Consider the following 40,682-nt stretch of genomic DNA (forward strand, 5'->3'; position numbering starts at 1 on the left):
CACCCAGACCGACGACCGGGTCCTCATCGACGCCGAGGGCCGCGAACTGGTCGCCGTGCACCGGGGCGACGGGCTCGGCGTCGCGGCCCTGCGCCGCGCCGGCCTGAAGCTGCTCATCCTCTCCACCGAGCAGAACGCGGTGGTCGCCGCCCGCGCCCGCAAGCTCAGGGTCCCCGTGCTGCACGGGGTCGACCGCAAGGACCTCGCCCTCAAGCAGTGGTGCGAGGAGAACGCCGTCGACCCGGCCCGGGTGCTCTACGCGGGCAACGACGTCAACGACCTGCCCTGCTTCTCCCTCGTCGGCTGGCCGGTCGCGGTCGCCGACGCCCACGAGTCCGTGCGCGCCGCCGCGCGCACGGTCACCGCCACCCCCGGCGGCGAGGGCGCGATCCGCGAGATCGCCGCCTGGCTCCTCGGACCCGAGCTCCACCACACCCCTGTGTCCAGCCCCCCGCTCCCCACCGCCACCGCCCAGTAAGGACACCCCTCATGAGCAACCGTCTGCGCACCTTCGGCAGCCGCACCGCCGGACCGGGTCAGCCGGTGTACGTCACCGGTGAGATCGGCATCAACCACAACGGTGACCTGGGCAACGCCCTCGCCCTGATCGACGCCGCCGCCGACGCGGGCTGCGACGCCGTCAAGTTCCAGAAGCGCACCCCCGAGATATGCACCCCGCGCGACCAGTGGGACATCGAGCGCGACACCCCGTGGGGCCGGATGACCTACATCGACTACCGCCACCGGGTGGAGTTCGGCGAGTCGGAGTACCGCGCCATCGACGAGCACTGCGCGAAGCGCGGGATCGACTGGTTCGCCTCCCCGTGGGACACCGAGGCCGTCGCCTTCCTGGAGAAGTTCGACCTGCCGGCCCACAAGGTCGCCTCCGCCTCGCTCACCGACGACGAGCTGCTGCGCGCCCTGCGCGCCACCGGCCGCACCGTCATCCTCTCCACCGGCATGTCCACCCCGAAGCAGATCCGGCACGCCGTCGAGGTGCTCGGCAGCGACAACATCCTGCTCTGCCACGCCACCTCCACGTACCCGGCCAGGGCCGAGGAGCTCAACCTGCGGGTGATCAACAGCCTGATGGCCGAGTACCCCAACGTGCCCATCGGCTACAGCGGCCACGAGACCGGACTGCAGACCACCCTCGCCGCCGTCGCCCTCGGCGCCACGTTCGTCGAGCGCCACATCACCCTGGACCGCGCCATGTGGGGCTCCGACCAGGCCGCCTCCGTCGAGCCCGGCGGCCTGGCGCGGCTGGTGCGCGACATCCGCACCATCGAGGCCGCGCTCGGCGACGGCGTCAAGAAGGTCTACGAGTCGGAGCTCGCCCCGATGAAGAAGCTGCGCCGGGTCAGCGGGGTCGTCGCCGAGGCCGAGGCCGCCGGCGCCGAGGTGGCCGGCGCCGACCGCGCGCCGGCCTCGGTCTGAGCCGGGGCCGGCCGCCGTGCCTCGGGACACCTCCGCCACGATCGCCTTCGTGGAGAGCCCGGTCCAGCTGCTCAACGTGCTGGAGTGGGCCCATTCCACCCGCCCGCTCCTGAACGGCGTACCGGCCCAGCGGTGCGGCCCCCAAGGCGCGGCGGCCGGCCACGACGACCTCACCGTCGTCGTCCTCTCGCCCACCGACCCGATGTCCCGCGGCCAGCTGCGCCGGATGGCGGAGCTGGCCCGCGAGGAGGGCATGCGGGTGCGCTGGGAGGAGGCCCGCGGCGGGCCGAGCGCCCCCCTGCGCACCATCGGCGGCCTCTCCTCGCTGCTGCGCCGCGCCGACCGGATCGTCATCGGCGACCCGTTCTCGCGCTACGTCCAGCTGCTGCTCACCGTGGCGCGCGCCCGTGACCTGGTCGTCGTCGACGACGGCACCGCCACCATGGAGTTCGTCGCCCAGCTCGGCAGCGGCGAGCGGCTGGTCCGCTGGCACCGGCGCGGCAGCCGGGCAGGGGCGCGCGATCTGGTCTTCGCCCCCTTCGCCGCCTCGGCGCGCCGTCGCCTCACCCCGGCACGGGGCCGTACGGTCGAGGTGTTCAGCGCCATGCCCGTCCAGGCGCCGGAGGCGGTCACGGTCACCCCGAACACCTTCGGCTGGACCCGGGCCCGGTTCGGTCCGCCCCGCATCACCAAGGGCGCCGACCTGGTGGGCACCTCGCTGGTGGAGACGGGTGTGGTCGACCCCGACCGCTATCAGGAGGCGGTCGCGGCCCTGGCCCGCACCCACGGCGCCACCCGGTACTTCGCCCACCGCCGCGAGTCCCCGGACAAGCTGCGCACCCTGCATCTGCGGACCGGGCTCGAGATCGTCCGGCCGGACCTGCCGCTGGAGCTCATCGCCCGCCGGGGACCCGTCGGGCGGACGATCCTCAGCTTTCCCTCGACCGTTGTCCACACCCTGCCGCCGGCGCTCGCGGGCACCGGGGTGCGGCTGCTGGTCTGCGACATCGACCCGGGCTGGCTCACCGAGAAGGCCTCCCCGCGCGCCCAGGGCTTCCTCGCGGACGTCACCGGCTCGGCCCGGACCGCCCACGGGCTGCGCATGGTCGCGGCCTGAGCGGGCACCCGCCCCCCGGGACGCCGTCCGGTCGAGGCGAGGAGCCCCGGCCGGGCCCCGCCGCGCCCCGGCCCGGGACGGGTGCGCCGAGACGGCGCTGAGATCCCCCTGAGAGGGCGCTGGGAAACCGCTGCGACCCGTCTGAGAAGCGGGCGGCGAGTTTACCCAGCCCGGAGGGCGGACAACCGCCGGGAGGACAGATTTCTTTCCCCTATCGGGCTGAACTTTTGTTGATCGACGGTTAGTTGGCCCCTGAAGGGGCCTACTCTTCAACAGGTGAACCAGTTGATGTCGCGCGCCTCCGACGAACCCGAAGCCGAGCTGCCCGGGGAAGCCCCGCTGCCCGGGTTGCTCCCCGAGCCCCTTCGCGCCGAACTCGTCGCGTTCCGCCGGGATCTGCACATGCATCCCGAGCTGGGAAACCAGGAGTTCCGCACCACCGCGGCGATCAAGAAGCGCCTGGAGGCGGCCGGGCTCAAGCCCCGGGTCCTCGACAGCGGTACCGGACTCCTGTGCGATGTCGGCACCTGGACGGGGGGACGGCCGATGCTGGCGATCAGGGCGGACATCGACGCCCTGCCGATCCCGGACGCCAAGGTCAACACGCCGTACCGGTCCACCGTCCCCGATCGGGCGCACGCCTGCGGCCACGACATCCACACCACCACCGTGCTCGGCGCCGGTCTCGTCCTGGCCGACCTCGAACGCCAGGGCCTGCTGCCCAACCCGGTCCGGCTGGTCTTCCAGCCCGCCGAGGAGGTGCTGCCCGGCGGCGCCACCGACGCGATCCGCTCCGGCGCGCTCGACGGTGTGGGCCGGATCATCGCGGTCCACTGCGACCCGCGCGTGGACGCGGGCCGGATCGGGCTGCGGACCGGGCCGATCACCTCGGCCTGCGACCGGCTGGAGATCACCCTGGACGGGCCCGGCGGCCACACCGCCCGCCCGCATCTGACCACCGATCTGGTGACCGCCGCCGCCCGGGTGGTCACCGACGTGCCCGCGCTGCTCGCCCGCCGCATCGACGCCCGGGCGGGGCTCGCCGTCACCTGGGGCCGGATCGACTCCGGGCACGCCTGCAACGTCATCCCGATGCGCGCGGAGCTGGCCGGAACCGTGCGCTGCCTGGACCTGGACGCCTGGCGGGAGGCGCCGGACAAGGTGCACGCCGCGATCTACGAGGTCGCCACTCTGCACGGGGCGAAGCCGGAGATCAACTATGTCCCCGGCGTGCCGCCGGTGGTCAACGATCCGGCCGTGGCCGAACTGCTGCGCGAGGCTCAGACGGCGCGCCGAGGGCCGTACTCGATCGAGGACACCGAGCAGAGTCTGGGTGGCGAGGACTTTTCGTGGTACCTGGAGCGCGTGCCGGGGGCGATGGCCCGTCTCGGCGTGCGCACCCCGGGGTCCAACGCCCGGCTTGACCTGCATCGGGGCGATTTCGACGCCGATGAGGCCGCCATCAAGGTCGGGGTGGAGCTCTTCACTGCCGCTGCGCTGCTCGAAGGACACCGTTCGTAACCGGACACTTCATCGTCTGTTCGCGGCGATTCGATAACGGCTTCCGAACAGGTCTTTACGCGACATCTACGCGCGTTACGATCCGACGCGAAACCAGCGCCGGTAGGGGCGCTCTCGGTTCGTTCTGAAGGGACCTCCTCGTGCGCCGGGTATCCAAGATCGCTGCGGCCGGTATCGCCACCGCCGCCCTCGCTCTTTCCGCCACCGCGTGTGGCAGCACGTCCTCCGAGAAGGACAAGGACTCCTCCGCGTCGTCCAGCGCGGGCGGCAAGGGCGTCAAGGTCGGTGTCGCGTACGACGTCGGCGGCCGTGGCGACCACTCGTTCAACGACTCCGCCGCGCGCGGCATCGACAAGGCCAAGGGCGAGTTCGGCGGTGAGATCAAGGAGCTGACCGCCAAGACCACGGACACCGAGGCCGACCGCGTCGAGCGCCTCACCCAGCTGGCCCAGGCGGGCTACAACCCGGTCATCGGCATCGGCTACGCCTACGCCAACTCGATGAAGCAGGTCGCCGCCAAGTACCCGAACACGTCCTTCGGCATCGTGGACTCGGTCGTCGAGGGCGCCAAGAACGTCGACAACATCGTCTTCACCGAGGAGCAGGGCTCCTACCTCGCGGGTGTCGCCGCGGCGCTGAAGTCGAAGACCGGCCACATCGGCTTCATCGGCGGTGTGGACGTCCCGCTGATCAAGAAGTTCGAGGCGGGCTTCGTCCAGGGCGTCAAGGACACCAAGCCCTCGGCCGACGTCAAGCCCCAGTACCTGTCGCACGGCTCGGACACCTCCGGCTTCGCCAGCCCCGACAAGGGCAAGGCCGCCGCGCAGGGCATGCTCGACGACGGCATCGACGTCATCTACACCGCCGCCGGCTCCTCCGGCAACGGCGCCATCGAGGCCGTCGCGGGCAAGAAGGGCGCCTGGGCGGTCGGCGTCGACTCCGACCAGTACAACCAGGCCTCGCTGGCCAAGTACAAGTCCTCGATCCTGACCTCGGTCGTCAAGAACGTCGACATCGGCGTCTACGACCTGGTCAAGTCGGTCAAGGACGGCAAGCCGCTCACCGGCACCAACAGCTACCCGCTGGCCAAGGACGGCGTCTCCCTCGCCACCAGCGGCGGCTTCATCGACGACATCAAGGCCCAGATCGACGCGGCCAAGAAGAAGATCGTCGACGGCCAGATCAAGGTCAAGACCACCCCGTGACCCAAGGCGGCCCGTCCCGGCCGCCGCAGTCACCGCGCCCGGCTCCGGCCGGGCGCACCCGGCCCGGCGGGCAGAGCGGCACCGCTCTGCCCGCCGGGCATAACGAAGTGTCAACTCTACGCGCGTAGGCCGGAGTTGGCGCGCTAGCTTCTCCGGAAGCCCCCTGCCCCCCGCTCCTGCTCCCGAGGAGAGTGCGCCATCAACGCGTCCAGCCCTCCCGCCGTCGAACTGCGCGGCATCACCAAACGCTTCCCGGGCGTCGTCGCCAACAAGGACATCGACATCACCGTCAAGAAGGGCACCGTCCATGCCCTCTGCGGTGAGAACGGTGCCGGCAAGTCGACCCTGATGAAGATCCTCTACGGCATGCAGAAGCCGGACGAGGGAACCATCACCGTCGACGGCGAGCAGGTGGCCTTCCACAGCCCCGCCGACGCCATCGCGCGCGGAATCGGCATGGTGCACCAGCACTTCATGCTCGCCGACAACCTCACCGTCCTGGAGAACGTGGTCCTCGGTGGCGAGAAGCTGTACGGCATCGGCGCCAAGGCCCGTAAGAAGATCAAGGAGATCTCGGACGCGTACGGCCTGAACGTGCGCCCCGACGTCCTCGTCGAGGACCTGGGCGTCGCCGACCGCCAGCGCGTGGAGATCCTCAAGGTCCTCTACCGCGGCGCGCGCACCCTGATCCTCGACGAGCCGACGGCCGTCCTGGTCCCGCAGGAGGTCGAGGCGCTCTTCGACAACCTGCGCGAGCTCAAGGCCGAGGGCCTGACCGTCATCTTCATCTCCCACAAGCTGGGCGAGGTCCTGAAGGTCGCCGACGACATCACCGTCATCCGGCGCGGCACCACGGTCGGCACCGCCGACCCGAGGAACACCACCACCAAGCAGCTCGCCGAGCTGATGGTGGGCAGCGAGCTGCCCTCGCCCGAGACCCGCGAGTCGACGGTCACCGACGTGCCCATGCTGAGGGTCGACGACCTGCGCCTGGCCGCCACCGACCCCGACGGCGTGGTCCGCGAGGTGCTCTCCGCGGTCTCCTTCACCATCCACAAGGGCGAGGTCCTGGGCATCGCCGGCGTCGAGGGCAACGGCCAGGCCGAGCTCGTCGAGGCGATCATGGGCATGCGCGACCCGGACGGCGGTGTCATCACCCTCGACGGCGCCGACATCTCGCACGCCCCCACCCGCAAGCGGCGCGAGGGCGGCATCGGGTACATCCCCGAGGACCGCCACCGCCACGGCCTCCTCCTGGAGGCCCCGCTGTGGGAGAACCGCGTCCTCGGCCATGTCACCGAGCGCCCCAACTCCAAGGGCGGGCTGCTCGACAACAAGGCCGCGCGGATGGACACCGAGCGCATCGTGCGCGAGTACGACGTACGCACCCCCGGCATCGAGGTCACCGCGGCCTCGCTCTCCGGCGGCAACCAGCAGAAGCTGATCGTCGGCCGCGAGATGAGCCACGACCCCAAGCTCCTGATCGCCGCGCACCCCACCCGGGGCGTGGACGTGGGCGCTCAGGCGCAGATCTGGGACCAGATCCGCACGGCCCGCCGCGAGGGCCTCGCGGTGCTGCTGATCTCCGCCGACCTGGACGAGCTGATCGGCCTGTCCGACACCCTGCGGGTGATGTACCGCGGCCGCCTGGTCGCCGACGCCGACCCCGCCACGATCACCCCTGAGGAGCTGGGCTCCGCCATGACCGGCGCCGCCGCCGGCCACCTGGAGCACGACGGCAGCACCGGGGGAGAGGACCGATGAAAAAGTTCACCCAGCGCATCGACCGGGAGAAGCTGCTCCTCGCGGTCGCGGCCCCCGTGCTCGCGGTGGTCGCGGCGCTCGTCGTGACCGCCCTGGTCATCCTGGCCACCGGCAAGAACCCGATGCCCGCCTTCGACGACATGTTGTCGTACGGCTCGGCCAGTGACAGCCAGGTCTACATCCTCAACAAGGCGACGACGTACTACCTCGCCGGCATCGCGGTGGCCATCGGCTTCCGGATGAACCTCTTCAACATCGGTGTGGACGGCCAGTACCGCATCGCGGCCTTCCTCGCCGCGGTGCTCGGCGGCGCGGTCACCCTGCCCGGTGTCGTCGCCATCCCGATGATGATCCTGGCGGCGATGGCGGTGGGCGCCCTGTGGGCGGCCATCGCGGGCGTCCTCAAGGTCACCCGGGGCGTCAGCGAGGTCATCTCGACCATCATGCTGAACGCCATCGCGACCGCGATCATCGCCTATCTGCTCCAGCCCGAGCGGCTCGGCCAGCTCGACCAGGCCGGCACGCTGGTCTCCACCAAGCCGCTGCCGAAGGACAACTGGTTCTTCGCCATCGACAACGGCGCGGCCGGCTCCATCTGGGGCTTCATCGTCGTCGCCGTACTGGTCGGCGTGGCCTACTGGTTCGTGCTGGGCCGCACCCGCTTCGGCTTCGACCTGCGGGCCGTCGGCCAGTCCGAGTCCGCCGCCGCCGCCAGCGGCGCCAACGTCAAGAAGATGATCGTCACCAGCATGGTCATCTCGGGTGCGGTGGCCGGTCTGGTCGGTCTGCCCACGCTGCTCAACGACAGCCACCAGTTCGACAACAGCTTCCCGCTGGGCCTCGGCTTCACCGGTATCGCCGTCGCGCTGCTCGGCCGCAACCACCCGGCGGGCGTCGCCCTCGCCGCGCTGGTCTGGGGCTACCTGGAGCGCACCACCGGCCACTTCGAAGTCATCGGCTACGACAAGGAGATCCTCGGCGTGATCCAGGGCGTCATCGTCCTGTGCGTCGTGATCGCGTACGAAGTCGTCCGCCGCTACGGCCTCAAGCGCCAGCAGCAGCGCGTCGGCGCCGAGCTCGCGGCCCAGGCCGCCAAGAAGCAGGAGGTGACGGCATGAGCGTCACGACGACCCCCGCCAAGACCCCGCCGCCCCCGGCCGGGCTCAAGGGCAACGCCAAGCGCAAGTTCTCCGCGGCGCAGCTCCTGCTGATCGTCGCGGGCGCACTGCTCCTGGTCTCCGCCGTGCGCATCATCACCGGCGCCGACCAGCTCACCTCCGAGGGCCAGATCAGCGCCGCCCTGGGCCTCGCCGTGCCGATCGGTCTCGCGGGCCTCGCGGGCCTGTGGTCCGAGCGGGCCGGCGTGGTCAACATCGGCCTCGAGGGCATGATGATCCTCGGCACCTTCGGCGCCGGCTGGGTCGGCTGGCAGACCAGCCCCTGGCTCGGCCTGCTGGCGGGCGTCGGCTTCGGCGTCCTGGGCGGCCTCGTCCACGCGGTCGCCACCGTCACCTTCGGCGTCGACCACATCGTCTCCGGTGTGGCCGTCAACCTGCTCGCCGTCGGCGCCACGCAGTACATGGCCAAGCTCTTCTTCAACGAGGGCGACGCAGCGGCGCAGGGCGGCAACCCCAAGCAGTCGCCGCCGGCCGAGACGCTGCCGAGCTTCACCGTCCCGGGGCTGTCCTCCGGCCTGGAGTCGGTCCAGAAGCACCACTGGTTCCTGCTCTCCGACCTCGCGGGCATCCTCGGCGGCCTGGTCACCAATGTCTCCTGGGTCACCGTCATCGCCGTACTGCTCTTCGTGGGCACCTGGTGGGTGCTGTGGAAGAGCGCCTTCGGCCTGCGGCTGCGCTCCTGCGGCGAGAACCCGATCGCCGCCGAGTCGCTCGGCGTCAACGTGTACACCTACAAGTACGCGGCGGTCGCGGTCTCGGGCGGTCTCGCCGGTCTCGGCGGCGCGTTCCTGGCGCTGGTCACCTCGCACATCTACCTGGAGGGCCAGACCGGCGGGCGCGGCTACATCGGCCTCGCCGCGATGATCTTCGGCAACTGGCGTCCGGGCGGACTCGCCATGGGCGCGGGCCTCTTCGGCTTCTCCGACGCGCTCCAGCTGCGCAACGGCGGCACCACGGTGCACGCCCTGCTGCTCCTGCTCGTGGTGCTGCTGGTCGCCCTGGCCGCCTGGAAGGCGTACAAGAAGGCGATGCTCCAGGCGGTGATCAGCGCGGTCGTGGCCGCCGCGATCCTCGTCTGGTACCTGATGACCGACACCGTCCCCAGCGACTTCGTCGGCGCCACGCCGTACGTGGTCACCCTGCTCGTGCTCTCGCTCTCCGCGCAGCGCCTGCGGATGCCCAAGGCCGACGGCATGCGCTACCGCAAGGGGCAGGGCAAGTGACGCCGGACGCCCCCGGTGCGGGCGCCGTCGACTGGGAGGCCCTGCGCGAGGCGGCCCGGGACGCCATGTCCCGGGCGTACGCCCCGTACTCGGGCTACCCGGTCGGCGCGGCGGCGCTCGTGGACGACGGGCGCACCGTCACCGGGTGCAACGTCGAGAACGCCAGCTACGGCCTCGCCCTGTGCGCGGAGTGCGGGCTGGTCTCGGCGCTGCGGCTGGGCGGTGGCGGGCGCCTGACGCACTTCGTGTGCGTCGACGGCCACGGCGCCGCGCTGGTGCCCTGCGGCCGCTGCCGCCAGCTGCTGTTCGAGCACGGCGGACCGGACCTGCTGCTGGAGACCCCGGACGGCGTCCTGCCGCTGGCCGCGATGCTCCCGCAGGCCTTCGGTCCGGACCACCTCACGCAGGACCCCAAGTAACCACCGCGGCCCCTCCGTTGCCGATCAGCCAGGGAGGGGCCGCATCCGTCAGACCTCTCTATGCGCGTAGAGTCGCGTGTACCGCACGGACGAACCGCACCACGCCGGAAGGAATGCCATGGACGTCATCTCCGTCATCCGCACCAAGCGAGACCGGGGCGAGCTGAGCCCGGAGCAGATCGACTGGGTCATCGACGCCTACACCCGGGGTGTCGTCGCCGACGAGCAGATGTCGGCCCTCGCCATGGCGATCCTGCTCAACGGGATGAACCGTACGGAGATCGCCCGCTGGACCGCCGCGATGATCGCCTCCGGTGAGCGCATGAACTTCGACGCGCTCTCGCGGCCCACCGCCGACAAGCACTCCACCGGCGGCGTCGGCGACAAGATCACGCTGCCGCTCGCCCCGCTGGTCGCCGCGTGCGGCGCGGCCGTGCCCCAGCTGTCCGGCCGGGGCCTGGGCCACACCGGCGGCACCCTGGACAAGCTGGAGTCCATTCCCGGCTGGCGCGCGCTGCTCTCCAACGAGGAGATGCTGAACGTCCTGGACACCACCGGCGCCGTCATCTGCGCGGCGGGCGACGGCCTGGCCCCCGCCGACAAGAAGCTCTACGCGCTGCGCGATGTCACCGGCACCGTCGAGGCCATCCCGCTGATCGCCTCCTCGATCATGTCGAAGAAGATCGCCGAGGGCACCGGCTCGCTGGTCCTCGACGTCAAGGTCGGCACCGGCGCCTTCATGAAGACCATCGAGGACGCCCGCGAGCTCGCCTCCACCATGGTCGCGCTCGGCACCGACAGCGGCGTGAAGACCGTCGCCCTGCTCACCGACATGTCCACCCCGCTCGGCCTCACGGCGGGCAACGCGCTCGAAGTGCGCGAGTCCGTCGAGGTCCTGGCCGGCGGTGGCCCGCAGGACGTCGTCGACCTCACCCTCGCACTCGCCCGGGAGATGCTGGACGCCGCCGGGATCAAGGACGCCGACCCCGAGAAGGCCCTCGCCGACGGCTCGGCCATGGACGTGTGGCGCCGGATGATCGCGGCCCAGGGCGGCGACCCGGACGCCACCCTGCCGGTCGCCCGCGAGCAGCACGTCGTCACCGCCCCGAGCTCGGGTGTGCTCACCCGCCTGGACGCGTACGACATCGGCGTCGCCGCCTGGCGCCTGGGCGCCGGCCGGGCCCGCAAGGAGGACCCGGTGCAGGCGGGTGCGGGCATCGAGCTGCACGCCAAGCCGGGTGACACCGTGACGGCGGGCCAGGCGCTGCTCACCCTGCACACGGACACGCCGGAGAAGTTCGACTACGCCCTTCAGACGCTGGGCGGCTCGTACGACATCGCCCCGGCGGGCACCTCGTTCACCGCGAACCCGATCGTCCTCGACCGGATCGCCTGACGCCTGGGCAGTCCGTCCGTGCTCCCCGGACCCGCCCGGCCGATGACTTTCCCGGCCGGGGCGGGTCTGTCCGCATGTGAACCCCAAGCGACCCGCGCTCCTCGTCGTCCCGTCCCCCCTGGCCCTCGCCGACGTCCCCCCGCTGTGCGCGCGGCTGATGGCGCTGTACGCGGCCGGGGCGCGGGAGGTGGTGTGTGATGTGGGCGGGCTGGTGCGGGCGGATCTGGCGGCGGTGGAGGCGGTGGCCCGGCTCCGGCTGACCGCGCGCCGGGCCGGGGGGCGCCTGTCGATACGGAACGCGGGGCCGGGGCTGGGGGCGTTGCTGCGCCTTGCGGGCCTGGAGGAGTGATGGTGCCCGGGCTTTGTCTGCGGGTGTGTGGTGGTTGCCCGCGCAGTTCCCCGCGCCCCTGAAAGCCTGTGGCTGAGCTCGGTTCTCCGGCTGCGGCCGACTGCCCAAGGGGCGCGGGGAACTGCGCGACCGGCCCACCACGGCCCGCAGGCGAACGATGGCATTCAGGGCGCTGGGGAACCGTACGCGTCGCAGACGCACGCGGGGTTGGGGGCGCGGGGAACTGCGCGAGCACCCCCCACACAGCCGCAGACGAAGTCCGGGCACAAAAGGGCCTCGGCGCACTGCGCGTGCAGCCACCCACGGCCCCGGCAGGGGCAGACCCCCTCAGGCCGTGCCGAGCGCTTCGGGCAGGTCGAACAGGGGGAACCAGCGCGCCGTGTCCAGGAACGCGTTCAGCCCGACTATCCTGCCGTCGGCGATCTCCACCACCTGAAGCGCCCACGGCTCATGGCGCCCCCCGGGCCCACTGGGCCGGTACTGGCCGAACGCCGGCGTCCCATTGGCCACCGTCGGCACCAGACGGGACCCCCGGCAGCCGGCCCCGGGCCCCACGTGCCACGCCACGATGTCCTCGGGGCCGCGCAGCCACAGGTCGTACGGCGGCATCGAGAGCGTCGCGTCCTCGTGCAGCAGGGACGTCAGCGCCGACATGTCGTACCCCTCGAACGCCGCCACATAGCGGGCCAGGAGCTTCTGCTGGTCCTCGTCGAGCGGGTCCGCCGCGTCCGAGGCGCGCGGCTGCGACTCCGCCAGCGTCGAACGCGCCCGCTGGAGCGCGCTGTTGACCGACGCCACCGTGGTGCCGAGCAGCTCGGCCACCTCGCTCGCCCTCCAGGCGAGCACCTCGCGCAGGATCAGCACCGCCCGCTGCTTGGGCGGCAGATGCTGGAGCGCCGCCACGAAGGCGAGCCGCACGCTCTCGCGCGCGACCGCCGTCTCGGCCGGGTCGTCCACGGCCGTCGGCAGCACCCGCGCGTCCGGCACCGGCTCCAGCCAGGTGATCTCGGGCCGCGAGCGCAGCACGGCCGAGGAGGCCGTCTGCGGGGCCGTGAGGTCCATCGGGCGGGCCCGCTTGCCGCCCGCGGTCAGCATGTCCAGGCAGACGTTGGTCGCGATCCGGTAGAGCCAGGACCGCAGGGACGAGCGGCCCTCGAACTTCTCGTAACCACGCCACGCCCGCACCAGCGTGTCCTGTACCGCGTCCTCCGCCTCGAAGGCCGAGCCGAGCATCCGGTAGCAGTACCCCGTCAGCTCGGTCCGGTGCTTCTCCAGGCGGGAGTCGAGGTCCGTCTCCACCGCCGGATCCGTCGTCGGATCACCCATCGCGTCCACCCCAGATCGCTCATGTGCTCCAGCTCTTCGGAAGCTACAGGAGCCCACTGACAATCGCGCATCGGACGCACGTCTCAGCAGGTCACCCGGGGTGCGCCGAGGCGCGTCGCGGCGCGGCGGCGCTCGGTGCGGGCGGCGTGGCTGCCGTACAGCGTCACCGAGACGACGCCGAGGACGGCGAGCAGGCCGAGCAGGACCGTGGCGCTCCAGCCGCCGGCGTGGAAGGCGACCGCGCCCAGCGTGCCGCCCGCGCTGCTGCCCAGGTAGTACGCGGACTGGTACAGCGCCGACGCCTGGGCGCGGCCCGTCTTCGCGGTGCGGCTCACCGAGGAGGAGGCGACCGCGTGGCCCGCGAAGAAGCCCGCGGTGATCAGGACCAGGCCCGCCAGGACCGCCGCCAGCGAGTCGAGCAGGCTCAGCACCAGACCCGCGGCCGTGGTGGAGACGGCCAGGTACAGCGCGCCCCGGCGGCCGAGCCGGGCCACCAGCGTCCCGGCCCCGGCCGAGGAGACCGTACCGACCAGGTACACCAGGAAGACCGAGCCGACCACGCCCTGCGGGAGGTGGAAGGGCGCGGCGCTGAGCCGGTAGCCGATCACCGTGTAGACGGCGCCGAAGACCGTCATGAAGAGCGCACCGATCGCGTACAGGCGTACCAGCAGCGGGTCGGCGAGGTGGCCGCGCACGGTGGCCGCCAGCGCGCGCGGGTCGAGGGGCGCCGCCCGGAAGTGGCGCGACCTCGGGAGCAGCAGCCGGAAGACCACCGCGCACCCGGCCGCCAGCAGTCCGACCGCGGCCAGCGCCGCGCGCCAGCCCCACGCCTGGGCCACCCAGCCGGTCAGGATGCGGCCGCTCATGCCGCCGATGGAGTTGCCCGCGACGAACAGGCCGATCGCGGCGACCAGCGCCTTGGGCCGTACCTCCTCGGCGAGGTAGGCCATCGCGGAGGCGGGCAGTCCGGCCAGCGCCGCGCCCTGGACCGCCCGCAGCGCCACCAGCCAGCCCACGCCGGGCGCGAACGGGACCAGCAGCCCCACGCCGACCGCGACCACCAGCGAGACCGTCATCGTCCGGGACCGCCCGAACCGCTCCGACACCGCGCTCAGCGGCAGCACGCACAGCGCCAGCGCGCCGGTCGCCGCCGACACGGTCCAGCTCGCCGCGGAGGCCGATGCCCCCAGGTCCGCGGAGATCAGCGGAAGCAGCGCCTGGGTGGAGTAGAGGAGGGCGAAGGTGGCGACCCCGGCCGCGAAGAGCGCGAAGCTCATCCGGCGGTAGCCGGGCGCGCCCGGGAAGAGCTGGTCGGGGGACGGCGAGGTGGAGGCACCCACGGCGGTGGGTGCCCCGGTACTGGCGGGAGGCATGGTTCGACCGTAGGCCCAGGAGATTCATGCGTCCAATGCGTGGAGCGCGCATAATCGATCCACGTACGCATAAGCAGAGCTCAGGCGGGTGTCTGTCATTGAACAGTTACGAAGAAGACATGGTCGCGGTGCTCACGCCCCGCCTCGCGTACTTCGCCGCGGTCGCCCGGCACGAGCACGTCACGCGCGCGGCGCAGGAGCTCGGCGTGCCCCAGTCGACGCTCTCGCGCGCGATGGTGCGGCTCGAAGAGGACCTGGGCGTCGCCCTGTTCGCCCGCCGGGGCCGCACGGTCTCGCTCACCCCGGCCGGGCGCACCTTCCTCGGCTCGGCCGAACGCGCCCTCGCGGAGGTCGAGCGGGCCGCCGATTCGGTGCGGGCCGACGCCGACCCGGCGACGGGCAAGGTCGCCTTCGGCTTCCTGCACACCATGGGCTCCGAGACCGTCCCCGGCCTCATCCGTGCCTTCCGCGTCACCCACCCCCGGGTCCGTTTCACGCTGGTGCAGAACTACGGCGAGGCGATGATCGAGCGGCTGCGCGCCGGGGACCTCGACCTCTGCCTGACCTCGCCGGTGCCCGACGCCCCCGACCTGGTGGCACGGCGCCTGGACGAGCAGCGGCTGCGCCTCGTCGTCCCCGACGACCACCGCCTCGCGGCCCGCAAGCGGGTGCGGCTCGCGGAGGCGGCCGAGGAGACGTTCGTGACCCTGGAGCCCGGGTACGGCCTGCGGCGCATCACGGACGACCTGTGCGCCCAGGCCGGGTTCGCGCCCCGGGTCGCCTTCGAGGGCGAGGAGGCGGAGACCCTGCGCGGTCTGGTGGCGGCGGGCCTGGGTGTGGCCCTGCTGCCACCGCCCGCGGTGGCCCGCCCGGGGGTGGTCGAGCTGACGGTGACGGCGCCCCGGGCGGTCCGCGAGATCGGGGTCGCCTGGCTCGACGGCCACCCCGACACCCCTCCGGTGGCCGCCTTCAAGGCGTTCCTGCTGTCCCGGCGGGGACAGTTGCTGCCGGTGTGAGTGTCCCGGCGGGCGCTACCCGCCCAGCGACTTCCCGAAGCCGGCCGCCAGCGGCATCCGCAGCCCCAGCGGCGGCGGGGCGGCCAGGGCGTCGGCGACGGGACGCGCGTACGCGTGCGCGAAGAGCGAGCCCTTCACGAAGTCTGCGGCCAGCGCCAGGACTTCGGGCCGGTGCTGGCGGAGCCCGTGCCCGTCGGAGTGGACCTCGAAGCGGCAGGTGTCGCGGTTGGCCTTCTTCGCGCGCGCGGCGAGGCGGAACGACAGCTCCGGGTCGCAAGCCGCGTCATTGGTGCCGTGCACGATCAGCACCCGCCGCCCCACCAGCTGCTTCACCGGCTCCGGTTCGGCCGCCACGTCCTCATCGGGGAGCCAGGGGGCCAGCGCGAGCACGCACTCGACGGCCTCGTGCCCCGCCGCGCGCAACGCCGCCCGCCCGCCCATCCCGTACCCGGCCAGGCACACGGGCACGTCCCCGTACCGCCGCACCACCTCGTCCGCGGCCCACTCGGCGTCCGCCGCGAGCAGGGCGTCGCCGCCGTTCCAGCCCCGGCCCCGGTAGCGCACCGGATGGGCCACCAGTCCGTCGTCCCGGCCCGCCCGGGCCAACCGCCGTGCCAGCGGCAGCGCCGAGGCGTACGCGAGGGGGGAGGGGCGGCGTGCCGAGACGGGGTCGCCGTCCGGCAGCACCAGCACCACACCGCCGACCGAGGAGCCGGCGCCGGTCGCGCCGACGGCCCGTCCGAGCCGGGCAGCAGGCAGGGAAGTCGCATGCTGTGCCATGGCAGAACAGTCTCAGAAGCCGACGTGTACTCCACCCGTCCGCGCAGTCACTGTTACGTATCGGCAACCGGGCGACTCCCGGTGATCTACGCGCGTAGGGGCTAGCATGCGCAGATGACGAGCCAGACCACCGACGTACCGACCACGGACCAGATCCGCCGCGCCCCGAAGGTGCTGCTCCACGACCACCTCGACGGCGGTCTGCGTCCTGGCACCATCATCGAGATCGCCGAACAGACCGGGTACACCAACCTGCCCGAGACCGAGGCCGACAAGCTCGGCATCTGGTTCCGGGAAGCCGCCGACTCCGGTTCCCTGGAGCGGTATCTGGAGACCTTCGCGCACACCTGCGCCGTCATGCAGACCCGCGACGCGCTCTTCCGCGTCGCCGCCGAGTGCGCCGAGGACCTGGCGCAGGACGGTGTCGTCTACGCCGAGGTGCGGTACGCGCCGGAGCAGCACCTGGAGAACGGGCTGACCCTCCAGGAGGTCGTGGAGGCGGTCAACGAGGGCTTCCGGGAAGGCGAGCGCCGGGCCCGCGCCGACGGCAACCGCATCCGCGTCGGGGCACTGCTGACCGCCATGCGGCACGCCGCCCGCGCCCTGGAGATCGCCGAACTCGCCAACTCCTACCGGGACTCCGGCGTGGTCGGCTTCGACATCGCGGGCGCGGAGGCGGGCTTCCCGCCCACCCGACACCTGGACGCGTTCGAGTATCTGAAGCGGGAGAACAATCACTTCACCATCCACGCGGGCGAGGCGTTCGGCCTGCCCTCGATCTGGCAGGCGCTCCAGTGGTGCGGCGCCGACCGGCTCGGTCACGGGGTGCGGATCATCGACGACATCGAGGTCGCCGGGGACGGCACCGTGAAGCTGGGGCGGCTCGCCGCGTACGTACGGGACAAGCGCATCCCGCTGGAGATGTGCCCGACGTCCAACCTCCAGACGGGCGCCGCCGCTTCCTATGCCGAACACCCGATCGGGCTGCTGCGCCGGCTGCACTTCCGCGCCACGGTCAACACCGACAACCGGCTGATGAGCGGCACCAGCATGAGCCAGGAATTCGAGCGGCTGACCGAGGCGTTCGGCTACACGCTCGACGACATGCAGTGGTTCACCGTCAATGCGATGAAATCAGCGTTCATTCCTTTCGACGAACGCCTTGCCATGATCAACGACGTCATCAAGCCCGGATACGCCGAGCTGAAATCCGAATGGCTGTTCAAGCAGACCGCTGCGACCAGCGGTTCCACCCCGCCGATGGGCTGATCGGGAAACACGTCCACACGGCCGGGAGAAGCAAATCCCGGCCTTTTCCCGTGGTTTCACGTGTTTGCGGGGCGCGTGGCGGTCTGACTAGCTTGCAGAGCCGCTCACATCCCCTTCCCTAGGATGAATTCCAGATGAAGCAGTCTGCCGTCAAGACGCTCGGTGCCGCCGCTGTCGGTGTCGCCTTCGCCGCCGCTGCCGCCGGTACGGCCTCCGCCGCGCCCGCCGTGGCCGGAGTCCCCGAGCTCCCCGCCCTGTCCGGCCTGACCAAGACGCTGCCCGTGGAGGGCGTCGCCAAGACGCTCCCCGAGGGCGCCCCGCAGTCGCTGACCGGCGGTAAGCACGCCGTGGGCAAGGGCGCGCCCGCCGCGTCCGACCCGGTGGGCGGCCTGCTCGGCGGCCTGCCGACCGGCGGCCTGCCCCTCGGCAGCGCCGGTCTGCCCCTCGGCGGCTGACGGCGCGAACGCGCCGCCGGCCGGTGCGTGGAGGCCTTGTGGTGGGGCGCACATCCGGTCTCGGGTGTGCGCTCCGCCGCGTCTGTGTCAGGATCGCGGCTCGTACGCGGACAATTGACAGGTGAGTAGGGTTCCACGATGCGTGTGAAGGCGACTGGACTCGCCGTGCTGTCGGCGTCGGCGCTGCTCCTCACCACCGCGTGCGGTTCGGGCGGTGCCTCGGACGGCAAGGCCGCCTCCCGCGCCTCCTCGCCCTCGTCGGCCACCGCCCTCCAGCGGGCGGCCCTCGCCCAGGGCGACGTGCCCGGCTACCAGGTCTCCGCCGACACCACCGCCCGCGCCCGGACCCGCCCGCGGGCCGACCGCCGGCCGTGCCAGCCGCTCGCCGACGTCATGGGCGACCAGCCCGACCCGAGGGCGCGCGAGACGGTCGACCGGGGCCTGGGCTCCCAGCGAAGACTCGGCCTGGCGGTCGCGGCCTCGCTCAGCACGTACGCGCGCCCCGACGCCGAGCGACTCCTCAAGGACCTGCGCGCGGCGGTCGCCGCCTGCCCCCGCTTCACGGCCGACATGGGCGCGACGGCTTCCACGTACGCGCGCGTGACGGCCCGGCCGTACCGGACCGGCGGCGACGAGTCGGTGAGCTGGTCGGCGTCGTCCGCCCAGGTGGGCGTGGAGACACCGGTCCATGTCGTGGTGGTGCGCCAGGGCGCGACGATCGCGCGGTTCATGACGATCAACCTCGGCCCCCCGGCCAGGGGCGGGGCGCAGGAGCTGGTGGAGGTGCCGAGGGACGTGGCGGACAAGCAGCTGGAGAAGGTGCGCCGGGTGCTGGGCTGACCTCCGGGGCGACGGCCGTCACCAGGCGGGGCTGTGGGTCCGCTCCTTGGGGAGGAGGATCCACAGCGCGATGTAGAGCAGGAACTGCGGGCCGGGCAGCAGGCACGAGACCAGGAAGATCACGCGCATCGTGGTGGCGGAGGTGCCGAAGCGCCGTGCCAGCGCGGCGCACACCCCGCCGATCATGCGTCCGTCGCGGGGGCGGGCAAGGGCGGCCATGGGGACTCCTTCGGGCTGAGGCCGGTGTCGTTCCGGGTTCGGTGTCGTTCGCTGCCTCAACCCTGCCGCCCCGAACCGGGCAAAGCGTCGGACTACGGGGCGATCCCGACCCTGGGAATCGTCGGGGTACGACCCTGAGCCTGCGGCGGTACGGGCAGGTCGCGCCCCTGACGCCGCCGCAGCGCGATCCGTCCTGCCGGTACCACGGCGATATGGGCCAGGGCGGCCCCGGCGGTGTTCAGGAGCAGCGCGTCCACGTCGGCGACCTGGCCCGGTACGGACGTCTGCAGCAGGGCGATGCCCAGGGAGACGAGGGCCGCGGCGGCGGTCGTCCGCAGGAGGGAGGCGACGGGGGAGACGTCGAGGCGTCCGCCGACGAGGGGGAACAGCACACCGAGCGGCGCGAGCAGCAGCAGCCCCCCGCCGATCCGGCTCACCGCCTCGGCCCACCCGAGCGCCAGGTCGGCGCGGATGCCGGCGAGCGGGGTGAGGTTGGGCGCGGTCACCCACATGACGTCCCGTGGACGCAGGGTGAGGCACACGACGAGCGCCATGTGAACGAGAAGAAGCCCAGAACCCGCCACGCGGAACGGGACGACGGGGCCGGGGGGGTTGCCCAGGGCATGACGCTGTTGCACGTGGGCGAGGACGCACGGGGGCGGGGGATCGGTTCCGGGGGCTTTTGTCCGTGGGGGGAGGTGGGGGCGGGGGTGGGTGGCACGTGGCTGGGGGTGCGTTGCGGGTTCGTCTGCGGGTGGGCGGGGGATGGTCGTGCAGTTCCCCGCGCCCCCCAGGGGGTCCGGGTCGCCCGGGACAGCGGGTTCAGCCCCCCCCGACGCTCCGAGCGGGACACGGTCGCCCCCTCTCAGGGGCGCGGGGAACTGCGCGTTCAGCCCCTGCCGGTCCGCGGGCGAAAGGAGCGCGGGTTCGGGTGATGGGCCGCAGGCCCTTCTCAGGGGCGCGGGGAACTGCGCGTTCAGCCCCCACCGGTCCGCGGGCGAAAGGAGCGCGGGTTCGGGTGATGGGCCGCAGGCCCTTCTCAGGGGCGCGGGGAACTGCGCGATCAGCCCCCGCCCGTCCGCACGCGAAAGGAGCCCCGGTGCGGGGATGTGAGGCCCTTCAGGGGGGCGGGGGGCCGTAGGCCCCGGCGTAAGCGGGGAGACGGGGTGCGGACCCCGTTCAGGCCCCCCACAACCGGGGCTGGATGGCCCTGCCCCCCCGCACCCGGGATCAAGAATCCGGCGAGGCAGAGGGCCGCAGGGGTTCCCCCAGCGTGGGCACCGCGTCCGGCCGCGACTTCATCTCCCCCGTACACGCGTACGCCCGCACAGGATCCTCCCCGGGCCCCCCGAGCACCACCCGCCCCCCGGACCCCACCGGCGTGTTCTCCGCGTACGTGCACACGATCTGTGACAGCGCGAGCGCGGGCAGGTCCTCGGGCCGCCGGCTGAGCCGCAGCGCCCCCGCCGGATCGCCCTTGCGCGCGGCCGTCACCGTCAGCGGCCCCCGGACGTCCGTCGTGTAACCGGCCGCCTTCTCGTCCCCCGACGGCGTGACCTCCAGCTCGCCGAGCAGCGCCTCCGCGAACCGCAGGCGGTCGGCCGAGGCCCGGCCCTCGGGGATCCGCACCGACCGCTCGGCCGACACCAGCTGCGCCCCGCACACCAGGTAGAGCCGGACCGTCACGCCCTCGAACTGCGGGGAGAGGGGGTTCTCCGGGTTCCCCGGCACCTCGCACGGCACCCGCGAGGGCGCGGGCCCGGCGTCCACCGGGACCGCGGTGGGCCGGATGCCGCACCCCGTGGCGGCGGCGCCGAGCGCGAGCAGGGCCAGCGCCCCGCCGAGGAGCCGCCTCACGCCTCCTCACCCCCGTCGCGCGGCAGCCGCAGCACGAACACCGCCCCGCCCTCGGGCGAGTTCGCGGCGCTGATGTCGCCCCCGTGGATGTGGGCGTTCTCCATCGCGATGGAGAGGCCGAGACCGCTGCCCTCCGACCGCGGCCGGGACGCGCTCGCCTTGTAGAAGCGGTCGAACACGTGCGGCAGCACCTCCTCGGGGATGCCGGGCCCGTGGTCCCGTACCGCGATCACCAGTTCCTCGCCCTCCACCCGCACCGACACCCGTACCGGAGAGCCGCCGTGCTTGAGCGCGTTCCCGATCAGGTTGGCCAGGATCACGTCCAGGCGGCGCGGGTCGAGCCGCGCCATGATGCCGCGTTCGGCGTCCAGGTCCACCGCGTCCAGCCAGGCCCGCGCGTCGATGCACGCGGTGATCTGGTCGGCGATGTCCACGGTGTCCAGGACGAGCCTGGCCGTACCGGCGTCGAAGCGCGTGACCTCCATCAGGTTCTCGACCAGGACGTTGAGCCGGCGCGTCTCGGAGACCACCAGCTGCACGGCGGGCGCGATCATCGGGTCGAGGCTGTCCGCCTCGTCCTCCAGGACCTCGGTGACGGCCGTCAGCGCGGTCAGCGGCGTCCGCAGCTCGTGCGACATGTCCGCGACGAACCGTCGGCTCGCCTCCTCCCGCGCGCTCATGTCGCTGACCTTCTTCTCCAGGCTCTCGGCCGTCTTGTTGAACGTCCGCGACAGATCGGCCAGTTCGTCCGTGCCCGAGACCCGCAGCCGGGTGTCGAGCTTGCCCTCGCCGAGCTGGCGGGCCGCGTCGCCGAGCCGCTGCACCGGCCGCAGCACGGTCGTCGCGGCGGCCTGCGCGAGCAGCGCGGAGCCGAGCAGCGCGAGCCCGGTGGCGATGCCGAGCGACCAGGCCAGCGAGTTGAGGTCCTGCCGCTCCTGGTCGAGCGAGGCGAGCATGTATCCGGTCGCGCCGCCCCCGATGATCTTCGTCCCGCCGACCAGGTACGGCTTCCCGCGCAGGGTCCTGCGCTGCCAGAACAGGTGGTACGGATAGGAGTTGCTGTCGGTGACCTTCAGCTTCTTGCCCACCGCCTCCTGGAGCGAGGCGGGCACGTCGTCGAGCGTGAAGCGGTCCACGTCGGACGCCCCCACGATCGGCTTGCCCGGGTCGCGCTGGTCCACCAGGAGCACCTGGTAGCCGGAGGTGACGTGGTAGCCGGAGCGGCTGCTCGCCGCCATCTGCTGGGCGGTGGTCTGGAGGTCGTGGGCGGTGGGCCGCAGCGGCAGCGAGGCCGCGCGGTTCTGCATCTCCTGCCGGAAGTCGCCGAGCGCCGCGTCCTGGGTCCGTACGAGCACGGCCTCCCGGTTGAGCCAGTACGCGATCCCCGACGCGGAGACGGCGGCGGTCAGCGCGACGAGCGCGAACACGACGACCAGACGCAGGCGCAGGCTGGTCCAGCGGAGGCCGGCGAGTATCGCCTTCTTCACGTTCCGAATCGCTGCTTTCTTGGGTTCGTCCGCGAAGGCGGGCTCAGGACGGGGTGTCGAGGCGGTAGCCCACCCCGCGCACCGTGCGGATCAGCGTGGGCGACGACGGTACGTCCTCGACCTTGGCCCGCAGCCGCTGGACGCACGCGTCGACCAGCCGGGAGTCGCCCAGGTAGTCGTGCTCCCACACCAGCCGCAGCAACTGCTGGCGGGAGAGCGCCTGCCCGGGGCGGCGGCTCAGCTCCAGGAGCAACCGCAGCTCGGTGGGGGTCAGTTGCAGGTCCTCGCCGTTCTTGGTGACCGTCATCGCGGCGCGGTCGATCACCACGTTGCCGAAGGTCGCCGAGTCGGTGGCCTCGCGCTCGCCGCGCCGCAGCACCGCCCGGATCCGGGCGTCGAGGACCCGCCCCTGGACCGGCTTGACCACGTAGTCGTCGGCGCCGGACTCCAGGCCCACGACCACGTCGATGTCGTCGCTGCGCGCGGTCAGCAGGATGATCGGCAGCTGGTCGGTGCGCCGGATGCGGCGGCACACCTCGAAGCCGTCGATCCCGGGCAGCATGACGTCCAGCACGACCAGATCCGGCCGCTGCTCACGGAGCAGCTTCAGGCCGTCCTCACCCGTCGCCGCGGTGGCCACACGGTGGCCCTGGCGGGACAGGGAGAGTTCGAGCGCCGTGCGGATGGCGTCGTCGTCCTCGATCAGCAACAGGAAAGGCACGGAGGTCATTCTGACCCATGGGGGAGCGGAGTTCGACCTTCCGTGGACAGCGCCCCCTTTTCCCCGCGCACGGCCCGCTGTGACAGGCCTGTGACAGTCGTCGGACACCGCGATGAAACTGGCCCGGCAGAGTCTTCCTCGTACCGACCGGAACAAGACTCCACCGACGGGGGGCGCGAGATGAACGCACTGCACAGCACCACCTCAAGCGCAGTTGTCACGCGTCTCCACGACGTCGTGCGGAGCGAGAAGTCCGGTGCCGTGAGCGGACGGGGGTGCGCTCGCGGCACCGGGCGTCAGCACCAGTCGTACATGACGGTGCTCGACGCGGTACCGACCTCGCCCTTCACCGGGGCGGGGACCGGCGGGGATGTGGCGTACGGGGAGACCACGGGGGAGCGTTCCGCCTCCGAGGCCGCACAGGCCGAAGCGGCGTTCACGGCCTATGTGCAGGAGCGCCGGGCCTCCCTGTACGCCACCGCCTACCACCTGACCGGAGACCGGTTCGAGGCCGAGGACCTGCTCCAGAGCGCGCTGTTCTCGACCTACCGCGCCTGGGACCGGATCAGCGACAAGGCCGCGGTCGGGGGCTACCTCCGCCGCACCATGACGAACCTGCACATCAGCGCCTGGCGCCGCCGCAAGCTGAACGAGTACCCGACCGAGGAGCTGCCGGAGACGGCGGGCGACACGGACGCGATGCGCGGCACGGAGCTGCGCGCGGTGCTCTGGCAGGCGCTGGCACGACTGCCCGAACTCCAGCGCACGATGCTGGTCCTGCGGTACTACGAGGGCCGCACCGACCCGGAGATCGCGGACATACTCGACATCAGTGTCGGCACGGTGAAGTCCAGCATCTGGCGGTCGCTCCGCCGGCTGCGCGAGGACGACGTCCTCGCCTTCGGCCGTGACGAGGAGGAGTCCTTCGGCGAGCTGGTGGCCTGAAGGTCTGGTCCGGCGGTGGCAGCCGCCGGAGTACGGGGATCAGGGGGGAGCGTACGGGGGCCGGCGCCTCGGGGGATGCGCCGGGCGTACGGGTAACGGGGGAAACGGGCGGGACCGGGGGCCGGGGGGTCCACTCGGTCCCGCTTCTCCTTTTCGCCCCGGGCTCGCCCCGCGGTCCCGCTCGGCCCGCACTGCCCGGGGGCGCGGGAACCGCGCGACTCACCCCCACCGGCCCGCGGGCCGCCACTGACGGGATCAGACCCGAACAGTGGGCGCGGCCGCGGCAACACACCGCCCCGCGGCCGCCGCCGCCACCCGGCCCAGCGCCTCCTCCTTGCCGCACGGATGCGCCCCCAGCGCGGCCTGGCGCGCCACGATCCCGCGCTCGGCCCGCATCAGCCGCCACCCGCGCCGCAGCAGCATCGGCACCGACTTCCGCCCCTCCTTGAGGTCGCGCAGGAGCCGGCGCCGGAACGTGGTCGAGGGGCGCCCGCGCAGACACAGCGCGTCGGCGAGCACCCCGTGCTCCCGCAGGCGCGTCACGATGTCCGCCGCGAAGATCCCCTCCGCGACGAAGAGCGGCGTGCGGTCGATGCCGAACAGCGTCGTCCCGGTCCGCGAGCTGGTGGCGATGTCGTACTCCGGCACGGCCGTCCGTCCCGTACGGCACAGCTCGACGACGGCCGCCACGGCCGCGTCCGCGTCCCAGGAGCGCGGGGAGTCCCAGTCGACGTCCGCGGAGCCCGGCACCCGCGGCAGGGTCGGGTCACCGGCCTCCTTGTAGAAGTCGTCCAGGCGCAGCACGGGCAGACCCGTGCGGGCGGCGAGGGAGGACTTTCCTGAACCGGAGGGGCCCGTGAGGAGAACGACGCGGGCCGTCGGGATGGCGTGTGCGGTCACGGGACACCAGTCTGAGGCATCCACCCGGGAGGTGGACCCCCCGGGGAGCCCGTTGGTATCGAGCATCACACCTCAACTACGCTGCGTGCTTGAAGCGATACGCAGTGCTGATGTGACGAGAGTGGGACGACATGGCACGAAACACCGCCGGCGGGGCCCGACGCGGCCGTGTGCTGCTGCGGGCCGGGCTCACCGCGACCGCCGCGGGCGCGGCACTGGCCGGGACCGCGGGCGCGGCCCAGGCGCTCGCGGGACCGACGGAGACGGTCGAGCGGACGGTGGCGAACCCCGGCGCGGAGGTCGACGGCACGACCCGTTCCGTGACGGGCGACCTCTCGGCGGGGGTGACCAACGCGCTCGCCCCGGCCAAGACGCTCAGCCTCAATCCGTTCGCCAAGACGTCGGTGGACCCGCTGGACAACGCGGTGGGCACCGAGATCGCGGACTTCAAGCCGATCTCCACGGCGATGGCCACCGGACCGCTGCACGAGAGCGGCGCGCTCAAGGACTTCCCGGTGGTCGGCTCGGCCACGAAGCTGCTCCCGGGCTGAGCCCGTCGAAGACTGCGCTGAGCCGGGACATGCCGAACGGCGCCACGGGTGGGGGCCCGGGGCGCCGTTCGGGGTTCGAGTCCCCGTGGGGTGTGGCTAGTAGGCCGAGCCCGAAGCCCCCAGCGACCCGGTGGGGTGCCACACGGTCTTGGTCTCCAGGAAGGCGGTCAGCCGGTACGTACCGGGATCGGCGGACCAGTCGGCGGCGGCCGGGCGCAGCACGCGCTTGAGGTTGTCCGCGGCGGCGACCTCCAGATCGCGGGCCAGCTCGGGCCCCGCGCCCGTGAGGTCGATCGCGTTCACGTCCTGGTGCGCGGCCAGCGGCGGCGCGAGCTCGGCCGTCCTGCCCGACAGGACGTTGACGACACCGCCCGGCAGGTCGGAGGTGGCGAGCACCTCGCCCAGCGACAGCGCCGGCAGCGGTGCCTTCTCACCGGCGATCACCACGGCCGTGTTGCCGGTCGCGATCACCGGGGCGATCACCGACACCAGGCCGAGGAACGACGAGTCCTGCGGCGCGAGGACGGCCACGACACCGGTCGGCTCGGGCGTGGACAGGTTGAAGTACGGACCTGCGACCGGGTTGGCGCCGCCCACGATCTGGCCGATCTTGTCGGTCCACCCGGCGTACCAGACCCAGCGGTCGATCGCCGCGTCGACGACGGCCGCGGCCTTGGACTTCGACAGCCCCTCGGCCTCGGCGACCTCACGGACGAACTGCTCCTTGCGGCCCTCCAGCATCTCGGCGACTCGGTAGAGGACCTGGCCGCGGTTGTACGCGGTCGCGCCCGACCAGGCGCCGAAGGCCTTGCGGGCGGCGACGACCGCGTCACGGGCGTCCTTGCGGGAGGACAGGGGCGCGTTCGCCAGCCAGTTGCCCTTTGCGTCGCTCACCTCGTACACCCGGCCGCTCTCGGAACGCGGGAACTTCCCGCCCACGTACAGCTTGTAGGTCTTGAAGACACCAAGACGCGTCGGCTCGGACTTCTCGCCCGGCTTCTCGGCCGACTTCACGGACGACTTCTCAGCCGACTTCTCAGACATCGAGGTAACCCTCCAGACCGTGCCGGCCGCCCTCGCGGCCGAAGCCCGACTCCTTGTAGCCGCCGAAGGGCGAGGTCGGGTCGAACTTGTTGAACGTGTTGGCCCACACGACCCCGGCCCGGAGCTTGTTCGCGACCGCGAGGATGCGCGAGCCCTTCTCCGTCCAGATGCCCGCCGACAGGCCGTACTGGCTGTTGTTGGCCTTGGCGACGGCCTCGTCCGGCGTACGGAACGACAGCACCGACAGGACCGGGCCGAAGATCTCGTCGCGGGCGATGGTGTGCGCCTGGGTGACGTTGGTGAAGAGGGTCGGGGCGAACCAGTAGCCGTTCTCGGGCAGCTCGCACGCCGGGGACCAGCGCTCGGCGCCCTCGGCCTCGCCGGTCTCGGCGAGCGCGGTGATCCGGGCGAGCTGCTCGGCGGAGTTGATCGCGCCGATGTCGGTGTTCTTGTCCAGCGGGTCGCCCAGGCGCAGCGTGGACAGCCGCCGCTTGAGGGCGTCCAGGAGCTCGTCCTGGATCGACTCCTGGACCAGCAGGCGCGAGCCCGCGCAGCAGACCTGGCCCTGGTTGAAGAAGATGCCGGTGACGATGCCCTCGACCGCCTGGTCGAGGGGGGCGTCGTCGAAGACGATGTTGGCGCCCTTGCCGCCCAGCTCCAGGGTGACCTTCTTGTCGGTGCCCGCCACGGACCGGGCGATGGCCTTGCCGACGGCGGTCGAGCCGGTGAAGGCGACCTTGTTGACGTCCCGGTGCTCCACGAGTGCCGCGCCCGCGTCGCCGTACCCGGTGAGGATGTTGACGACGCCCTTGGGCAGGCCCGCCTGGCGGCAGATGTCCGCGAAGAACAGCGCGGTCAGCGGGGTCGTCTCGGCGGGCTTGAGGACGACCGTGTTACCGGTCGCGAGGGCCGGGGCGATCTTCCAGGCCAGCATCAGGAGCGGGAAGTTCCACGGGATGACCTGGCCCGCGACGCCGAGCGGCCTCGGGTTCGGTCCGTAGCCGGCGTGGTCGAGCTTGTCGGCCCAGCCCGCGTAGTAGAAGAAGTGCGCGGCGACCAGCGGGAGGTCCGCGTCGCGGGTCTCCCTGATCGGCTTGCCGTTGTCCAGGGTCTCCAGGACGGCCAGCTCGCGGCTGCGCTCCTGGATGATCCGGGCGATGCGGAACAGGTACTTGGCGCGCTCTCGGCCGGGCAGCGCCGACCACTTCTCGAAGGCCCGCCGGGCGGCCTTCACGGCCCGGTCCACGTCCGCCGCGCCCGCCTGGGCGACCTCGGAGAGGACTTCCTCGGAGCTGGGCGAGACGGTCTTGAAGACCTTGCCGTCGGCCGCCTCGACGAACTCGCCGTCGATGAACAGGCCGTACGAGGGCGCGATGTCGACGACGGAACGCGACTCGGGCGCGGGAGCGTACTCAAAAGCGGACGGCTGCATTTTCTTGTCCATGGTCTCAGTCCACCGTCACGTAGTCAGGGCCCGAGTAACGGCCGGTCGCCAACTTCTGACGCTGCATCAGCAGGTCGTTGAGCAGCGAGGAGGCGCCGAAGCGGAACCAGTGGTTGTCCAGCCAGTCCTCGCCCACGGTCTCGTTGACCAGGACCAGGAACTTGATGGCGTCCTTGGTCGAGCGGATGCCGCCGGCGGGCTTCACGCCGACCTGGACGCCGGTCTGGGCGCGGTAGTCGCGCACGGCCTCCAGCAGGACCAGGGTGTTGGCGGGCGTCGCGTTCACCGCGACCTTGCCGGTCGACGTCTTGATGAAGTCGGCGCCGCCCATCATCCCGAGCCAGGAGGCGCGGCGGATGTTGTCGTACGTGGAGAGCTCGCCGGTCTCGAAGATGACCTTGAGGCGGGCCTTGTCGCCGCACTCGGCCCTCACGGCCGCGATCTCCTCGTACACCTTCAGGTAGTGCCCGGCCAGGAACGCGCCCCGGTCGATCACCATGTCGATCTCGTCGGCCCCGGCGGCGACCGCGTCGCGTACGTCCGCGAGCTTGACCGGGAGGGCGGCGCGGCCTGCGGGGAAGGCGGTGGCGACGGACGCGACCAGCACGCCGGACCCCTTCAGGGCCTCCTTGGCGGTGGCCACCATGTCGGGGTAGACGCAGACGGCCGCGGTGGCCGGGGTGGTGCGGTCGAGCGGGTCGGGGTGGACGGCCTTGGCGGCGAGCGCCCGGACCTTGCCCGGGGTGTCCGCGCCTTCGAGCGTCGTCAGGTCGATCATGGAGATGGCCAGGTCGATGGCGTACGCCTTGGCCGTCGTCTTGATCGAACGGGTGCCGAGGGACGCGGCGCGCGCTTCCAGGCCCACCGGATCGATGCCGGGGAGCCCGTGGAGGAAGCGGCGCAGTGCCGCGTCCGACGCGGTCGCGTCGGCAAGGGCAGCTGCAGGTGCATTGGTGGGCATGGTCACCAGATGAGCATATCTACGCGCGTAGCGTCCTGTACAGCCCCGCTGACCAGGGCCGCTTTGGAACCTGCGGTTCCGCTGCCTGTCACATCGCTGTGACAGGCAGCGGACAGCTCCGAGGAACAAGATCCATAAATTCGTTGATGCAGCCCGCCGAAACCTCAACGGCCCCACCCGGACGAGAACACAGCGGCATGCGGCTCTTCCCTCTTCCACCACTTGTCTCCTCGGGAGTCGTCATGCCTAACGCCCTCCGCACCGCCCTCGCCACCGCGGTCGTCGCCGGTGTCGCCCTCACCCCGGTCCTCACCGCGACCACCGCGCTGGCGGCGCCGTCCGTCTCCAAGACGTCCACCGCCAAGAACGACCGCTACTCCGGTGCGCCGGTCTACATCGGCAAGGGGTACGTCGCGGTGCTGCGCAACCACACCGCCGACGGCGGCCCCGAGGCCTGGATCCGTGTGGTCGGCCCGGACTGGAAGCCCGGCGACAACTACATGTTCCGCGTCATGGACAAGCTGGACCGCACCAGGACCAGCGCTGTCGTCGACGGGATCCACCTGCGCCTGAACCGCGTCGGCGGCGAGCTGCCGGAGCTGGTCGTCTCCGGCGCGGGCAGCACCAACCGCACGGTCTACTTCCCCGAGCGCGTGAACGACGCCCCCACGCCGGCCCCGGCCAAGCCCGTCCGTACGGTCGCGCTCAAGGGCGGTCTGACCGCCAGGGTCTACCACCGCGGCGAGCAGCACCGGTACTACACGGCGACCGTGCTCAAGGGCACCAAGGTGCTCGGCGAGCTCAAGGCGGGCGGGGGCTACCAGCCCAAGGACATCGAGGTCTTCGCCGGAATTCAGGTGACCCTCACCGCGACCGGCGACATCACCTCCGTGAACGACTGGGGCAGCGACGGCGAGGGCGAGAGCACCGACTCCGGACGGCTCGTCCGCACCCAGGCGCTCCTCGGCGGCCTCAGGGGCAAGGTGTACGCCCACGGCGAGGGCAAGCACGTGTACTACACGGCCCACGTCCTGGAGAAGAACGGCAACCAGCTCGGTGTGCTGACGGCGGGCTACGGCCGGGCCGTGACGGACCAGAAGGTCTACAAGGAGGTCTGGGTGCGGGTGATCCTGGACTCGCACGGCAAGCTCACCTCGTCCGCGGTCGAGCACGGCGGCCAGACCCCGGACACCAACGGCGGCCAGGCCCCGGGCACCACCGGCAGGACCGCGACGCCCGCCCCCGCCCCGGCTCCGGCCACCCAGACGGGTGCCACCGGCGTCCAGGTCGTCCCCAGGGGCGCGGTCGCGGCCGGGGCCGAGATCAAGGGCGGTGGCAAGGACGGCGACAACACCGTGCTCGTCGCCGGGGGCGCGGGTCTCGCCTCGGTCGGCGCGGCCGGACTCGGGTTCGTGGCGCTGCGCCGCCGTGCGGGCGCGCGCGGCTGACGGTTGTCCGTCCGCCACCCGACGGGGGTGCCGCCACTGGGGCGGACCCCCGTACGCGCGTTCCCGCGCGACCCGGCGGGCGCGTCCGTGCCCTCTCTCGGCCCCGCTCGAACACGTAGTGCACAATCGGCCCCATGACGAGCCCCACGCCGCCCGCCGAGCCCACCTACGCCGACCGCGTCTACCGTTCACCCGGCGGTATCGCCGGAGGTGTACTGCTGCTCGCGCTCGGGCTCTGGCTCGCCGGGGACGCGATCGTGCAGGGGCACGGGAGCGCGCCCTGGCTGGCGCTGGCCGGGCTGCTGTGCGGTGTGCCGCTGGTCTTCGCGTTCACCGTGCGGCCCGCCGTCTTCGCGGGCGACGACCGCCTGCGGGTGCGCAACCCGTTCCGGACCGTGACGCTGCCGTGGGCCGCCGTCGCGGACGTGCGGGCCGGGTACTCCAGCGAGGTGTTCGACCAGGAGGGTACGAAGTACCAGCTGTGGTCGATCCCCGTGTCGCTGCGCCGGCGCAAGCGGGCCGCCCGGGCGCAGGCGCGGGACGCGGCGGGCGACCCGTACGGGCGTACGTCCACCACCGCCGGTGCCGACGAGGCGTCCCGGCTCGCCCCCGCGGACCGGACGATCCGGGAGCTGCGCGAGCTGGCCGAGCGGAACGCCGGGCGCGAGGGCGCGCAGGGCGGGGTGAGCGTGCGGTGGGCGTATGAGGTCATCGCGCCCGCCGTGGCCGGGGCCGTGGTGCTGGCGGTGCTGCTCGCCGTGGGGTGAGATGGGCTGCGGTGGGGGGCGCCGTTCGGGCGCGGGGCGTCGTGGGCTGGTCGCGCAGTTCCTCGCGCCCCTGGAGGGCCGTCGCTTTGAGCTGCGGGGCGTCGTGGGCTTGTTACGGAGGCCCCGGCCACACCAGCAGCATGTAGGAGCCCAGCCAGGCCGAGGACAGGGCCGCCCCGCCCAGGACCAGCACCGTCACATGGCGGCGGGCCCTGGCCAGGGACACCGCCAGGGGGAGCAGGAGCGGGAAGCCGGGGAGCAGGAAGCGGGCCCGGGGGAAGTACACGCCGCCGCTGCCCAGGACCACCAGGAGCAGCACCGCCGAGAAGGCCAGCAGGGCCACGGGCTGGCGGTCCGCCACGCTCAGCAGGAACAGGGCGCCCGCCAGGATCAGGACCAGCGAGACGACCACCAGGAACAGCGCGGGCGAGCGGTCGTACACCAGCAGGGTGCGCAGCTCGCGCAGGGTGTCGGCGCCGCCGTCCCACTCGTTCGTCCACAGCCGCTGGACCGCGAAGTAGCCGTCCCAGCGGCCCAGCCGGACCCCGACCCAGGCGACGAACCCGAACCAGCCCAGCGGAGCGAGGAGCGCCCCCGCCACCGGGCCCCGCGCGGGGCCGCCGCGCGCGAGGGCGGTCAGGGCCGCCACCACCACGGCCGCGGCGACCGCGATCCCCGTGGGCCGGGTCAGCCCCGCCAGCCCCGCCAGCGCCCCGGCCGCCACCCAGCGCCCGGTCAGGATGCAGTACAGCGACCACGCGGCCAGCGCCGTGAAGAGCGATTCGGTGTAGCCCATCCACTGCACGACCGCCACCGGCAGCGCGCCCCACAGGACGGTCAGGACGGTGCCCGCGCGCCGGCCGTAGAGCCGGTCGCCGACCGCGAAGACCCCCCAGGCCGCCGCCGAGGAGCAGAGCACCGCCACGGCCACCCCCACGCTCGCGCGCGAACCGGGCGTCACGGCCGCGACCGCCTTGATCACGGCCGGGTAGAGCGGGAAGAACGCCAGGTTGTTGTGGTAGAGCCGGGTGCCGAGCTCGTGGTCGTAGCCGTGGTCGGCGATGCCCAGGTACCAGTGTGAGTCCCAGGAGGTGGCCAGCGTCGGCCACACGCCGTGGTGCTGGAGGTGCGCCCACCGGGCGAGGACCGCGAGGCCGAGCAGCCGTACCGCGAGATGGCCCAGGAGCGCGGGCGCGGCCCGGGCGAACGCGGCCCGGAGCGTGGCGGGGAGGAGACGGATGCCGTCCCCGCCGCCCTGCCCCCGGGGGCAGCGGGCTGCGGGGACGGCACGGCCCGTACGGCTGCGCGTAGGGGCCACCGGTGAGACGGTCGGGGGCACGGCGGTGCTCCTGGGCTCGGCGGGCGGTTCCGGGCCACCCTTTCTCGGATGATCCGGAAAGGGCCGGGAGCGCTGCGCCGGACGCCGTACGGGATTCACTCGTACGGGTCCCTCGGCCGGGCGCGAGGGGGGCGGGGGGCCCGTCTCCATCTTTCGGCTGCGGGCCGTGGCGGGCTGGTCGCGCCGTTGCCCGCGCCCCTGAGATGTGCGGGGCGCGGGCAACGGCCGAGCCGCTCGGATGCCCGCCGTGGTCACCAGGTCGCGGCCCGGCGGGTGGTCGCGCCGTGCCCCGCGCCCCGCATATCCGGGGGCGGGGCACGGCCGGTCGATCAGATGCCCGCGGCGGCGGCCAGGTCCTTCTTGATCCCCGCGAGCAGGGCGGTCGCCTTCGCGCGGGCCTCGCCCAGCGCCTCGGCGGACGCCACCGGGACCACGACCTCCAGGTAGCACTTGAGCTTGGGCTCGGTGCCGCTGGGACGGACGATCACGCGGGCGCCTTCGAGGTAGTAGCGCAGACCGTCGGTCGGCGGCAGCTCCTCGGTGCCCTGGCTGAGGTCCTCGGCCCGGGTGACCGCGAGGCCCGCCAGCGATGCCGGCGGGTTCTCGCGCAGGCGCCGCATCGCGTCGGAGATGACCGTCAGGTCCTCCACCCGCACCGACAGCTGGTCGGTGGCGTGCAGCCCGTGCCGGACGGCGAGGTCGTCCAGGAGGTCCTGGAGCGTGCGCCCCCGCTCCTTCAGGACGGAGGCGAGCTCCGCGACGAGCAGGGCGGCGGTGATGCCGTCCTTGTCCCGTACGCCCTCGGGGTCGACGCAGTAGCCCAGCGCCTCCTCGTAGCCGTACCGCAGGCCCTCCACGCGGGCGATCCACTTGAAGCCGGTCAGCGTCTCCTCGTACCCGAGACCGGCCGCCTCGGCGATCCGGCCGAGCAGCGAGGACGAGACGATCGACTCGGCGAAGACGCCGCTCACGCCCCGGTCCACCAGGTGCTGGGCGAGCAGCGAGCCGACCTCGTCGCCGCGCAGCATCCGCCAGCCGCCCTCCACCGACGCGTCCGGCACGGCGACCGCGCAGCGGTCCGCGTCCGGGTCGTTGGCGATGACGATGTCCGGGCCGACCGCGCGCGCCGCCTCGAAGGCGAGGTCCATCGCGCCCGGCTCCTCCGGGTTGGGGAACGCCACCGTCGGGAACGCCGGGTCCGGTTCGGCCTGCTCGGCCACGAGCGCGGGCGGCGGGAAGCCCGCCCGGGCGAAGGCCGCCGTCAGGACGTCCTTGCCGACGCCGTGCATGGCCGTGTAGACGACGCGGGCGGTGCGCGGGGACCCGGGGGTCAGCACCGCGTCCGTACGCGCCAGATAGGCCTCCAGGACCTCCTCGCCCAGCGTCTCCCAGCCGTCCTCGGGCCGGGGGACGTCGTTGAGCGAGGCGACCGCGGCGATCTCGGCGGCGATCTCCGCGTCGGCGGGCGGCACGATCTGCGAGCCGTCGCCGAGGTAGACCTTGTAGCCGTTGTCGCGCGGCGGGTTGTGGCTGGCGGTGACCTCGACGCCGGCGACGGCGCCCAGGTGCCTTATCGCGTACGCCAGGACGGGCGTCGGCAGCGGGCGCGGCAGCAGGACCGCCTTCAGGCCCGCGCCGGTCATCACGGCGGCCGTGTCACGCGCGAAGTCGGCGGACTTGTAGCGCGCGTCGTAGCCGACGACGACGAGGCCGTCGCCCCGGCCCTTCGCCTTGAGGTACGCGGCGAGCCCGGCGGCCGCGCGGATGACGACCGAGCGGTTCATCCGCATCGGTCCGGCGCCCAGCTCGCCGCGCAGCCCGGCGGTGCCGAACTGGAGCGTGCCGCCGAACCGGACGGCCAGCTCGTCGAGCTCCTCGTTGTCGATGAGCTTGGCCAGCTCCTCGCGCGTCTCGCCGTCCGGGTCCTCGGCCAGCCAGGCCTTGGCCCGCGCGATCAGGTCCTGCGTCACGTCGACATCCCTTTCGGTACGGATCAGGGTCAGATGCGGTCGAGTACCCGCGTCAGCAGCGAACCCATGCGCGCCGCCGAGTCACGGCCGGCCTGGAGCACCTCTTCGTGGTTGAGGGGCTCGCCGCTCAGGCCCGCGGCCAGGTTGGTGACGAGCGAAATGCCCAGCACCTCGGCGCCGGCCTCGCGGGCCGCGATGGCCTCCAGGACGGTCGACATGCCGACGAGGTCGCCGCCGAGCACACGGACCATGTTGATCTCGGCCGGGGTCTCGTAGTGCGGCCCGGGGAACTGGACGTACACGCCCTCCTCCAGCGAGGAGTCGACCTCCTTGCACAGGGCGCGCAGCCGCGGCGAGTACAGGTCGGTCAGGTCCACGAAGTTGGCGCCGATGATCGGGGAGGCGGCCGTCAGGTTCAGATGGTCGCTGATCAGGACGGGCTGGCCCGGGCGCATGCCCTCGCGCAGACCGCCGCAGCCGTTGGTGAGCACCACGGTCTTGCAGCCGGCGGCGACGGCGGTACGCACGCCGTGCGCGACGGCGGCGACGCCGCGGCCCTCGTAGTAGTGCGTACGGCCCAGGAAGACCAGCGCGCGCTTCTCGCCGATCCGGTACGAGCGGATCTTGCCGCCGTGGCCCTCGACGGCGGGGGCCGGGAAGCCGGGCAGCTCGGTGACCGGGAACTCGGCCTCGGGCTCCCCGAGCGCGTCCGCGGCCGGGGCCCAGCCGGAGCCCATCACCAGGGCGACGTCGTGGGTCTCGGCGCCGGTGAGCTCGCGCAGGCGCGCGGCGGCGGCGTCGGCGGCGGCCTGGGGGTCGCCCTGGATGTTGTCCGGAATAACAGATGCGTTCACGACGACGAGGGTAACCGCTGGAGTCCTACGCGCGTAGATGACTGGCGGCACAAGGGGGCGATCGTTGCCTTGTCGTTTCCCACGAGGCCCTGCGGGGCGGGCGGGTCCCTGGCCACCTTCTGGCCCGGGGTTCGTTCGTCTGCGGGTGTGTGGTGGGTTGCTCGCGCAGTTCCCCGCGCCCCTGAAGGGTCCGGCTTTTGTCTGCGGGTGTGTGGAGGGTTGCTCGCGCAGTTCCCCGCGCCCCTAAAAGCCTGTGGCTGAGCTGCGTTCTCCGGCTGCGGCGGACCACCCAAAGGGGCGCGGGGAACTGCGCGACAAGCCCCCCGCCGGGCCGCAGGCGACGAATCACCCAGGGGCGCGGGGAACTGCGCGACAAGCCCCCCGCCGGGCCGCAGGCGAACCCCCGGCCAGGCAGGGGCGTGGGCAACCCGGCACCCCCCGAGCGGGGTCAGCAGGGGCGTTTGCGTAGTTCCATCACGTAGTCGTGGGGCGCCCCCGCGGACTCCGCCGCGTCGGCCAGTTCCCCCAGGTACCGCGCCGACGGCAACCCCCCCTCGTACGCGTTCAGCACGTACACCCAGGCCGGCTCCTCCCCGTCCAGCGTGTCCACCCGCACCCGCATCCGGCGGTAGATGTCCAGGCCCACGCCCTCCCAGCGGTCCAGGGAGTCCTCGTCCAGGGACGCGATGTCGTACAGCGCGACGAACACCTGGGAGCGCGGCGCCTCCACGATCGTGGCCAGCGCCCCCTCCCACCCCATCTGCTCCCCGCCGAACGTCAGCCGCCAGCCGTTGAGCCAGCCCGTGCCGCGCAGCGGTGAGTGCGGTGCGCGGCGCGTCATCAGCCGCGGATCCATGTTGCCGGCGTACGCGGCGTAGAGCGACATGGTGTCGAGGGTACGACAGCGGCCCCCGGGTGCCCGCGCGAGAACGGCACACTCGTGTGACAGCCGTATGGCGCCCCGGGGGCGAAGCATCTTGAAGCGTGCGGGACAATGAGCTACGTACTGCATTTCCTCAATGCGAGGCGGACTTTTTCGTGACCCGGATCGTGATCATCGGTGGCGGACCCGGCGGATACGAGGCGGCCCTGGTGGGCGCCCAACTCGGCGCGGAGGTGACCGTCGTCGACTGCGACGGTCTGGGCGGGGCGTCGGTGCTCACCGACTGCGTACCGTCGAAGACTCTGATCGCGACGGCCGAGGTGATGACCACCTTCGACTCTTCGTACGAGGAGTTGGGCATCCTGGTCGCCGACGACACCCCGCCCGAGGAGCAGTCCGCCCGTGTGGTCGGCGTGGACCTCGGCAAGGTCAACCGACGGGTCAAGCGCCTCGCGCTGGCCCAGTCCCACGACATCACCGCCTCCGTGACCCGGGCCGGCGCCCGGGTGCTGCGCGGGCGCGGCAAGCTCGGCGGCCCGCAGGGCATCGACGGCACCCGGGACGTCATCGTCACCGCCGCCGACGGCAGCGAGGAGATCCTCACCGCCGACGCCGTGCTCATCGCCACCGGCGGCCACCCGCGCGAGATCCCGGACGCGCTGCCGGACGGCGAGCGCATCCTGAACTGGACCCAGGTCTACGACCTGGACGAGCTGCCCGAAGAGCTGATCGTGGTCGGCTCCGGTGTGACCGGCGCCGAGTTCGCCGGCGCGTACCAGGCGCTGGGCTCCAAGGTCACCCTCGTCTCCTCCCGCGACCGGGTGCTGCCGGGCGAGGACCCGGACGCGGCGGCCGTCCTGGAGGACGTCTTCCGCCGCCGCGGCATGAACGTCATGGCCCGCTCGCGCGCCCAGTCCGCCAAGCGCGTCGGCGACCGGGTCGAGGTCACGCTCTCGGACGGCCGCGTCATCAGCGGGACGCACTGCCTGATGGCGGTCGGCGCGATCCCCAACACCGCCGGGATGAACCTGGAGGAGTCCGGGGTCAAGCTCCTGGAGTCCGGTCACATCTGGACGGACAAGGTATCGCGCACCTCCTCGCCGGGCGTGTACGCGGCCGGCGACGTCACCGGGATCTTCGCGCTCGCCTCGGTCGCGGCCATGCAGGGCCGCATCGCGATGTACCACTTCCTGGGCGACGCGGTGGCCCCGCTGAACCTCAAGACGGTCTCCTCGAACGTCTTCACCGACCCGGAGATCGCCACCGTCGGCTACTCCCAGGCCGACGTGGACGCGGGCAAGATCGACGCCCGGGGCGTCAAGCTGCCGCTGCTGCGCAACCCGCGCGCCAAGATGCAGGGCATCCGGGACGGCTTCGTGAAGATCTTCTGCCGTCCGGGCACCGGGATCGTGGTCGGCGGCGTGGTCGTCGCGCCGCGTGCCTCGGAGCTGATCCACCCCATCTCGATCGCCGTCGACAACAACCTGACCGTGGAGCAGATCGCGAACGCGTTCACGGTCTATCCGTCCCTGTCGGGTTCGATCGCGGAGGTGGCGCGCCAGCTGCACTCGCGCAAGAGGGCGGGCGAGGCGTAACCGGGGCGCCCGGCGGCGCGGCGGCGTGGGACAAGGCGCCCGGGAGGGCGCCTATACCACTTCATGGACACCTCTGTGCACACCTTCTGTTATTCGGCGCAACTTGCTGAAAACAATCGGCCGCTCAGGTTACTGTCAGTTTCGTGTTCGCTGCAGAACGTCGTCAATTGATCCTCGAAATGGTGCGGGCCAACGGGGCGGTATCGCTCCGGGAGCTCGCCCGCGTCGTCCAGACCTCCGAAGTGACCGTACGGCGGGACGTGCGGGCGCTGGAGGCGGAAGGACTCCTCGACCGCCGGCACGGCGGTGCGGTACTGCCGGGCGGACTCACCCGCGAGTCCGGCTTCCCGCAGAAATCCCATCTCGCCACCGCGGAGAAGACGGCCATCGCCGACCTCGCCGCGAGCCTCGTCGAAGAGGGCGAGGCCATCGTCGTCGGCGCGGGGACGACCACGCAGGAGCTGGCCCGCCGGCTCGCACGCGTCCCCGGCCTCACCGTCGTCACCAACTCCCTGCTGGTCGCCCAGGCGCTGGCCCACGCAAACCGCGTGGAGGTCGTCATGACCGGGGGCACCCTGCGCGGCTCCAACTACGCCCTGGTGGGCAGCGGGGCCGAGCAGTCCCTCCAGGGGCTGCGGGTCTCGCGCGCCTTCCTCTCCGGGAGCGGGCTGACCGCGGAGCGCGGGCTCTCCACGTCCAACATGCTCTCGGCGAGCGTGGACCGGGCCCTGGTGCAGGCCGCCGCCGAGGTGGTCGTCCTCGCCGACCACACCAAGCTCGGCACCGACACCATGTTCCAGACGGTGCCCACGGACGTGATCACGCGCCTGGTCACCGACGAGCCCCCCGGCCACGACGACCGGGCCGCCACCGAGCTCCAGGCCCTGGCCGACCAGGGCGTGCAGATCGCCGTGGCCGGCACGGCCCCCGGCGGCGAGGGCGTCCCCCCGGGGCGCCGGCCAGGCCGGGACGTGCCGCTGCCCGGCCAGCGCCGCAGCCATGTGCCCGGAGGCCCTCAGTTGCGCAGCGCGGCCCCGCTGGGCGACCAGCAGGGTCCCGGGGAGCGGGCCAGAGTGGCCGACCTACGCCGCCGCTGAGTGGCTGACCTGCGGCGCCGCTGAGCGCCCCCCGCCGGGGCGCGCCCGTCCGTACCGAAGTGGTCCGGCCCTTTACGGCTTCAGGCCCCGCAGGGTCAGGGCGAGCAGCCGGTCGGCCAACTCCGGGTCGTCCGGCGCCTGCTCGGCCGCCAGGGCGATGGCGTTGGTGAGCTGCATCAGGTCGCCGATCGTCACATCGACCCGTACGGAACCGGCCAGCTGCGCCCGCTCCAGCAGGGCGCTGCCCGCCTCCCGCATCGGGGTGCTGCACTGCGCCAGGGCCGAACTGTCGTCGTGCGACGCCGACATGAGGGCGCGCGCCACTCCTCGGTACTCACCCGTATGAGTGATGATGGCGCGCAGCCACTCCACGAGCGCCGTGCACGGCTGCTCGGCGTCGAGCAGCTCCCGGGAGCGTGCGAGGAGGACGTCCACCTCGCTCTGGAAGATCGCGCTCATCAGCGCGTGCCGGTTCGGGAAGTGCCGGTAGAGCGTGCCGATCCCGACGCCCGCGCGCCTGGCCACGTCTTCGAGGGAGGCGTCCGTCCCGTGCTCCGCGAACGCGCTCCTCGCCACGCCCAGGAGCCGCTCGTAGTTGCGGCGCGCGTCGGCACGCATCGGCCTCGTCGTCATACCCCAAGGATGCCCGAACCGCGCGCCCGGGGTGCCGCCCGGTACCGGTCCGGACGGAAGCGGGGTGCGCCCGGACCCGCCGGACCCGTCGCCGTGCGTACGGCCGAAGCCCCCGCCGGGCGCACCGGCGGGGGCTTCGGGGGAGCGGAGACGGATCGGCTCCGGGTGCGAGGTCAGTCCTTGATCTCGCAGATCGCCGCGCCGGAGGTGACCGACGCGCCGACCTCGGCCGCCAGGGCCTTGACGGTGCCGGAGCGGTGGGCGTTGAGGGGCTGTTCCATCTTCATGGCTTCGAGGACGACGATGAGGTCGCCTTCCTTGACCTCCTGGCCCTCTTCGACCGCGACCTTGACGATCGTGCCCTGCATCGGGGACGCGAGGGTGTCGCCGGAGGCCGCCGAGCCCGCCTTCTTGGTGGCGCGGCGCTTGGGCTTGGCGCCCGCGGCGAGGCCGGTGCGGGCCAGCGACATGCCAAGCGAGGAGGGCAGTGAGACCTCCAGCCGCTTCCCGCCGACCTCGACCACGACCGTCTCACGGCCGGCCTCCTCGTCCGCCTCGGCGTCGGCCGGGGCGGCGAAGGGCTTGATCTCGTTGACGAACTCGGTTTCGATCCAGCGGGTGTGGACGGTGAAGGGGTCGGGGGAGCCGGTGAGTTCGGGGGCGAAGGCGGGGTCGGTGACGACGGCGCGGTGGAAGGGGATGGCGGTGGCCATGCCTTCGACGTGGAACTCTTCCAGGGCGCGGGCGGCGCGCTGGAGGGCCTGTTCGCGGGTGGCGCCGGTGACGATGAGTTTGGCCAGGAGGGAGTCCCAGGCGGGGCCGATGACGCTGCCGGATTCGACGCCGGCGTCGAGGCGGACGCCGGGGCCGCTGGGGGGGTTGAAGGTGGTGACGGTGCCGGGGGCGGGCAGGAAGCCGCGGCCGGGGTCTTCGCCGTTGATGCGGAACTCGAGGGAGTGGCCGCGCAGTTCGGGGTCGCCGTAGCCGAGTTCCTCGCCGTCGGCGATGCGGAACATCTCGCGGACCAGGTCGATGCCGGAGACTTCCTCGGTGACGGGGTGTTCGACCTGGAGGCGGGTGTTGACTTCCAGGAAGGAGATGGTGCCGTCCATGCCGACGAGGAACTCCACCGTGCCGGCGCCGACGTAGCCGGCTTCCTTGAGGATGGCCTTGGAGGAGGCGTAGAGCTCGGCGGTCTGGGCTGGGGAGAGGAAGGGGGCGGGGGCTTCCTCGACGAGTTTTTGGTGGCGGCGCTGGAGGGAGCAGTCGCGGGTGGAGACGACGACGACGTTGCCGTGG

Annotated in this window: 39 protein-coding genes (1 of these 39 running past the window's edge); 21 read left to right on the top strand and 18 right to left on the bottom strand. The window is 72.5% G+C overall.

Translation table 11 applies throughout. The features are described 5' to 3' along the window. The 11 genes from ACZ4MU_RS23435 to ACZ4MU_RS23485 form a co-directional block, all read left to right on the top strand. Positions 1–478 carry the 3' end of a cytidylyltransferase domain-containing protein gene (locus ACZ4MU_RS23435; RefSeq protein ID WP_467879740.1) on the top strand. The gene continues 749 nt to the left of window position 1, outside the view, so the window shows 478 of its 1,227 coding nt (coding positions 750–1,227); its start codon lies off the left edge, out of view; its stop codon occupies positions 476–478. 11 nt (positions 479–489) lie between these two features. Further along, positions 490–1,437 (top strand): N-acetylneuraminate synthase family protein, encoded by a 948-nt coding sequence (locus ACZ4MU_RS23440; RefSeq protein ID WP_467879743.1) that lies wholly within the window; start codon positions 490–492, stop codon positions 1,435–1,437. A gap of 49 nt (positions 1,438–1,486) precedes the next feature. Continuing rightward, positions 1,487–2,554, top strand: a complete 1,068-nt coding sequence (locus ACZ4MU_RS23445; protein WP_467879745.1) for a hypothetical protein — start codon at positions 1,487–1,489, stop codon at positions 2,552–2,554. Positions 2,555–2,842: 288 nt separating this feature from the next. Beyond that, on the top strand, positions 2,843–4,075 hold the full coding sequence (locus ACZ4MU_RS23450; protein WP_467879865.1) for an amidohydrolase: 1,233 nt from the start codon (positions 2,843–2,845) through the stop codon (positions 4,073–4,075). A 140-nt stretch (positions 4,076–4,215) separates the two neighbouring features. After that, the gene (locus ACZ4MU_RS23455) at positions 4,216–5,280 is read left to right on the top strand and encodes a BMP family lipoprotein (RefSeq protein ID WP_467879748.1); all 1,065 of its coding nucleotides are present in this window, start codon (positions 4,216–4,218) and stop codon (positions 5,278–5,280) included. Between the two features lie 228 nt (positions 5,281–5,508). Then, positions 5,509–7,044: an ABC transporter ATP-binding protein gene (locus ACZ4MU_RS23460; protein WP_467879867.1), complete on the top strand. Its 1,536-nt coding sequence runs from the start codon at positions 5,509–5,511 to the stop codon at positions 7,042–7,044. After that, a complete protein-coding gene (locus ACZ4MU_RS23465; RefSeq protein WP_467879751.1) occupies positions 7,041–8,162 on the top strand; it encodes an ABC transporter permease in 1,122 nt (373 codons plus the stop codon). Before ACZ4MU_RS23460 ends, ACZ4MU_RS23465 begins: the two co-directional genes overlap by 4 nt. Continuing rightward, positions 8,159–9,445: an ABC transporter permease gene (locus ACZ4MU_RS23470; RefSeq protein ID WP_467879753.1), complete on the top strand. Its 1,287-nt coding sequence runs from the start codon at positions 8,159–8,161 to the stop codon at positions 9,443–9,445. The genes ACZ4MU_RS23465 and ACZ4MU_RS23470 overlap by 4 nt, the downstream gene beginning before the upstream one ends. After that, positions 9,442–9,864 carry a cytidine deaminase gene (locus tag ACZ4MU_RS23475; RefSeq protein WP_467879756.1) on the top strand — a complete coding sequence of 141 codons (423 nt, stop codon included), beginning with the start codon at positions 9,442–9,444 and terminating at the stop codon, positions 9,862–9,864. Before ACZ4MU_RS23470 ends, ACZ4MU_RS23475 begins: the two co-directional genes overlap by 4 nt. Positions 9,865–9,982: 118 nt before the next feature. Then, positions 9,983–11,260: a thymidine phosphorylase gene (locus ACZ4MU_RS23480; RefSeq protein ID WP_467879757.1), complete on the top strand. Its 1,278-nt coding sequence runs from the start codon at positions 9,983–9,985 to the stop codon at positions 11,258–11,260. Between the two features lie 76 nt (positions 11,261–11,336). Beyond that, the gene (locus ACZ4MU_RS23485; protein WP_467879760.1) at positions 11,337–11,609 is read left to right on the top strand and encodes an STAS domain-containing protein; all 273 of its coding nucleotides are present in this window, start codon (positions 11,337–11,339) and stop codon (positions 11,607–11,609) included. A 327-nt stretch (positions 11,610–11,936) separates the two neighbouring features. Here ACZ4MU_RS23485 and ACZ4MU_RS23490 read toward each other — a convergent pair whose 3' ends face one another. Continuing rightward, on the bottom strand, positions 11,937–12,935 hold the full coding sequence (locus ACZ4MU_RS23490) for a sigma-70 family RNA polymerase sigma factor (protein ID WP_467879763.1): 999 nt from the start codon (positions 12,933–12,935) through the stop codon (positions 11,937–11,939). Between the two features lie 83 nt (positions 12,936–13,018). After that, positions 13,019–14,308 carry an MFS transporter gene (locus tag ACZ4MU_RS23495; protein WP_467879766.1) on the bottom strand — a complete coding sequence of 430 codons (1,290 nt, stop codon included), beginning with the start codon at positions 14,306–14,308 and terminating at the stop codon, positions 13,019–13,021. A gap of 119 nt (positions 14,309–14,427) precedes the next feature. On the opposite strand from ACZ4MU_RS23495, the gene ACZ4MU_RS23500 reads away from it, so the two are divergent. Then, positions 14,428–15,324 (top strand): LysR family transcriptional regulator, encoded by an 897-nt coding sequence (locus ACZ4MU_RS23500; RefSeq protein ID WP_467879769.1) that lies wholly within the window; start codon positions 14,428–14,430, stop codon positions 15,322–15,324. Between the two features lie 15 nt (positions 15,325–15,339). Here ACZ4MU_RS23500 and ACZ4MU_RS23505 read toward each other — a convergent pair whose 3' ends face one another. Then, positions 15,340–16,104, bottom strand: coding sequence for an alpha/beta hydrolase (locus ACZ4MU_RS23505; protein ID WP_467879772.1), 765 nt, complete (start codon positions 16,102–16,104; stop codon positions 15,340–15,342). Positions 16,105–16,218: 114 nt separating this feature from the next. On the opposite strand from ACZ4MU_RS23505, the gene ACZ4MU_RS23510 reads away from it, so the two are divergent. The 3 genes from ACZ4MU_RS23510 (at position 16,219) to ACZ4MU_RS23520 (ending at position 18,668) form a co-directional block, all read left to right on the top strand. Continuing rightward, entirely contained in the window at positions 16,219–17,373 is a 1,155-nt protein-coding gene (locus ACZ4MU_RS23510; protein WP_467879774.1) for an adenosine deaminase, read from the top strand. Positions 17,374–17,507: 134 nt separating this feature from the next. Beyond that, positions 17,508–17,828, top strand: coding sequence for an ATP-binding protein (locus ACZ4MU_RS23515; protein WP_467879776.1), 321 nt, complete (start codon positions 17,508–17,510; stop codon positions 17,826–17,828). Between the two features lie 138 nt (positions 17,829–17,966). Continuing rightward, positions 17,967–18,668, top strand: coding sequence for a hypothetical protein (locus ACZ4MU_RS23520; protein WP_467879778.1), 702 nt, complete (start codon positions 17,967–17,969; stop codon positions 18,666–18,668). Between the two features lie 18 nt (positions 18,669–18,686). On the opposite strand, the gene ACZ4MU_RS23525 is transcribed toward ACZ4MU_RS23520, so the two are convergent. The 5 genes from ACZ4MU_RS23525 to afsQ1 form a co-directional block, all read right to left on the bottom strand. After that, positions 18,687–18,887 (bottom strand): PspC domain-containing protein, encoded by a 201-nt coding sequence (locus tag ACZ4MU_RS23525; RefSeq protein ID WP_467879781.1) that lies wholly within the window; start codon positions 18,885–18,887, stop codon positions 18,687–18,689. Between the two features lie 92 nt (positions 18,888–18,979). Beyond that, positions 18,980–19,441, bottom strand: coding sequence for a VanZ family protein (locus tag ACZ4MU_RS23530; protein WP_467879784.1), 462 nt, complete (start codon positions 19,439–19,441; stop codon positions 18,980–18,982). 676 nt (positions 19,442–20,117) lie between these two features. After that, positions 20,118–20,744 carry a hypothetical protein gene (locus ACZ4MU_RS23535; RefSeq protein WP_467879787.1) on the bottom strand — a complete coding sequence of 209 codons (627 nt, stop codon included), beginning with the start codon at positions 20,742–20,744 and terminating at the stop codon, positions 20,118–20,120. Next, positions 20,741–22,231, bottom strand: a complete 1,491-nt coding sequence (locus tag ACZ4MU_RS23540) for an ATP-binding protein (RefSeq protein ID WP_467879790.1) — start codon at positions 22,229–22,231, stop codon at positions 20,741–20,743. Before ACZ4MU_RS23540 ends, ACZ4MU_RS23535 begins: the two co-directional genes overlap by 4 nt. 43 nt (positions 22,232–22,274) lie before the next feature. After that, complete coding sequence (gene afsQ1, locus ACZ4MU_RS23545) at positions 22,275–22,952, bottom strand: two-component system response regulator AfsQ1 (protein WP_190094067.1); 678 nt, start codon at positions 22,950–22,952, stop codon at positions 22,275–22,277. A gap of 180 nt (positions 22,953–23,132) precedes the next feature. On the opposite strand from afsQ1, the gene ACZ4MU_RS23550 reads away from it, so the two are divergent. After that, on the top strand, positions 23,133–23,897 hold the full coding sequence (locus ACZ4MU_RS23550) for a SigE family RNA polymerase sigma factor (protein WP_467879792.1): 765 nt from the start codon (positions 23,133–23,135) through the stop codon (positions 23,895–23,897). Positions 23,898–24,152: 255 nt separating this feature from the next. On the opposite strand, the gene ACZ4MU_RS23555 is transcribed toward ACZ4MU_RS23550, so the two are convergent. Beyond that, complete coding sequence (locus tag ACZ4MU_RS23555) at positions 24,153–24,863, bottom strand: uridine kinase (RefSeq protein ID WP_467879795.1); 711 nt, start codon at positions 24,861–24,863, stop codon at positions 24,153–24,155. 65 nt (positions 24,864–24,928) lie between these two features. On the opposite strand from ACZ4MU_RS23555, the gene ACZ4MU_RS23560 reads away from it, so the two are divergent. After that, entirely contained in the window at positions 24,929–25,348 is a 420-nt protein-coding gene (locus tag ACZ4MU_RS23560) for a hypothetical protein (protein ID WP_467879798.1), read from the top strand. Between the two features lie 96 nt (positions 25,349–25,444). Here ACZ4MU_RS23560 and ACZ4MU_RS23565 read toward each other — a convergent pair whose 3' ends face one another. Genes ACZ4MU_RS23565 through deoC form a run of 3 tightly spaced genes read right to left on the bottom strand, consistent with a single transcriptional unit; the run spans position 25,445 to position 28,797 of the window. After that, positions 25,445–26,392, bottom strand: coding sequence for an aldehyde dehydrogenase family protein (locus ACZ4MU_RS23565; RefSeq protein WP_467879800.1), 948 nt, complete (start codon positions 26,390–26,392; stop codon positions 25,445–25,447). After that, a complete protein-coding gene (locus ACZ4MU_RS23570; protein WP_467879803.1) occupies positions 26,385–27,836 on the bottom strand; it encodes an aldehyde dehydrogenase family protein in 1,452 nt (483 codons plus the stop codon). Before ACZ4MU_RS23570 ends, ACZ4MU_RS23565 begins: the two co-directional genes overlap by 8 nt. A 4-nt stretch (positions 27,837–27,840) precedes the next feature. Continuing rightward, positions 27,841–28,797, bottom strand: a complete 957-nt coding sequence (gene deoC, locus ACZ4MU_RS23575) for a deoxyribose-phosphate aldolase (RefSeq protein WP_467879870.1) — start codon at positions 28,795–28,797, stop codon at positions 27,841–27,843. 242 nt (positions 28,798–29,039) lie between these two features. On the opposite strand from deoC, the gene ACZ4MU_RS23580 reads away from it, so the two are divergent. After that, on the top strand, positions 29,040–30,245 hold the full coding sequence (locus tag ACZ4MU_RS23580; RefSeq protein ID WP_467879806.1) for a hypothetical protein: 1,206 nt from the start codon (positions 29,040–29,042) through the stop codon (positions 30,243–30,245). A gap of 134 nt (positions 30,246–30,379) precedes the next feature. After that, entirely contained in the window at positions 30,380–31,012 is a 633-nt protein-coding gene (locus ACZ4MU_RS23585) for a PH domain-containing protein (RefSeq protein WP_467879808.1), read from the top strand. Positions 31,013–31,124: 112 nt separating this feature from the next. Here ACZ4MU_RS23585 and ACZ4MU_RS23590 read toward each other — a convergent pair whose 3' ends face one another. The 4 genes from ACZ4MU_RS23590 to ACZ4MU_RS23605 all read right to left on the bottom strand — a co-directional run bounded on the left by ACZ4MU_RS23590 (position 31,125) and on the right by ACZ4MU_RS23605 (position 36,061). Next, entirely contained in the window at positions 31,125–32,351 is a 1,227-nt protein-coding gene (locus tag ACZ4MU_RS23590; RefSeq protein ID WP_467879811.1) for a glycosyltransferase family 39 protein, read from the bottom strand. A 329-nt stretch (positions 32,352–32,680) separates the two neighbouring features. After that, entirely contained in the window at positions 32,681–34,321 is a 1,641-nt protein-coding gene (locus tag ACZ4MU_RS23595; protein ID WP_467879813.1) for a phospho-sugar mutase, read from the bottom strand. 29 nt (positions 34,322–34,350) lie between these two features. Beyond that, a complete protein-coding gene (locus tag ACZ4MU_RS23600; RefSeq protein ID WP_467879816.1) occupies positions 34,351–35,175 on the bottom strand; it encodes a purine-nucleoside phosphorylase in 825 nt (274 codons plus the stop codon). Between the two features lie 448 nt (positions 35,176–35,623). Beyond that, entirely contained in the window at positions 35,624–36,061 is a 438-nt protein-coding gene (locus tag ACZ4MU_RS23605; RefSeq protein WP_406554884.1) for a gamma-glutamylcyclotransferase family protein, read from the bottom strand. A gap of 152 nt (positions 36,062–36,213) precedes the next feature. Between ACZ4MU_RS23605 and ACZ4MU_RS23610 the strand changes: the two genes are divergently transcribed. Both ACZ4MU_RS23610 and ACZ4MU_RS23615 read left to right on the top strand, forming a co-directional pair. Then, positions 36,214–37,653: an NAD(P)H-quinone dehydrogenase gene (locus ACZ4MU_RS23610; protein ID WP_467879819.1), complete on the top strand. Its 1,440-nt coding sequence runs from the start codon at positions 36,214–36,216 to the stop codon at positions 37,651–37,653. Between the two features lie 143 nt (positions 37,654–37,796). Further along, positions 37,797–38,750 (top strand): DeoR/GlpR family DNA-binding transcription regulator, encoded by a 954-nt coding sequence (locus ACZ4MU_RS23615; protein WP_467879822.1) that lies wholly within the window; start codon positions 37,797–37,799, stop codon positions 38,748–38,750. A 72-nt stretch (positions 38,751–38,822) separates the two neighbouring features. Here the strand turns inward: ACZ4MU_RS23615 and ACZ4MU_RS23620 are convergent, their stop codons facing one another. Beyond that, a complete protein-coding gene (locus ACZ4MU_RS23620) occupies positions 38,823–39,383 on the bottom strand; it encodes a TetR/AcrR family transcriptional regulator (RefSeq protein WP_467879824.1) in 561 nt (186 codons plus the stop codon). A gap of 173 nt (positions 39,384–39,556) precedes the next feature. After that, positions 39,557–40,682: ATP-binding protein (locus tag ACZ4MU_RS23625; RefSeq protein ID WP_467879827.1), on the bottom strand; the 1,126-nt coding region annotated here is incomplete at its 5' end.

Source organism: Streptomyces sp. NPDC026377, from assembly GCF_055567715.1.

Coding starts and splice junctions, on each gene's coding strand:
- ACZ4MU_RS23440 (WP_467879743.1), top strand. CDS start 490: ATGAGCAACCGTCTGCGCACCTTCGGCAGCCGCACCGCCGGACCGGGT.
- ACZ4MU_RS23450 (WP_467879865.1), top strand. CDS start 2,843: ATGTCGCGCGCCTCCGACGAACCCGAAGCCGAGCTGCCCGGGGAAGCC.
- ACZ4MU_RS23465 (WP_467879751.1), top strand. CDS start 7,041: ATGAAAAAGTTCACCCAGCGCATCGACCGGGAGAAGCTGCTCCTCGCG.
- ACZ4MU_RS23470 (WP_467879753.1), top strand. CDS start 8,159: ATGAGCGTCACGACGACCCCCGCCAAGACCCCGCCGCCCCCGGCCGGG.
- ACZ4MU_RS23480 (WP_467879757.1), top strand. CDS start 9,983: ATGGACGTCATCTCCGTCATCCGCACCAAGCGAGACCGGGGCGAGCTG.
- ACZ4MU_RS23490 (WP_467879763.1), bottom strand. CDS start 12,935: ATGGGTGATCCGACGACGGATCCGGCGGTGGAGACGGACCTCGACTCC.
- ACZ4MU_RS23495 (WP_467879766.1), bottom strand. CDS start 14,308: ATGCCTCCCGCCAGTACCGGGGCACCCACCGCCGTGGGTGCCTCCACC.
- ACZ4MU_RS23500 (WP_467879769.1), top strand. CDS start 14,428: ATGGTCGCGGTGCTCACGCCCCGCCTCGCGTACTTCGCCGCGGTCGCC.
- ACZ4MU_RS23505 (WP_467879772.1), bottom strand. CDS start 16,104: ATGGCACAGCATGCGACTTCCCTGCCTGCTGCCCGGCTCGGACGGGCC.
- ACZ4MU_RS23510 (WP_467879774.1), top strand. CDS start 16,219: ATGACGAGCCAGACCACCGACGTACCGACCACGGACCAGATCCGCCGC.
- ACZ4MU_RS23515 (WP_467879776.1), top strand. CDS start 17,508: ATGAAGCAGTCTGCCGTCAAGACGCTCGGTGCCGCCGCTGTCGGTGTC.
- ACZ4MU_RS23520 (WP_467879778.1), top strand. CDS start 17,967: ATGCGTGTGAAGGCGACTGGACTCGCCGTGCTGTCGGCGTCGGCGCTG.
- ACZ4MU_RS23525 (WP_467879781.1), bottom strand. CDS start 18,887: ATGGCCGCCCTTGCCCGCCCCCGCGACGGACGCATGATCGGCGGGGTG.
- ACZ4MU_RS23530 (WP_467879784.1), bottom strand. CDS start 19,441: ATGGCGCTCGTCGTGTGCCTCACCCTGCGTCCACGGGACGTCATGTGG.
- ACZ4MU_RS23550 (WP_467879792.1), top strand. CDS start 23,133: ATGAACGCACTGCACAGCACCACCTCAAGCGCAGTTGTCACGCGTCTC.
- ACZ4MU_RS23555 (WP_467879795.1), bottom strand. CDS start 24,863: ATGCTCGATACCAACGGGCTCCCCGGGGGGTCCACCTCCCGGGTGGAT.
- ACZ4MU_RS23560 (WP_467879798.1), top strand. CDS start 24,929: ATGGCACGAAACACCGCCGGCGGGGCCCGACGCGGCCGTGTGCTGCTG.
- ACZ4MU_RS23565 (WP_467879800.1), bottom strand. CDS start 26,392: ATGTCTGAGAAGTCGGCTGAGAAGTCGTCCGTGAAGTCGGCCGAGAAG.
- ACZ4MU_RS23570 (WP_467879803.1), bottom strand. CDS start 27,836: ATGGACAAGAAAATGCAGCCGTCCGCTTTTGAGTACGCTCCCGCGCCC.
- deoC (WP_467879870.1), bottom strand. CDS start 28,797: ATGCCCACCAATGCACCTGCAGCTGCCCTTGCCGACGCGACCGCGTCG.
- ACZ4MU_RS23580 (WP_467879806.1), top strand. CDS start 29,040: ATGCCTAACGCCCTCCGCACCGCCCTCGCCACCGCGGTCGTCGCCGGT.
- ACZ4MU_RS23585 (WP_467879808.1), top strand. CDS start 30,380: ATGACGAGCCCCACGCCGCCCGCCGAGCCCACCTACGCCGACCGCGTC.
- ACZ4MU_RS23605 (WP_406554884.1), bottom strand. CDS start 36,061: ATGTCGCTCTACGCCGCGTACGCCGGCAACATGGATCCGCGGCTGATG.
- ACZ4MU_RS23620 (WP_467879824.1), bottom strand. CDS start 39,383: ATGACGACGAGGCCGATGCGTGCCGACGCGCGCCGCAACTACGAGCGG.